This window comes from Ignavibacteriota bacterium (genome assembly GCA_016218045.1).
Classification (GTDB): Bacteria; Bacteroidota; Ignavibacteria; order SZUA-365; family SZUA-365; genus JACRFB01.
Window position 1 is genome coordinate 57,672 of record JACRFB010000039.1, and the last position, 41,407, is coordinate 99,078.

The following is a 41,407-nucleotide window of genomic DNA, read 5'->3' on the forward strand; positions in this document are numbered from 1 at the left end:
CGATCGCGACACGGACGCGTTGTGTTATCGCGGGTCCGCATTTTTCCATCCTGCTGCAGGCACAGGACGATGACGCGCTCCGCGTGACACTCAATAGCTGCGACATCGTGCATCCCGACGGGATAGGCAGTGTGCTCGGGCTCAGGATCGGGGCGGGTGTCGCCGCCCGCCGGGTCAACGGTACGGATCTCTATGTCGCGATGCTGCGGTCTTTCCCACCCACGGATGTGCGGTATTATTTCCTGGGAGGCGACGACGAGACGCAGCGCCGTCTTCGCGCATCATTGAGGGAAAAATGGAGCCAATTATCCTCTGAACGCATACACGGCGCCGCGGGTCTTCTGCGCCTCGACGATGCAGGTCCGGCAGACGCCGTGAATGCAGCCTCTCCCGACGTGCTGTTTGTCGGACTCGGCTCGCCGCTGCAATTTCAATGGATAGAGCGTTGGCGCGATGTGCTGCATGTGCCGGTGATTGTGGCGGTGGGAGCGGGACTCGAATTCCTGTCCGGTCGCAGAGCCCGTGCCCCGCGTCTCATGCGCGCGCTTGGCCTCGAGTGGCTGCACCGCCTCCTGCTCGAACCACGCAGACTGTGGCGCCGTTATCTGCTCGGCATTCCGCGTTTTCTCGTCCGCATTCTGCGTGAACGGGCGCGCCGGAAAAACCGACGCGCCCGCTACGAGTAAGTTCCGCGATACGTCTTAGCGCGCGAGTACCATCACGCGTGAGAGTACGAGGTCGCGTGTGCGCAGACGGCACGCGTATACGCCCGAGGGGAGACCTTCGGCCTTCCACTCCACCAGATACCTGCCCGGAGCCCTCTCGCCGCTGACGAGCGTGCGTAACACGGCGCCTGAGACGTCCACAATCTCGAGACGCAGATCGGTCGTGCGCTCGATGCCGTAGACGATGGTGGTGCTGCCCGTGAACGGGTTCGGGTAATTCTGGTCGAGCGTTGCGCGCAGCGGCAGCGCGGCGGGCAGCCGCGCTTCGACCGTGCCCGTACACGCGAGCAGCAGCGAATCCGCGCCGGTCGTGTGTATCGCGTCGCGGCTTTCCCAGCCGATGCGGAAATCGGCGTGTGCAATCGCCGTGTTGTCGAAACAGACTGCGCAACTGTCGAGCTGCGCGCCCGGCGCCAGGCCCGCTCCGCTTGCCGTCCATGAAACGACAAGCGGCGTTGAGGCGGGCAGCCAGCCGGCGGGTGTGCCTGTGTGTGACGTCATGATACGCACGCCCGCCGTAAGTGTGCGCACCTCGAGGGCGGTGACGGCCGAGAGGGGTGTATGCCTGTTGAGCAGCATCAGTCGTCCGCAGCACGGCCGTGCCGTGTCGGGTACAAACACGAGAGTATCGGATAGTTCGATCTTTTTCTCGCACTCCACGACCATCGAATCGCAGCAGGGATCACCTCCCGCGGAGGTGGTACACCATTGGAGGGCGATGCGTGTTGCGCCGGGTGGCGGCGCCAGCGTGAGCGCGAATCCGGTTTGCCCCGTGTTGCCAGTAATGCCGCCGCGGTTGTGCCGGAACACGACATGCGAGCCGTCCTGCGCCGTGATCGTCCAATCCCCCGGTGCCGACGCCTGCACGAGCGTGGCGCCCGGTGTGGTGATGCGCGCCACGGCGCCGTCGACGAGTGCGGCGGGCTGCCTCAGGTTCATGAAACTCGTCACGAATCTGCAGGCGGTGGCTGTGGGCAACACGCCGAGTGAATCACAGCGCCGTTCGATGCGTGTACAGAAAAGGATTGAATCGGCGCAGTCGAGAACGGTGTTTCCGAACATTGTGCACCAGCGGAAGGACACGCGGTCGTCCGCACCGGGCAGGAACGATACGGCGAGATTGCCGGCGCCCTGTCCGTTCGGTATCCCACCGCCGGTGTGGCGGAAGATGACGCGTGTGGGCAGGAGGGAATCGACCACCCATCCGAAGACGGGAGACGCGGCGAGTATCGTATCGCCCGCCGATAGAACTGTGACGCTGAGCCGGTCGACACGCGAGACGGGTGTATGCCGGTTTTCGAAACCGAACCGTGTTTCACATGCCGAGGCGTCGACAAGACAGTTCAGGCGGTCGTGCAGTTTCACGAATGGCGCACATTGCAGGGTGACGGTGTCGGGACACACGTCCGTGGTCCCCAACCGGGTGCAGCGCTCGAGACGTACGGGACTGTTCGCCGCGGGAGGTGTGAGCGTAAAGCGGAAATCGCCGGCGCTGCCACCATTCGCGATCGCTGAAGCGGCATGAAACTCGACCGTGGTCGAAGTGCTTGAGGTCACGGTCCACCCCGCGGGAGGCGTGATGCCCGCGAACGAGGCGCCGGCCGTGAGCAGACGGAGGCGGTAGCCGTCTACATCGGAGACGGGTGTGTGCGCGTTATTGAATCCCGTCGTGTAGTCGCAATCGATCAGCTTGGAGTCAAAGTACTCGTCACACGTCGGTTTCGGCGGCGGCAGGCAGGCAAGATCGAATTGGCCGCTGCAGAGTACCGCGCCTCCGGCGTAACTTTCCCAGGCCATACGCACCGGACCCGTCGCCGCGGCGGCGTCGACCACGCAGGGGAAGCTTCGTGTTGCGCCCGAGGCCAGCGGGCTGGCGGTGAGATCGAACACGTTTGTGTCGGCGCGTGTTGATCCCCCTCCGAGAAGAAACACGGCTCCGGGGGTGAGCAGCCGCAGGCGCAGCGCGTGCAGCGGACCCGACGGCGTATGCAGATTGTCGAGACGGAAATCGAAGGTACAGCGCGCAGCGGTCTGAGACTCGTTCACCAGCGAAGCGCTGTCGCACATGGGCGCCTCGCGGCTGCAGATCAGCCTGAGTGTGTCGCGTGTCACGAGTGTACCGCCGTCCCAACTGCTCCATTCCACCGCGACGGGACTCGCCCCCGAAGGCGGCCGCAGCCGCGTGATGAAGGGCTCCAGCAATCCGGCCGTGGCGAGTTCCATGCCCGCCGTGGCAGCGTATCGCGCACGTGTGGCCGAGAGCAGCGTACCGTTCCATCCCGCGATCGTCGGACATGTGACTTCGGCCCATTCATATCCCGGCGTAAGGATCGACAGCTCGAAACCCGAGAGAGGACGTTTTGCACCATTGCGGTTCTTTAATGTCCATTCATAGGTGCAGGTTTTTCGGTCGCTGATCCCCGTGTTAACGGAGACCGAGTCGGGTCCGATACACGCGGTGGTGAGCGGCCACGATCCGCTCGCCAGAACGGTGCCGCTGTTCTGCGTTTTCCACGTGGCGTCCACCGCCCCTGTCTCGCCGTCGAAACACAGACCGAAGCCTCCGAGTGTTGCGCCCGGATTCACCCCTCCCGGTGAGCTGTATTTCAGCAGGCGCGGATTGAGAAGCGTGGCCGTCCATCCGGGGGGCGCGGTCGCGCCGCTCTGTATTGTCGCGCCGGGTGCGACCTCGATGAGCAATTCGTTGATCACTTTCCCCGCGATGTTCCCGTTCTTCACCGACATGGTGTAACAGCACGGTGTGTTTTGCTGGATGGTGACCTCGTCGCGCATGGCCGAGAGTCCCGGATAATCTACACCATAGCGTAGCGACCGGGCGATTTCCTGAGGGTGCTGGTATTGCCAGACCACGTTCCCAGCCGCGCTGACTTCGAACAGATACCCCGACGTCGCTTCGGTGATGAGTGTATTGCCGTTGGGCAGGCGTTGATTGCCTCCGAGATGCGCGGAGAAAAAGGTCGAGCCGTTCGAATATGTCCACGAGGGCGCGGTCGGTCCGTAGGCCGTGCCCGGCGCTAGCGTGAAGTTGCCGCTTCCGTCCATAGGCAGCGTCAGCTCGACGATCGTTGATGCGCGCGCGGTATTGCGGTTGTTAAAGGCGAGCATATGTCCTGCGCCAGGCAGGCCCGAGGGTATCCACCACGCGCAATGCACCACGTCGAACACTGTGCTGCCCGGCGCTCCGTAATTCGAGGGTTTGCCCCAGCGGTACAGGATGTCGCCGCCTTTTCCCCGTTTGCCGCCGCTGTGGCCTGCGGCTTCCGCGGTGGTGGTACCGTGGTCGATAACGTACACTTCGTTGAAGTAATGCGAGGAAATGGCAATCAGGTCGAGGTCGGGATTGTAGCTCACGGCGTTGGCGTGCATCCAGTCGCCCCCGAAACTCACCGTCCCGAGATTGATGTTGATCAGTTCCGGATGCTGTGCCACCACGCCGTAATTCGCGCGTGTCGGGAATTTGTCCTGCACGAGATGATCCCATACATGCCACTCCCATACGATGTTTCCTCCGTTCGAACCGATGGGCTGCACTTCGACGATATGTTCGGGCCACATTGTGACACCGGTCTGCCTCCCGGCCGCGGATGCCTCGGAGGCGGTCTTCACTTCGTAGGCAAGCAGCAGCACGTTGCCGTTGGGCAACGGCTCCACATCGTGATGCATCAGGTATTTCGAACTCGAGTACGTGTACTCCCACACCACATTGCTGTTCCAGTCGATCTTCTGTATGCGCCCCGAACCGGCCGGCACGTTGAGCTGATTGCCCGGATTCAGCGCGGGCCGAAGCAGCAGTCCGTTCTCGAGGAGATACGTGGCATATCCACCCGAGAGCGCGTTCGTCCAGGTATGCACCGGTGAACCCTGCATGTCGATGAGGTAGGTCGTCTTGCTGTTTGTTGCATTGAACAGCGTGTAACCTGGATACGCCTGCGCGCGGACGGACTGCGATGCGCAGGCCGCGAGCAGCAGCACGAGAACAGCCGTGGGCCAAACACGGGCGTGATGGATGTCTGCACGAATAGCAGACACGTGTGTCCGTCGCTGCATAGAGAGGTTCCGAGACTCGAGTGGAAGGAAATTGCCCCAACACGGAGGCGGGAAGGATCAGATTATAGCAATGACAAACAGGGAACACTGTAAGTTACCGCGGGCCCCGGAATCACGGGCGGCGCAGCACGCGCCGGCCTACAGGTAGTACAGGTATTTGAGCTTGAGCACGGCCGCCCTATCGCGCACAGTGAGCGGACTGAGTGCGAACTCCCCGCGCTGCTGCACTTCATTGATCGCGAGGTAGAGCCAGCTTTTTGGAAGAAACTGCCAGGCGAAGCGGAGCCCCGCGAGTATTTGTTCCACCCGGTCCGTCATCATCGACGAGTGGTAATCGATGTACGAGATGTCGACGTACGCGTAAATGCTCAAGTCGTTTACGGGTATGAACGAGAGGAAGGGCCTCGTGTTCCATGTGATATCTTCGATATGCCGGTCAGGATCCCATTCCACAAATCCCTGGAACGATGATCCAACCTGAAGCATGTCCCATGGCCGCCAACTCGCTTCAAGTTCACCTCGAAAGAAATCGCCCTCATAGCCGCGCCGGAAGTTGTAGGTGTGGGCGAACTCGCTCCAGAAAGCCGCGCTCCATTTTGGCGATATCGAGAACCAGGTCGCGAGACTTGCCGCCGAGGATGTGTATTCGAACACACTATCTCGGGATCTGCCTGCCTCGAAGTTGAATTCGCCACCCCAATTCGAACGGAACTGCATGTTGAATCCGGCGAGCAGTTTCCGATCCGTGTATAAATCCGCGTGTTCATACGTAGCGGAGCCCCCCCCGTATGTGCTCAATTCGCGAAGTGATCCTTCCTCGAAGTACCAGCGCGGACCAATGAGCGCGACGATGTCGCTCAGGCCACGCCAGGGCACGAAGCCGACGTCATCGATGTCGAAGCGATTGCCGATCGCTCGCGCCTTGACCGCCGCCGCCCAGTGTTCCTTCGTGAGTGTAAATCCCGCCGATGCGGCGTAGTCGCCCTTGTTCTCTCGCTGCGAGCGCGCGAGCTGCCAGGCGAGCTGCCAGTCGGCATCACGCACCACCCCGTCGATGTCGAGAACTGCATTGGTTTTGTCGCCAGTCATTGCACCCACGGCGAGCGCGCCGATGCTGAATTTTTCGGAGCCGCTGGATTTCACCCGGCCCGCCGCATAGGTCGTGCCGGGCACCACGTTCACGGCCGTGTCGGCACCGTATTCCTGCTCCGCCGCGCGCGCGACAAAACCGCCGTACTCGACATCGCCCCAGCGCCCGAAGGCCTTTGCACCGACACTCAATGGAATCATGCTGCCGTCGGGAAGAATGCGGCCTATGCGGCGCGAGTAGAAGAGTTCGAGCGGCGAATAAAATCCGCTGTTCCGTTGTTTGCCCGAGGCCATGAACACCTCGTTGCCCTCGGTAAAGAAGGGCCGGCGCTCGCTGTAATAAGTTTCGTACCGCGAGATGTTGAACTCGAAGGGATCGGCTTCGATCTGTGCAAAATCGGGATTGGCTGTAAGCTGGAAGGTGAGCGTCTTCGAGGGATTGTAGAAGATGTCGAGACCCGCATCCGGATCCACCTTCATTGCACCCGATTCAATACGATGTGCTTTTAACAAGCCCACGGGATAAAACTCCAAGCCCAAACCGTGCGCGGTAGGACGAATCTCGTCGAGAAGCAGAGTGCCGAAACGCGAGATGCGCTGTCCCTCATTCTGCTGATACGCGCACCAGTAGATGTCCTCGCCATCGGTGGGCCGCCAACGGTCGAAATCGAGTCCCCATACGGTGAGTGAACCGTCGTACTGTATCGAGCGGAAAGGGATGCGCATTTCCACCGCGTAGCCCCAGCCGTATGTGCGCGCGGCCGAGAACCACACACCGTCCCACGCGTAGTCGCGGTTGCGCGCGTCGTCGAGCAGACGGCAGTCGCCGCGCACGCCGCCGGCCGAGACCGCAAATTTGTACGCCGTCTGTTTGTCGCCGAAGGTGTCGAGCATCAGCGACACCACGTCGCCGCCGTAGTCGTCGAGCACGCCCGTGTTGGTCTGGATGTTTGCCGGATCGTCTTCGCAGAGCATGAGGCAGTACAACGCCTCGTCGGTCGCAAGGACTTTGGCGATGGTGCGCCGCGAGGGGGGCTTGCCGTGATAGGGCTGGAACTGCTCGAAGTCCGCAACCGAATCGGCCGCCATCCAGGCGGATTCGATGCGTCCGTCGATTTCGATGGCTGAAGGAGCGCGACGCAACCGCAGCGACTTGGTGGATTTCTGTGTCCATGCGGTCGCGACGGCCATGAGAAACAGGACAGAGGCGCAGAGCGCATACCGCAGCGAGCCGCGTGCGAGGTCTGCTCCGAATCGTCTCATGTGTGTAGCGCCGACGGGCGAGAGGGGTAACTCGTTCCCATGGGTCTTCCTCATTGAGGGGATGGCCAGCGTAATCCCTCAATATCCGAGAAAGAGGTATTCGAAGCAATTGCTCCGTGCGCCGAAGACGGCTCAGCTCGAGACTGCTGCTCCGGCTGCGGCGGAATCCGCGTGCTGCAGCAGCATGATGTACCAGACGAGCACGACGAGCTGTGCAATATCGTGATTATTGCGGAGCGCGGTGTCGAGATCCAGCCGCGCCTGTATCTTGAAGATGTCGGAAAAATGCGAATCCTCGACGCCGCTCTTCAGCGTCAGCAGTACGCGTCCCTGCGCATCCGTCACCTGGTGCTGCGTGCCCCAGAAATTGGCGGATTTGAATTGGTACATGCGACCGTCGGGAAAGCGCAGTTCACCGGTCGATCCGGTCCACCGCGGATGATACGTCGCAAGGTCGGTGTCGGAACCGTCGCGCCGGAGTGTGACGTGTGTGTTGAAAAAGCCGACGCGTTTCATGGTGAAAACACCGTCGCTGGTTTCGGCGCGTCCCAGCGAACCGAACTGTTTCTCGAAGTTCAACGTCGCGAAGGTGCGCGTCCCGTCGGTCAGTTCGAAGGCGCGGGCGAGCGCCTTCGGTTGAATCCATTCGATGGAGAGGCCGATGGCGCTTGTGAGGGAGTGCATGGTGCTGTCCTTGTGAGTGATCAGGATGTGAGGCCGCGGAGCCGGTCGAAGCCGCTGCGGCTGACGGGCAGGGTGCGTCCGTCGACGAGCACCGCGACGCGGCTGTCCTTTGTGTATGGCTCGATGCGCGCGATGCGCGCGAGATTGACGATGAACGATCGGTGGATGCGGACGAAGCGCGCGGGATCGAGGTGTTCCTCGATGCGCGCGATGCGCTCCTGCTTGAGGTGGCGTTTTCCGCCCGCGTGTATGCAGATGTAATCGTCCTGCGCCTCGATATAGTCGACCGTGTCGACGGGAATCACAAACACGCGCGATCCGTCGCGCACGAGCAGGCGGTCGAGCGGAGCCCTCTCCGCGCGCACGTCGCGCGCGAGTGCGGGAGTGTCGGCCGGTTTGTCGGCACGGATGGCCGCGCGCGCGCGGTCGAGCGCGGCGTCGAAGCGCGCCGACGAGAAGGGCTTGAGCAGATAGTCGACCGCGTGCACCTCGAAGGCCCGCACGGCGTACTGGTCGTAGGCAGTCGTGAAGATGATGCGGCAGGGTTCGCCGAGAAGTTCGAGCACCTCGAAGCCGGTCAGCTTGGGCATCTGCACGTCGAGAAACACAAGATCCGGCGCCAGTTCGGTGATGCTTTTCACCGCGTCGAAACCGTTCGCGCACTCGGCGACGACACGGATGTCGTCGTGACGCGCCAGGTATTCGAGGACGAGTGCGCGCGCGAGTTCCTCGTCGTCGACGACAATACAGCGGATAAGAGTATCCGATTCTCCGTTCACGCGGCGGCCTCGGGACAGGGCAGTGATATGCGGGCAATATACGACGTGTCGCCGACACGCGTGTCGAACTGCGCGCCGCCGCCGTAGAGCAGACGCAGCCGGTTCCGGATGATCGCGTGTCCCAAACCCGTGCCGCCGCGCGGCACGGCCTCGGGATCGAGATCGTTCCGTATCTCGATGCGCAGCGTGACGCCCATGCGTGTGATGGAGACGGCGATGACACCGCCGTCCACCAGGTGCGCGATGCCGTGTTTGACGGCGTTCTCCGCCAGCGGCTGCAGCAGCAGGGCGGGCACCGCGCAGTCGAGCGCGGCCGGATCGATCGCGCGCTCGACGAGGAGCCGCTCGCCGAAACGCGCGCGCTCTATGGCCAGGAATTCGTCGAGCAGCGCGAGTTCTTCGCGCAGGGGCAGTGTTTCCCGTCCTCCTGCCGCGAGACTCCCGCGGAAGTACTCGGCGAGCAGCAGGCACATCTCGCGTGCGGCCGCCGCGTCGCGTGTCGTGAGCGCGCTGATCGAGTTCAGACTGTTGAACAGGAAGTGCGGATTGACCTGGCTTCGCAGCGCGCGCAGTTCGGCCTCGCGCGCCAGCATGCCGAGTTCGAGCGCGCGCTGCCCGGTTTCGCGCGCGGCGCGCATCGACAGCAGCAGGTAATGCGCGACGATCGAGCCGATGTAGAGCAACGCCCCTGTGCCGCCCCATGCAGGGAGCGCCGCGCGGTAGGCGTCGACGGCGCCGACGGCGCCGAACATTTCCCCCAGAGCGTAGGACCACACACCGCCCATGCCGAGCCAGATCGCCGCCGAACCCAAAGCCGATCCGGTGTACACAAGGATGTAGCGGAGCGGCATCCCCTCGTCAAGCGGGAGCGACCTGCAGATGTACCACGGGGACAGGCAGACGAAACTATAGACGAGAAACAGCGGCAGAGCGAGCGCGAGTCCGAGCTTCCACGACACGATCCCCGCCAGCGCGAGGAGCGCCCCGAATCCCGCGCCCGCCGCGAGCCACACGGCGAGCGCAAAGAGCAGGGCGCTGCGGTTTCCCAGGAGAGGGTGCATGGATCAGTTGTGAATTTCCATGCCGCCCATGATTGCGTAGCCGCGCACAACGAGACGCGGTGCGCCCGGCTGCAAGGGCCTCTGGGTTTTATCCTCGAAGCCGCCGAGAATGGGAATCGCGACAACCTGCACGTTCCACTCGTGCGGCACGTGCAGCTCCACGCCGCCCCAGAACGCGAACACGTTGAGCACGGCTTCGCCGCGTGTGATAGTGGCGCCGCGCAGATCGATTTCGGCGCCGCCCATGATCGCCGTTATTTCGCCGCCCTGAAAGTCGTGTGTTGTAACGGATCGATTAAAACCGCTCATGATGGCAAGTCCGTTCAGCACAGAGGACGCCTCCTGCGCGCTCGATATTCCGCGCGCGCTGCGCATACTGCGCATGACGATGCCGCCGCCTATCAGAATCAGCACCAAAGGCCAGAGTCCCATGATGCTGAAGGACAACCAATCGAAATTCCGGGCGACAAGGAGCACACCGATCAACGCGACCGCAGCGCCCCAGACGCGGGCGCCCGCGGTGTCGGCGCGTAATGTCATGAAACCGCCGAGTGCCACAAAGACGAGGGGCCAGAACCGCAGCCAGGCGGCCGCGTTCATGACTTCGATATTGTCGAGGGTGATGAGCAGACCGATCGCCACGATAAATACACCGATGATGGCCTGAGCTCCCCATGCGGGGTGTCGTTTAGTTTCCATTGCCGTACTCCGCTTCGATTCTCTGCGATTCGCGCGCCTTCTCGACCGCCCGCCACACCATGCCGATGCCGAAGCCGACGAGCAGTATCGGCCATGAGGTGCCGAAGGTCAGGCCGAAAATATGCTGCACAGACACGAGCAGCCAGCCGCCGACAAAGGTGAGCCACACGCCCTCGCCGCGCTGTTTGGAATTGGCCGCGGTCACGAGCTTGTCAAGTCCGACGGCCACAATGATCAGCGGCCAGTAGCTCCAGACGGAGCCGATGTCAAGCAGGCGGAAATTGGACAGCAGGAGCAAGACGCCCGCGGCCATGATCAGGACGCCGGTCAGGACTTTGCCGCGGTGGTGTTTGAATGAATGTGAACTGCGCATATGAACCTCCGGGTTGTGTTGCGTGGTATCTGCCCGAATCTACAGACAATGGCCCGCGAAGTTTCACGCGTGTCGGTGAATGACGCATCGGATCGGTGAACGGCGAAAAAAAAGCCCCCGTCACACAGAACGTGACGGGGGCCGCGCCGTCGGCCGGCCGTACCATACCCCCACTAGTACACGTACAGCAGATTAAGACCGATCGTCGTCTGTGAGTCGGTGTATTCTCCCGCCTTCTGGAAGACGGTTTTATCGGACGTGTCCATACGAAGATCCATACGTATCACGAGTCCCTTCGCGGGCCGGTACTCGGGTGTCACCGTGATGCCCGTGAGTTTCTGCGCAACACCCGTGCGCGACCCGTCGGTGTCGTCGAACATTTCACCGCGCAGCGATACGGCGAACATCTCGCAGGGCATGTAACGCAGGTATCCGGCGAAACCGCTCCACGCAACCGACTCGCTGCTGTTGGGCACCGCCTCGCTGCCGAAGTCGGCGTTCGCCGCGATGGTCAGAGATCCGCTGATCGAATACGCCGCGCTGAAATCGAACACGCTGCGTGTGTCGCTGTTGTTGCCGCTCTGTTCGGGTCCGCTGATCGCATTGGCGTACACCGACAGCCCGTCCACCGGCGACAGGAACACCTGCGCACCGAGACTTTTCGACGCGTTGTTGTCGACCGCGAGATCCCAGCCGTTGACAACAAAACACGCGAGCGAGAATGACGGCGAGAACGCGTATCCGGCGCGAAGCCCGGTGTGTGTGAAGGGAATCGCGTAGCCGAAGAGGAAGGAACGCGAGTAGTTGTCGTTCCATCCGTCGTGACCTTCGATCACTTCCCAGCCGAGCGGGGTGACGAATTTGCCGACGTCGATCTTCAGGCCGTTGCCCAGCGGCGCCATCCACGTCACGTACATCTGCTGCACGTCGATGTCGCCCCCGGTGAAGCCGGAGGAGCGTGTGAGAGGCGGTATCGAGGCGCCGCCCGCGAGGTCGAGCCGGAAGCCCGCGTCGCCTCGCTCGGCGGCGTCGCGCTTGAATGACAGTTCGAACACGTCGAGCGTGAAGGTGTTGTGGGCGCCATCGAACACGCGGAACATGTTCCGCCCGGTGTCGGGCTTGTTCAGGTTGTAGCAGAAGCCGGTGGAGACAAAACCGTTGACGGTGACAGTCTCAAACCACGATTTTGATTTTCCTTCGTCCTGCGCGGCAAGGCGAGGCGACAGAAGTCCGCAGACGACAACTGCGGCGAGTATTAGTGTGATTCGCATCGGGATTTCCTTTTATCGGTCTTCGAGATAGGCGATCTCGCCGTGCAGCGATTCGTCGAGGCCGCTGGTTTCGTCACCGCTCTCCACACGGACGGGGGTGACCTTGTTGATCAGCCACAGCATGCCGTACGTGAAGGCGAAGGCCCACACGGACGATATCGCGACGGCCGCGAGCTGCTTCAGGAAGAACGAGGTGTTGCCGCCGAGCAGTCCTTCGACGCCCGCGGGATTAAACGACGTGGATGCAAAAACGCCAAGGAGAATGACGCCCAGCATGCCGCCCACACCGTGCACGCCCCACACGTCGAGCGCGTCGTCGAGCTGCAGTTTGTTTTTCAGCATGACCGCGCCGTAACAGACGATACCGGCGATGATGCCGATGATCACCGCGGTGGTGGGGGACACAAAGCCGGCCGCCGGCGTGATGGTCGCGAGTCCTGCCACGGCGCCCGTGAGGAGGCCGACAAACTTGGGTTTTTTCGCCAGTATCCAATCCATCAACAGCCAGGTGACCGCGGCGAACGAGGCCGCGACGTCGGTGTTGAGGAAGGCGCTTGCGGTGACGGCGTCGACGCGGAATTCGCTGCCCGCGTTAAAACCGTACCAGCCGAACCAGAGGAGTCCGGTGCCGAGCGCCACGAGGGGGATGCTGTGCGGACCGTGGTCCACAACCTTTCTGCGGCCCACAAAAAGCACGGAGGCGAGCGCCGCCATGCCGGCGATGTTATGCACCACGATACCGCCGGCAAAATCGAGAACACCCCACTGCTGCAGGAAGCCGCCGCCCCACACCATGTGAACGAAGGGGAAGTACACAAAAATCAGCCAACCGGTGAGGAACCACATGTAGGCCTTGAACGTGACACGATTTGTGAAGGCGCCGGTGATGAGGGCCGGCGTGATGATGGCGAACATCATCTGATACGCAATGAATACCAAAAGAGGAATGCCGTCGTTGATGGGGGAGGGTGTGTTCAGATCCACTCCGCGAAGGAAGGCCATGTCGAGATTTCCGATGATGCCGCCGACATCGCCGCTGAAACACAGCGAATAGCCGAAGAGGAACCACAGGACCGTGGTCCATCCCATCGAAACGAAACTTTGAATCATGATTGTGAGGACGTTCTTGCGTCCGACGAGGCCGCCGTAGAAAAAGGCGAGTCCCGGGGTCATGAGCATGACCAGACTGCTGCATAACAGCATGAAGCCGGTATTCCCGGTGTCAATGACCATCGAAGTGCTCCTGCTAGGTACTGAATGGTGGTGCCGCCGAGGCGGCATTGTAGGCCATTCAAACTAGCGCCTCCCGTACAACCCGGGCGTATGTGCGGGCTGATTCTTTTGTAGGGTTTTCCTGACACTGGTTCGAGACTGGACCTGTCTCCTGTCTCCTCACGCTCGTGTAAGGATACAGGAGGAAGGAGTCAGGAGTCACGGGTTGATACGAATCGTGTCTCCTGTCTCCTGTATCCTGTCTCCTCATACTCGTGTAAGGATACAGGAGGAAGGAGTCAGGAGTCACGGGTTGATACGAATCGTGTCTCCTGTCTCCTGTATCCTGTCTCCTCACACTCGTGTAAGGATACAGGAGGAAGGAGTCAGGAGTCACGCGTTAATACAAATCGTGTATCCTGTCTCCTCACACTCGTGTAACGATACAGGAGGAAGGAGTCAGGAGTCACGGATCGATACAAGTTATTCGAGCAGTTTATGCTCCAGCACATACCGTGTCAATTCCACATTGTTCTTCAGCTCGAGCTTCTCGAGAATGCGGGCCCGATACGTGGTGACGGTTTTTTCACTGATGAAGAGTTCGTCGGCGATGGCCTTGAGTGGTTTGCCGGAAACGAGTTTCTCGAGGACCTGAAACTCGCGATTCGAGAGAAGCGCGTGCGGCGGTTGCGCGATGTCGCGGCCGGCCGCGCGCACGAGCTGATCGGCGACCGCCGCGCTCACATATCGCCCGCCGCCGGCGACTCGACGGATCGCCGCAATGAGTTCGTCGGCGGCGCTTTCCTTGCTGATGTAACCGGCCGCGCCCGCACGCAGCATACGCACCGCGTACTGATCCTCGGGATGCATGCTGAGCACCAGCACCGCTGGCCGCCGCTCGAGTGAGCGCAACTCCTGCAGTATTTCCCATCCGCTTAATCCGGGCATGGAAATGTCGAGGACGAGGAGGTCGTACTGTCCGCCGCGCAGGGCGTCCATCGTGTCGTGCCCGTTGCCGCATTCGCCGGCGACGATCAGATCGGCATGACGCGCAAGTATCTGCTTGAGTCCTTCGCGGAAAAGTGTGTGGTCGTCGGCGAGCAGAATGCGGATCATGTGTCCTCGCGATGATGGGGTATAAAAACGCGGACGCGTGTGCCGCGGCCCGGCGCGCCGTCTATCTCGGCGGTCCCGCCCCAGTAGGCGGCTCGTTCACGCATGCCGAGCAGCCCGAAGGAGCCGGGATGGGCGGCCTCGTCACCCGTGATGCCTCGCCCGTTGTCGCGCACGTCGAGAATCACTCCCGACGCGTCCGACGCGAGACGGGCGGTGACGGCGTCCGCCCCCGAATGCCGCGCCGTGTTGGTGAGCGCCTCCTGAAAAATGCGGAATATCGCGATCGATCGTTCCGGATCGAGCGCGATGTCGTCGGGCGCGATTTCGACCGCGCAGGCGATGCCCGTGCGACGAGAAAAATCCTCGGCCTGCCATTCGATGGCTGCGGTGAGACCGAGGTCGTCGAGAAGGCGCGGTCGCAGATCGGTGATCAACTGTTTGACGGAACGGAGCGTGGTGTCGATCAATCCGCTCATCACATCGATGCGTCGGTGCAGGTCGGGAAAGGCGTCGCGGACGTCCTCGTCGAGTATGCGCAGCTCCAGCTTCAGCGTGGTGAGCGCCTGTCCCAGCTCGTCGTGAATTTCACGCGCCATGCCCTTGCGCTCGTCCTCGCGCACCGAATGCAGGTGGGCCGAAAGATTGCGCAGCGATTCGCGCGAGGCGGTCAGGCGCTGTTCCGCGTCGCGTCGCTCGTGTATCTCTCGTTCGAGCGCCTCGGTGTTGCGCGTGATGCGGTCGGCCATGGCGTTGAAGGTGGAGGCAAGCGTCCCGATCTCGCCGCGCGCCCCGACGTGCGCGCGTTCGGTGTGTGCGCCGCGGCCGAAGCGCTCGGCGTGGCGCGCGAGCTGCAGCACGGGACGCGAGATGCCGCGCGCGACAACCACGCCGACCACGAGGCCCGCGAGCAGCGTGATGAGGCCCGACAACGCGAGCCGCTCGCGCAGGGCCGCGATCGCGCTGAAGGCCTCGCGCGTGTCGATCTCGGCCAGCAGCACCCAGCGCACACCCTCGATGTCGAGCGGCGCGAAGGCGCTGATCACACGCACACCGCGGTAATCGTTGTCGATGAGCGTCCCGCTTTCTCCGCGCAGCGCCGCGCGCGCCGCCGCGGTGTTCACGGTCTGCACCAGGGCGGTCGACCGCCTCGCGGCGATGAGCCGCAGTGTGGCGGAGTCGGCGCCGCTCGCTCGCATGCCGCGCAGGTATTTCGTCGCGTCCTGCAGGAAAAAGCGCGAATCGCTGCGCATGCGCAGGTCGCTGCCGACGATGTACGTCTCGCCGCTCTCGCCCAGGCCTCTCTCGAGCCAGCGGCCCCCGGAGGTGGCGAGCGTGTTCAGGCGGTCGATCGAAATGGCCGCTACAAGCACCAGCGGCGCCCGGCCGGCGTCCGCGAGCTTCACCGCGAACAGCGCCATCGGCGGCGCGGCGTCGCGTGATGAAAAATCGAAGTCCGTCACAATACACCCTGTGTCGGCCGCGGCCATTCGCGCCGCGTTGCGCAGTGCCGCCGCTCCCGGACGCGCTCCGTCACGCGCGGCCGCTGCCGCGCCGGCGGACCAACACTCGCAGTACAGCCGTGTTCCTCCGGTATCCGTCAGGAACAGCGCGCTGAAGGCGTGCTCCTGCGTGTAGCGCAGACCCGAACGGAAAATATCGCGCGCGGCCTGACCCGCCTGTACCGCGCGCCGCGCTTCGGCCCGGAGCACCTCGTCGTCCGCCGCCTCGCGCATCAGCAGCCGGTGCGAGGCGAACCACTCCTCCACGCGGCTCTTCATCGTCTCGCGCACGGATGTCAGTCGCTCGAAGGTCGCGGTCTCGAGCGCGTCACGCGACGTGTCGAAGGCCTGCCACCCCGTCGCCCCCACCGACAGGAGGCCGAGCAGCACGAAGGCAAGCTGGAGTTTTGTCTGGATGTTCACCGCAGGTCACTCATTGTCGCGCGCAAGATACACACGGTCCGCACAGCGCGAAACGCCGCACACAATACATCCGGCACCGCGGCCCGCTTGCGCCTCCCGACTCCACGTCGTATGTTGGTTATCAGACTATAACATCTTGTTCTCTACAAAGTACCTTTAATCCGGGAGCCGATCATGGGTGGAACGCCGGTACAAAATCGTGTGCAACGAGTGGTATTCCTGCTGCTTCTCTCCGCAATGCTGTTCGCATCCGAGGCCTCCGCGCAGCAGTACACGCGGGTGACCACGGACGACTGGGCCGAAGGCATCGACTACGCGACACCGTTCATCGTCGACATCGACGGCGACGCGAAACTCGATCTTCTCGTCGGTTCGAGTGCCGGGCCGATCCGCCGCTTCGAACAGAGCGCGCCTCTCTCCATCACCTTTACACTCGTGGATGGAAATTTTCTGAACCACACGAACGAATCGGAATCCGCTGTCACCGGGGCCGACCTCGACGCCGACGGAAAACTGGATCTGCTTGTCGGAAACAATGACGGAAAGCTCTACCACTACAGGCAGCGCGCGGCGAACGGTGAAGAGTTCGAGCTTGTGACGAGCAATTTCGCAAACATCGACATCGGCGCGCATGCGGTGCCGACACTCACGGATTTTGAAGGCGACGGATTGTACGATCTTGTTGTCACGGAGTCGTCGAGTCCCGTGCATCTCTTTCGACAGAAGGCCCCCGGGTCGCTCGAATTCATTGCGGGCAAGCCGGATATGTTCCAGCTCCGGACCTCGTACCCCTCGGCCTGTTTTGCCGATCTCGATGCCGACGGACGTCTCGACGCGTTGTTCCCCAACGGGAACAACGGCACGATTCGGCATTATGTGCAGGACGCCGTCGTCAAGGATTCGTTTATCCTTGCCGGCACGGATTTCAGCGGCATCAGTGGCCATCCGCTCGGTGTCGCCTGCGCGCGCGACCTGAATGCCGACGGCCGTCTCGAACTACTGATCGGCGACAGATACGGCCGGGTGGTGATGTACGGGCAGACTGCGGCCGGATCACTCGATTTCAGCACCGTGCTCGATTCGCGTGTCATCGGTATCAGGGATTATGGATCCGAACAGTGTATCGCCGCGACGGATCTCGACGCGGACGGCCTGCTCGACATTCTTATCGCAACTCTTGTCGACGACAATGCGGGACGATCCGCATTTGCACGTCTCGAGCAGGATCGTGCGGGCTCGCTCTCCTTCTCGACGCAGCCCATCACCGTAGCCGCGGACCTGGACGGCGGCTGGCCCGGCTTCGGTCTGCATGACATCGACGCGAATGGTCGCATCGACATGATATACAGCCGCGCGGGGGGCTACCTCTCGCGTCTCGAGCAGAGGAACGGCCGGCCGGACGTCTTCGATCTCGTCACGCCGCTTTTTTCCGGTGGCATCGATCCGCCCGGAAACGCCACATTTCCATCCTTCGTCGATCTCGACGGCAACGGCCGTCTCGACATGCTTCTGAATACGTCGAACAGGAAGACGCTGCACTATGAACAGAACGCGGCAAACGACACCGCCTTCACGCTTGTGTCCGACGAACTGCGCGAGCTGAACAACACCTATTATCCGTACTCGTCCTTCCGCCGTGATGCAGTGACAGGTCGGCTAGTGATGGTTCGCACCTACGCAAACCGGCTTACGCTGTACGCGCAGGACAGCGTGCGGCCTTCATGGTTCAACGCAATCGGCACTATCCCGGGTCTCGAGATCCGCTCGTTCCCGCAACCTGTTTTTGCCGACATCAATGCCGACGGAGTATCGGATCTTCTCGTCGGAAATCAGGAGGGGGGCATCAGTCTCTTCCTCGGCAGCGGACCCAGCGCCGCCTCCGCGCCTGCGTCACCCTCGGGCTTGCGCATCCGCGCGGTGTATCCGCAGCCCGCCGCCACGGAAATGTGGGTTGATTTGGGTGCAACGCCGGGCTTGCTCGATATGTCGATACATGACGTGCTCGGGCGCAGTGTGCGCACTTTCACCGCGGTCAATTCCGATGTCACGGACCGCATCATGCGTATGGATGTGTCGGCTCTCCCGGCAGGTCCCTATCTCCTGCGCGTGCGCGGTGGCGTGTCGGAATCGGCGCGTCTGATCAGTATCGGCGCACACCAGTGATTTGTTCCTCGCGGGACCGCCGATACGAGAATCTGTTGTTTTGATCGAATCGGAGTGCCACATTCCCGGGGTATGTTTCCTCCGCTGAATACACTCCGTGTCATGTCGCTCCTTGCGCTTGTGTCCGTCCTCTGTACACACGGAGGTTGTGCCGGCGTCGATGCCGCGCAGAACGCGGGAATCACCGTGCAGCAGATCCGCCAGCTCGAGGATCTCGACGCTGTGTTGCCGCTGATGCCGGATTCGATCGCCGCCATTTACCGTGCGTACGATACCGAGGCCTTCTATGCGCAGCATGACGCGCGAATCGGGTCTGTGATCCGGCTGCTCGACTCCCTCAACGGGTGTGTTCCACCCGGTTTCCAATTCGATTCCCTGGTCATCGACCATTCTGCGGCATCCTTCGGCCTGGCGGGCCGCATCCATCACACCTTTGCCATATCCAGCAGCTATTTTTTTCTGTTTCAGGATGCGCGCGTGCTCAGGTCCGTCGTATTCCACGAATTTGGGCATGTGATGTACGACCTTCTCCCCGCGGCGGTCAAGGACACACTTACTCATGTGTGGGACACCCTCGGCCGTGCATCCCTGCTGTATCTTTTTACGGACGGCGAATACTCCCACAACGCAAAATTCGGCGGTCATCCGTACGACAGTCCCGCGGAATTGTTTGCTTCGACCTACAACCTTCTCCACAATAATCTGGAAGAGCTCGACGCCCGCGTTCAGTACATCGATGAAGGCGCATTTTGGACTGTGCGACGACTCCTCGCTCTGGTATTGCTCGAGACCCCTGTTTGAATGTACACGTGATGAAACTGTTCGTGTGAGGGAGCGCGTGGACGGAAATAAAGGGGGCGGTGTTGACGCACCGCCCTGCAAACCGAAGAATTTTGGTGAACCCAGATCGGGAGATTCTGCGTTTGCCGAGCAAATGTAGCGGACGCTCACGCCACATGCAATGAGGCGCGCGCTGAACAGCGCGCGGTCGTAACACCTTTCTCACGCATTCCACACTGCACGCTGTCTGAACGGTAACACGGCGCCGCTAGTTTGGTGGACGCGTGCATGCTCAGCAACCCCGCCTATGCACAGCCCATCTCCCATCCAATAATATCGAAGAGTATGATGCTGAATTTTCCGCGATTGATTGCCATCGCACTGATAAGTATGACCGCCACAGCATCCGCGCAGACAGGGTCGTTGACGGGAACAGTGCGCGACGCGCACAGCGGTGAGGTCCTCATCGGCGCAAATATCCTTGTGGTAGAGAGTCGGAAGGGCGCGTCGAGCGATCTCGACGGCAAGTTCCTGATCCGCGGTCTTCAACCGGGCACGTATACTGTGAGGGCGACGTACGTCGGCTACAGACAGAAGACCATAACCGCTGTCACCGTTCTGTATCAACAGCAGAGGACACTCGATATCCTGCTGGACGAGGCGACGGTGCAGACGCAGGAGGTGGTGGTCACGGGAGAAAGACAGACCAACACCGATGCCGCGGTGCTTGCCGCGCGGAAACGTTCCGCCACGATTGCGGACGGCATCAGCGCCGAACAGGTGAAACTGACACCCGACGCCACGACGGGCGACGCGCTCCGCCGTGTGACGGGCATCTCGCTCGTCGACAACAAGTTCATCTTTGTACGCGGCGTGACCGACCGATACAACTCCGCCATGCTCAACGGCGTCTCGGTCACCAGCACCGACACCGACAGCGATAAAAAAAGTTTTTCCTTCGATCTGGTCCCGTCGAACCTCGTGGAAAACACGATGGTGACCAAGACCGCAACGCCGGATCTGCCCGCCGATTTTACGGGAGGACTCGTGCAGATCAACACGCTCGACTTCCCCGACAAACCGATCGTCAAGCTGAGTTTTTCCTCGTCGTACAACGAGCTTGCAAATCTCCGCACAGTGAACATGTCGCAGGGAGGAGGCAGCGATTGGACGGGATTCGACGACGGTACGCGCGATTTCCCGTCGGGGAATTTCACGTCGCACAATCTGGCGCAATCCCTCCCGAACAACTGGGCGCAGCAACAGAAACGTTCGCCGATGAACATGTCCATGAACCTGTCCTACGGCAACCGACTGGTGTTGAACGACGAGGCGGATCAACTCGGCTACATAGCCGCGCTGTCGTATCGCAACGGGTATTCGCGCAGCAATCTCCATTATTCATACACACGAGCGGGCACACATATTTACAGCGGCGGCGGGCCCAAGGATGTCGCCTCGGTGCAGTGGGGCGGGCTGTTCAACCTGAGTTTCAAGGTCGGGGGCAATCACAAATTCAGTTTCAAGAACAACTTCAACCAGTCCGCCGACGACAAGGCGTCCGCCTACCGTATCGTCGATGAGAACGAGAACGACCGTGCAGTACACGTGACGGAGTGGGATCAGCGGTCGATGCTTGTGTCGCAACTCAGCGGGACCCATCATTTTCCGGACGTGTCCGGTCTCGATGTCAACTGGCGACTGTCATACACATCGTCCACATCGAAACGTCCGGATCGTAAAACCTACATCTATTCGAAAAACATCCGGGCACCGGAGAGCGAAATGTATCTCGAGCGTGGCGACCGGTCGTGGGCGAACCTCGACGAGTTTTCTCGCGGGGGCGGTTTCGACGCGCAGCTTCCCATTGCGGGCGTCAAATTAAAGGCCGGAGCCTTGATCGAGAAGCGTGAACGCTACTTCGACATTAAGTTTTTCCTCGCCGAACTCGAGCGCGGCAGCAATGCGTGGAATCTGCTCGGCCTGCCCATCGGCCAGGTGTTCAACCCCGACAATTTCGGAGCCGGCAAACTTGTGATGACGCGGCTTTCGGACAAGCGCGATGTGTATTCGGGGGAACAGACGCTTGTTGCATCGTACGGCATGCTCGACATCCCTCTGTCGGGATTCGTGTCATTCTCCGGCGTGTCGCCGTTCCTCGAGGATGTGCGCCTCGCGGGAGGAGTTCGTGTGGAAAATTCGGAACAGCGTGTGAATACCATCAGTCCGTTCAGCACCGACGAGGCGTTTATCGCGCGTGTCAAGAACGTCGACATCCTGCCTTCGGCGAATCTGACATTTGTCCTCAATCAATTGCTGAATCTCCGTTTCGCCGCAAGCCAGTCCGTGAACCGGCCCGAATTCCGTGAACTCTCGAGTTTCTACTTCTACGACTACAGCATTTACGAGGGCACATTCGGCAATCCACTGCTGCAGCGCGCGCTGTCGCGCAACTACGATGCGCGTGTAGAGTACTTCCCCGGACCGGGCGAAGTGGTGGCATTCAGTGTCTTTCACAAGCGTATCACAAACGCGATAGAACAGCGGATTCTCCCTTCATCAAATCCCGAACGCACCTGGTTCAATTCGCGCTTCGGCGTTAACGAGGGATGGGAACTCGAGGTGCGGAAGTCGCTCGATTTCCTGGGCGCGTACGGCACGAATTTCAGCGTCACCGGCAATTACACGCGCATCCGATCCGCCATTGAGTACCAGCAGGGCTACAAGGTCGACATGGGCGGCGGTGTGTATCTGGACGAATACCGGACGGAGACACGCGAGATGCAGGGACAGTCGCCATACATGTTGAACTTCTCGCTGCTCTTCCGCGAACCCGCGCTCGGCACCACGATCAACCTCCTGTACAACCAGTTCGGCAGCCGTCTCGACGCCGTGGGTGACGAGAGGGCGCTGGACGTGTACGAGGAAGCGCGCGGGGCGTTCGATCTGACAATCACGCAACCGGTCATCGCGCGCCTCGACGCAAAATTCACAGCAAAGGAGTTGTTTGTCGTAAATCCGGAGCGCACGGATCGGGAGTCCGGTGACAGGTCAAACGAGCGCCGTTTCACGACACGCGAGGGCAACGAGTACAAGCGCATACTCACAGAGCCAACGTACTCGTTGCAGCTTTCATACACATTCTGAACCGGCGAACATCGAATCCGAACGCGCGCCGCACCGCGGCCTTACACCCGCGGCCTAGTTTTGTGTCCATGTTTGACGGATACAGCCGTACGCAACAACCGACAACCCGCGTCCACCAACATATAGATGTCGGCAACAAACCGTGGAAACCGTGAATGGCAGGGTGTTGACGCACCCGATAATCGACCGCAGCAAACGAAGAATTGGTGAACCCAGAAACCACAGTGGAGATTCAAAATGAGGAAAATATTTTCTGTTGCCCTGTTCGTTGCGCTTCTTGCGGTATCGCAGGCAGTGGCGCAACCGACAGTGATTCTCGGCCCGGGCCTCGGCGCCGGCCGTACCGTGTACCATCAGACCGGCAATCGCACGCTCGATGCCGACACGACATACATCCTGACCGGTCTGTATTTCGTGGACTCGACCTATAGTCTGACGATCGAGCCCGGCACGATCATCCGCGGCGACACCGCGGCGACACTGATTATCGGTCGCGGCGCGACGATCAATGCAAACGCGACCTCGTCGAATCCGATCGTGTTTACGAGTCTGAAACCGATCGGTTTCCGTGCTCCAGGCGACTGGGGCGGCTTGGTGATACTCGGCAACGCGCCGTCAAATCAGGTGAATCCGCTCATCGAAGGCGGTATCATCCCCGGATCCTACGGTGGGTCCAACCCGAACGACAATTCCGGAACCTTTCGCTATGTGCGCATCGAGTACCCCGGATACCGATTCCAGCTCAACAACGAGGTGAACGGACTGACGATGGGTGGTGTCGGCCGCGGCACGACCATCGAGTACGTGCAGGTCAGCTATTCGTTCGATGATTCCTTCGAATGGTTCGGCGGCACGGTGAACGCCCGCTACCTCGTGGCTTTCGGCGGCACGGATGATGAATTCGACACGGACTTCGGCTACCAGGGATTTGGACAGTTTTTATTCGGTCTGAAAGATCCCGCGTACTGGGATCCGACAGGCGAGACCAATGGTTTCGAAACAGACAACGAGGGATCGGCGAGCTACAAGGTGCCGCGCACCATGCCCCGTTTTTCGAACGTGACACTCGTGGGCGCGAAACGAGTCGATTCCGTGTCCATGTTCAGCGGAAACAAGTTCCAGTACAGCGCTGTGGTTCGTCGCGGCACGATGTTTTCGTTCTACAACTCCGCCATACTCGGTTATCCCGGCGGACTGTCGCTGCGCGACTCCATCACCTTCCGCTCCGCCCTCAACGATTCACTGCAGATTCGCACAAGCAGCATTGCGGCCTACGATGGAACCACATACCCTGTGATCCACGCGTCCGGCGCGGCTGGTTTCTTCACATTGACCGCGCTGCAGAGCTGGTTCAACAACGCGGCGTACAACAATCTGGGCGGTTCGGCCGCGCGTACAGCAAGCGCCATCGGACTTGTGGATCTGAATAATCTGAATAATCCCGATCCGCGACCGGGCGTCTCCACCGAACTTGCCACAGCCGGCACCGAGTTTTCCGTTCCGCGCGGCTGGGCCGGGACGAATTTCTCCTTCGATTCGACGACATACCGCGGCGCGTTTAATCCGGCGCTCGGCATGAATGCGCAGTGGACGTCGGGCTGGACGAATTTCGATCCGCAGAACACACACTACATGAACACCGGCTGGAATCTAGTCTCGGTGCCGCGTGTCCCCGCGTCGTTCGACGCGACGTCGCTGTTCCCGACACGCGCCTTGAGCGACGTGTGGGCCTTCAGCAGCGGGTACACCAGCGCCACGACGCTGTCGAACGGTCCCGGCTATTGGGCCTATTACAGCGCCCCGAAGGCGAATCCCATTTCCGGCGGCGTCATCGCCACACCGCTGACACTTGCCACCACCACCGGTGCGGGCTGGGTGCTCATCGGTTGCAAGTCGACACCGGTCAGCACCTCGGCACTGTCCGTGACGGGTGCGGGCGTCGGTTCCGACTATTACGGATTCACGGGTTCCGGGTATTCCGCCGTGACGACGCTTGAACCGGGCCGCGCGTACTGGGTGTACGTGACCGGCGCGACCACCATTTCCATTCCTTAACAAGAACATACATCCCTTTTGGAGACAATGATGATACGCAAGTTCATTGGAGCAGCGTTCCTCCTCGCCTTTCTGGCTACGGCCGCGCAGGCGCAGGTGGCATATAAACTCACCATTACGATCGGCACAGGCACCACCACACAGAACCTCGAACTCGGCATCAACGATGGCGGCGCGAGTTATCCCGCCAGCAGCAACGGCGTCGATACCGCCGCTGCATTCGGCGCAAACGGCAGTGTGGGCACGGCCGGCTTCCGCGAAAGTCTTGCGCCTCCCGCGCCTCCCGCACCCTTCGATCTCGACGCAAAATTCCTGAGCATGCCCGGCAGCCCCTCCACATTCCCGGCCGGTCTCGGCGCAGGCACCTTCCGCAACTTTCGCGCTTTTGTCAACTCGAGCACGGTCGACACCTTCCGCATCAAGATCTCGGGTGACGGCGGTTCGTGGGAAAACAACGGCGGCACGATTTCCTGGCCGTCCGGCCTGAACGCCTATGGCTCGTCATGGACCATACAGCCGCGCACAGGCACCGCATTTGCGGCAACAAACATGCTCACCAGCACATCGGTGACAGTGCCGGCCGGAAACAACCCGGTGGAAGTGTACATCATCAAAGTTGGCCAGATTGCTCCGAGCCCCGGGCCCACGTTCTCGGCCTCGCCGAATCCGCTCGCATTCGGATCGCGCAATGTGAACACCACGACAGACCTCGTCCTCACCGTCTCGAATCCCGGTACCGTGAACGCACTGAACGTGACGGCTGTAGACACGACGCTCGGCGGGCAGAGCTTCTTCTGGGTTGGCACCGCGCCGAATCCGGCCGGTTTCAACGTTCCGGCGAGCAGCTCGGTCAATTTCACAATCCGTTTCCAGCCGACATCGGGCGGCGGTTTCAGCGAGCAGATCGAATTCGCGCATAACGCGTCGGGCTCACCCTCCGTCATCAACATCAGCGGCACAGGCCAGGCCCAGGGCGGAGAACTTGTCTTCTCAGCCGACACGGTCGTGCGCAACGATCTCACCAGCGGGTATGTGGATTCGCTCACCGTGGCGACGTACGTCGGCGTACCGACACGTTCGCTGCAGCTTCGTCTGATCAACACGTACAGCCCCACGTCGAAGACACGCCTAACGGCCGTCTCGCGCGGCGCCCGCGTGGCCGATCCTTCGAAGTGGATCTTCCAGTATGAAATCGGTCATGGTCCGGTTGCGTCCGACCTCAGCTCCATCGATACGATCCGCCTCGTGATTCTCGGCACCAACGACTCGCTCGTCGCGGGTACCAGCACGGAATCGCTCGTGAAGTTCACGTACTCCACCGTCGACATCGGCACCGATTCCGCATGGAGCTCGATGGTCCTCACCGACATCGTCTCCTCCGACTGGCGCGGTGTCAGCACGCAGCTCACGGGCGACGCGCCCCAGCAGGTGCTTATCCTCGACCGTGGCGTCGGTCTGAACGGCGACACCAACGGCGACGGATTTGTGGATCTTCTCGATCTGCTTCAGGTGATCGACCACATCCTCGGTCGCATCACGCTGCAGACACGCGAATTCCAGCGTTCGGATGTGGCCCCGTGGCCGTCGGGCGACAACGCTCTCGATGCCCGCGACGTGGCACTCATACAGCAGATCATTCTGACGGGCGAGTATCCCGATGGTTCACCGATTCCGTTCACGGGCGGCAGCGTCCGCGCGATCTCGAAGACGGGCGCCGCGCGTCTCGTCGTCGACCTGACGCAGAATCCGGCCGTGGTGTCGATCGAAAGCAACGACGCCGTGAAGGGCGTGCAGTTCGATATCGCCGGTGCGGCCTCGAATGGCTCGGCGGTGTCCGATATGCAGAACGTGCTTTTCCGCCAGAACGGCGGCACGCTTCGTTCGGTGTTCTACCAGAACAGCGGCAGCGAACTCGGCGCCGGTGCGCATGTGATCGCGACCCTCCCGCTCGTGCAGATCGCGGAGATTGAGGTCCGCAATGTGGTTGTCGCAAACGCGATGAATCAACGCATCCCCGCCGAAGTGCTGGTCCGCAAGAGCGGCACCGACGTGCCTGCGTCGTTCGACCTCCTCGGCAACTATCCGAACCCGTTCAATCCGAGCACCACGATCTCCTTCGCGGTTCCGGCGCAGAGCAGCGTTCGCATCTCCGTGCTCGACATGCTCGGCCGCGAAGTGCGCACGCTCGTTTCGTCGACGGTCGATGCCGGCACACACAGCATTGTGTGGGACGGTCTCGACAATCACGGCGCCGCTGTGTCTTCGGGCATGTTCATGTACAGGATGCAGGCGGGCGATTTTACCGCCACCCGCACCATGACACTGCACAAATAATCGATTCATTCTCATTCGCGACAGGCCTGTCCGGCGCTTCGGCGCCGGGCAGGCAATCGCGTTCCACGACAGTGACACATCGCGCATCACAAATCGAAAGGATACACTCATGAAGTCTGTACTACCCGTCGTCCTTTTCCTCGCAGCCCTCGGCACCGCGGCAGCACAAACGCAGACGTCGTTCCTCGTGCCTCTGTATTTCAGCGCGGGACCGGAAAAAGACACGCTCCATTTTGGTGTGAATCCCGGGAACACCGTCGGCATCGATGACGCCGCGAGTTTTGGAAGCTACCGGGAATCGATGGCGCCCCCGACACCGCCCCCGCCCTTCGCCTTCGATACACGTTTCATTTCCTTGCCCGGGCGCGTGAGCACATACCCGACAGGTCTCGGAACGGGTGCGTTTCGCGATGTCCGCGGGTATAAGAGCAACGATCAGGTCGATTCGTTCCGCGTGCGTATCGACGGTGATCAGACGGATAACGGCGATGTGATTGTGAGCTGGCCTTCGAACCTCAAGGATTATGCGACGAAGTGGACCATCAAGCCGCAGACGGGAAGCGACTGGCCGGCGACAGACATGCTCACCACCACCTCGGTGACCATTCCCGCCGGTGCACAGAAAAACATCATCATTATCAAGACGGGCGCCTTCGTCACCGAAACGGAACGTGCGGCTGATCCGCAGGTCTTCGATCTCGCGCAGAATTTCCCGAATCCGGTGCACGCCGTAACGCAGATTTCCTTCACGCTTCCCGCGCAGCAATTCGCCACGCTCGACGTGTACAACCTCCTCGGCGCTCGTGTCGCGCGAGTGACCGCGCGTGAATTCGCGGCCGGCACCCATACGATCCGCTTCGATGCGAGTCGTCTGCCCGCGGGTATATACCTGTACCGGCTCGACTCGCAGGGAGCGAGTGTAGTGCGCCGCCTGCATGTGACACGATGAACTCGGTTGTATAATGCTGAGTTCATCAATCCTCATTGTGTTTTTTCTGCTCTGCGCCTGCGTGATGCCGCCAATGCGCGCCATCGCGCAGGTGCCGGTGCAGGATTCCATCGCGATATTGGCCTATGATGCGGCGGGGCAGAGCGGCGGCATCGTGATTGGGTACCATCCCGATGCCACAACCGGTTATGATCCTTTACTTGGTGACAAGCCCATACCGCCTGTTCCCGCGGTCGATGCGTTCGATTTTCGTTGTATTGATCCGCCAGGCCTGCGGCGCACCCCACCCACGGGTTGTTATCGCGACATTCGACGGCCGCAACCCGCGGCTGTGGCGGATACATTCCGCATTCGCGTGCAACCGCAGAATGGCGCTTTCCCCGTGCGCATCGGGTGGAGGCAGACGCAATTGCGTGCCTTCCGCGCCGCGTTCTTGCGGCTTTCGAACGACACGGGTGATGTCTCCGTCGACATGCACATATCGGAGCGGGTCGAGATCGCAGCGAACGCCCGACTAGACTTCCTGATCATTCTGACACGATAATATCGATCCGATCGCTCCAAAGATTCCGGAGGAACTCACATGCCGTCTGCTACACCACATCACACTGTCTGCTCACTTTTGAGATTGTTGCTGCTCGTTGTGTTCAGTGCGGTGACAATCACACCCGGCTCGCTGCGAGCCGCAACGGATCGGCCGGAGGAAACGCGGTACGCGGATCCTCGCGTGCAGGGAGGATTCGTGGTCTTCGAAACCTCAACACTCTCCGTGCTCGACAATCGCAGCGACGTGGAGGTCCGCCTCGCCTTGTCAGACTATGACGGCGATTCGCTTTCAGCGCTGCAATTCAGTGTCGTGAACCGTGTCGGCCATCTGCGTTTCGAAGCCGCCCGGCTTGGCGATTCGCTCGCGGCGAGCGGTTCCTGGTATTTCTCGCACTACATACGGCGCGGGGCACTGCAACCGGATCTCGGTGCAACCGACACACTGACGGTGATTATGTTCGGCCTGAATGGCACAGCAATCACGCCAGGAAGCATCCCGGATCTCGTGCGCATATCCTTTGCCGTCTCAGATATTTCTCTTGCGACGGATTCGACTTCGCTGCGCATCGAGAATGCGGTTGGCTCGCTGCGGAATGGCTCTGATGCCATGCTGTTGGGCGGATCCGATCTCGCGCTCAGTATCATGAACACGGTGCAGAAGGGTGATGTGGACGGCAATGACGAGGTCGATATCAATGACGTGCTCGGACTCATTCAGGCGATCCTCGGCCGCGAGACGTTGACCGGTTCAACTTTCACACGCGCCGACATCGCACCGTGGCCTTCGGGTGACGAAGTCCTCAACGTGCGCGACCTTGTGCTCACGCAACGTGTCATCCTCGACGGACTCTACCCCGACGGCACACCCCTGCGCTTCGCTCCGCGGCATGGCGGGACCACGGATGCATCCGCGCCTTCGGCCGCTCCGGATGTGCGCATGGTCGTCTATGTGCACGCCGACGGTCTCTCGCTGCACATGACAAACAATCCGCGCGTCAAGGGCATACAGCTCGAATTGAACAACATGCCCGTCGTGCCTGATACCGTCCGTCTCCGAACCATTTTCGATCCGGGACCGACGTGGAATCGCACATCGTCGAATGTGCTGGTCCTGCTCATGAACAACGATGCCGCGCTGTCCGTGCCGCCCGGTTCCCAATACGTGACGCACCTTCGCTTTCCGATCCCCAGTCCGTTTCAGGTGAACATCAAGAAATTGATCGTGGCCGACGAGAAGAATCAGAAAATCACAAATCTCGAAGTGGCCATCGTGTACAGTCAGCCCAGCGAAGTGACCGCAGCATTGGTGCCCGGTGAGCTCAAAATCGGATCGATACATCCGAATCCATCTACCGGTGCATCCACTCTGTCCTATGCATTGCGGTCCACTGCAGCGGCGGAGCTTGCCGTGTACAACACGCGCGGAACGCGTGTGCGCACGCTGGCTCGCGGGATGATCGCGGCGGGCGATCACATGGCGGTGTGGGACGGTCGTGACGAACAGGGCGCGACCCTGCCGAACGGCGTGTACTGGTGCGTTCTGCAGGCCGCCGGGAATCGCGTCCTCAGAGCTGTCACCCTGCTTCGCTAATCCCGATGTGTCGCTCGATCTTTCTCCGTTCGCCATCCGCGGCATTTCGGGCAGCGCTCGTTCTTCCCCTCCTGACGTGTTTCTTCACGATCGTTACGCACGCGCAGCACATGAAGGTCGCAACACGAGATACCGCACCCCGTCCGTCATCACAGGCGGACGCAGTCGGTTGGATGGAACGATATTCAATCCCGGGTGTCAACGGCACCATCCATACTATTGCGACCGATGGCGATAACGTCTATGTCGGCGGTACATTCACCGAGGCAGGAGGTGTAGCGGCACGAAACGTCGTGCACTGGGACGGGTATGGCTGGCGTACACTCGGCAGCGGACTCGACAGCACTGTGCTTGCTCTCGCCGTCGTGGACGGGACTCTCTATGCAGGCGGCCTCTTCACCACCGCCGGTGGTGCGGTGATGCGGCATGTTGCACGATGGAGCGGGTCCGCCTGGGAGGCCTTGGGGAACGGTGTGCAGGGCGATGTGCGCGCGCTGCATGCACGCGGCGATACTCTATACGTCGGCGGTTATTTTTCCATTGCCGGTGCTCTTACGGCAAACAATATCGCTCGATATCGCGCCGGCATCTGGTCCGCGCTCGGAACCGGCACAAACGGTCCGGTGAACGCCATCACGGTACATCGCGATACACTGGTGATCGGCGGCGAATTTGCCGGGCGTGTCGCCCGCTGGACGGGCACGGCTTGGCAGACCCATGTCACCGCAACAAACAGCACCGTGCGCGCGCTCGTTTCATCGCCGCACGGCTTGTACATCGGCGGCGACTTCACCATCGCAGGCGGGGAACTCGCGTCGCGCATCCTCTGGTATGATGCTGGCGCCTACGTGCCGCTGACCGCGGGTGTGAACGCCCCCGTCCACGCCCTGTATGCCGATTCCACCAGCATGTATGTCGCGGGACAGTTTACCCTGGCGGCGGGTCTTGCCTGCGCACACATCGCCCGATGGGACGGGCTGTCGTGGTACTCGCTCGGCAGCGGAACCGACACCACCGTCTACGTGCTCGCTGCCACACCGTCGAAACTGCTTGTCGGCGGTGCGATGACACGTGCCGGTGGACTCGCGACTCGGACCCTTGCGTATTGGGATCAGGCGGGGTGGCATGCCACAGGATTCGGACTGGATGGTCCGATATACACCCTTCTCGTGCGAGATTCGCTTCTGTATGCAGGAGGCAGTTTTGCGCACGCCGGTGGTGTGCCGGCGATGAATATCGCGGTATGGAACGGATTGACGTGGGCACCGCTGGGAACTGGCACAAACGGCCCGGTCTTCACGCTCTTTGCCGTTGGCTCCGATCTGTACGCGGGTGGATCGTTTTCCTCGGCTGGGGGCATCGCTGCCGGCCGCATCGCGCGCTGGGGCAGTGGTGGCTGGTCTGCGCTGGGGAGCGGGTGCAACAATCTCGTGGACGATATCGACACGCTGGGTGGCGCGCTGGTGGTTTCCGGGGCCTTTACGCTGGCGGGGGGGACATCGGCAAACCGTGTAGCCCGCTGGGACGGTGCGACGTGGTCGGGACTGGGCGGCGGCATGAATGGCCGTGTGGTTGCACTCGCGTCGAAGGGCGGCGTTCTTTATGCGGGCGGCGAATTTCTCACCGCCGGCGGTACATCCGCGCAACGAGTCGCACGATGGAATGGAACCGCATGGTCCGCACTCGGCACCGGCGTCGACGGAACCATAGCATCGCTCGCGACCGATGACAGCGGCCTCGTTGCCGCGGGGTACTTCACAAGCGCCGGCGGGTATGCGGCGGGACGTGTCGCCCGCTGGACCGGCGCAGCGTGGACCCCGCTCGGGCTAGGGATGAATGGGCCTGTGCTCGACATATCCATGGCTCAAGGGCGCGTGTACGTGTGCGGTTCCTTTACATCGGCGGACGCACAAAGTGCCACCAATGCGGCGGCCTGGGATGGCAGCCGTTGGGAATCCTTCGGCGGTGGACCCGAGGGAAACGCTCACGCTCTGGCATTGACGGACTCGGGCATGTTTCTCGGAGGAGATTTTTCCGTAGCGGCAGGGAATGCCGCTGGATCGATTTCGCGGTGGGCACGTCCGGTATTCACGATGTACGGATCAGGATGGAACATCATCAGTCCACCCCTGCTTGCGCAGGGCTTTCAGCAGTCGTCGATCGGAGGCCTGTCGTTACAGGATCTGTGGCGCATGGAAGCGGGCAGGTACACGAATCCACTCCGGCTCGATGCGGGCGAAGGGTATTGGACGTATCTGCCGGCTCCGGATTCCATCGCGTATACGGGTGTTCCCTTCGACTCCACAAGACGCATCGTAACCGATGCACCGGGGTGGATACTTGTTGGTGCCGTCAGCCGGCCTGTTGCGGCCTCTTCAGTGAGAACAGTGCCTTCATCCGCCTATCTTGCGGGATCGTTGTATGGATACAGCGGCGGCATGTATACGACACCGTCGCATCTGGTCCCCGGTCGCGGGTATTGGATGTACATATTGCAGAACTGCGAGGTGATGATCGGTCCCTAATCGGGCGGTGCCGGATATTCCACTGCGCGGGTTGATCGGGGGAACAACACTGCGATGGAAAAATGAGGGAGGACGGAATGTGGAACGGGGAAATCCGGGCACAGTGTGCGGCGCTCTTCACAGGTTCTCCGCGCCCGGTACGGAAGCGCGCCGCGCTTCCGTTTTTTTTTGCTTTTCCCCATATTCCGACATGCCTCGCCGCCGGACCTCGCGCTCCGGCGTTTCTGTTCCGACAAATACCGCCCGTGCCACGCTCCCTTCTCCCCCTTATTCCCGTCCTTCTCGTGCTTGCCGCGCCTGTGCGCGCGCAGGCGCCGGCGCAGCAATGGCCGGTGCCCGACTGGGCGCGCGGCATGATCTGGTACAAACTGATCATCGACCGCTTCGAGAACGGCGATCCTGCAAACGACCCCACTGCGCGTGATCTCTTCGGCGAGAAGGCGCGGCCCTGGGACATTTCGCCGTGGACAGGGAACTGGTACATGCTGAGTGTCAAGGAGCGCATGAGCAGCGAGCGCTTCTACGACAACGCGTTCCTGCGCCAGTATGGCGGCGACCTCGAGGGGCTGCGCACACGGCTCGGGTATCTGAAGTCGCTCGGCGTGACGGGACTGCAATTGAGCCCGGTCTTTGAAAGCACGTCCTCGCACAAGTTCGACGCACACTCCTTTCATCACGTGGATCCGCGGCTCGGACCACGCGGCGCCGCCGACACCTCGTATCTGCACCGCGAGCAACCCGACAATCCCAAGTCGTGGTACATGACGGCGGCCGACCGCAAGTTCATCGAAGTCGTACACGCCGCGCACGATTCCGATATGAAGGTGATTGTGGACGTGCAGTTCGCGCATGTCAGCGTCAATTTCTGGGCCTTCCGCGATCTGCTCGAGAAACAGGAGCGCTCGGCCTTTGCATCGTGGTTCTTTGTCGACGAATGGGACAGGCCCGAGACACCGTTTGCCTCGGAATTCAGTTACCGCTCGATGTTCGGCGTGAACGCCTTCCCCGTGCTGCGCAAGGATTCACTCGGTCTCGTGTCCGGTCCGCGCGAGTACGTCTTCGCCGCCGTGCGCCGCTGGATGGATCCGAACGGCGACGGCGATCCCTCTGATGGTGTGGACGGCTGGCGTATAGAATTGTCGCACGAACTGTCGCTGCTTTTCTGGGAACAGTTCATCGGTTTTGTGAAATCTGTGAATCCCGCATGCCTGGTGATAGGCGCACCGCACCCGGAGACACCCAAGGGAAAACGCCTGTTTGATATCGAGGAAACCAACGACTTCGCGCGGCTCGCGACAAAACTCCTGATCGGAGGACGCTGCACACCCACGGGTTTTGAATCGGGCATGGCCGAACAGCGCGCGTCGATGGAATCGGGCCTGGTGGACGCGCAGATAAACTGGATCGACAATCACGAGACCGATCGCCTCGCGTCGATGTGTGTGAATCCGGGCCTGGCTTTCGAGACGATGAACAGTTTCGTCGTGAATCCGTCATACCTGATACGGAAACCAAAAGCATCCGAGCGGGCAACACAACGCCTTCTGCTGCTTCTGCAATACACGTATCCGGGCTCGCCGGTGTTGTACTACGGCGACGAGGCGGGCATGTGGGGCGGCGACGATCCCGACTGCCGCAAGCCCATGCTCTGGCCGGAACACAGCTTCGAACCCGAGTGCGCCGTCGAGCTGAACGGCGATCCGGTGCGCTACGAGAACCGCTTCGACAGCACTGTCTTTTCGGCCTACAGCACGCTGCTCGCCCTGCGCGCCGCGCATGTGGCACTACGCGCGGGCGCGATGAGCACCTTCCTCATCGACGACGAACGCGGACTGTTCGGCTATACACGGCACGCGGGGGCCGACCGTGTCTCCGTGGTGTTTAATGCGGGTGACACACGGCAGGACTGCCTGATCCAGCTCGCCGGATTGCCCGAGGGATTACGCATCGACGCCCCGCTGCAGGGACTGACGTATTATTACGATCGCGACGGCCTTGCGCTCACCATCCCTCCCCGCACCGGGCTGCTCCTCATTCCCGCGCAATAATGACGGGCTTGCGCCCGATTTTTCCGGCGCAATGCGGCATTTTGTGTCCCTCGCCGGAACCCCGGCGTGAGGGCGGGTGTTTTTGAATGTGCCGCTGAAGTTGTAACTTTATCGGCTTTCAAATAAGTTACCGGGCATTTCACGCCTTTTTCGAACCTCAACACACTCATTATGAACAAAGGCAAGATCGTACAGGTCATCGGTCCCGTCGTGGACGTTGAATTCACCCAAGGGCAGTTGCCCGCCATCCTCAACGCGCTCACGGTCGAGCGGACGGAAGAGGGGGACAAGCAGGGCTTGCTCGTCCTCGAAGTGCAGCAGCACCTCGGGGAGGACCGTGTACGCACCGTCGCCATGGATTCTTCCGACGGACTCGTGCGCGGTATGGACGTCATCGACACGGGCAGGCAGATCACGGTGCCCGTCGGTCCCGGCACGCTGGGCCGTCTCATCAACGTGGTGGGTGAGCCGATCGACGGTCTGGGGGAAATTCCCGCCAGCACGCATTACGCCATTCACCGCCACGCGCCGAAGTTCGACACCTTGTCGACGCGCCGTGAAATGTTCGAAACAGGCATCAAGGTCATCGATCTTCTCGAACCGTACACGAAGGGCGGCAAGACCGGTCTCTTCGGCGGCGCGGGTGTGGGCAAGACGGTGGTTATCCAGGAATTGATTCACAACATCGCCACACATCACGGCGGTTACTCCGTGTTCGGCGGCGTGGGTGAGCGCACCCGCGAAGGCAACGACCTCTGGGTGGAGATGAAGGAGTCCGGCGTTCTCGAGAAGACAACACTCGTCTTCGGCCAGATGAACGAGCCGCCCGGCGCGCGCCAGCGTGTGGGCCTCACGGCTCTCACCATGGCCGAGTACTTCCGCGACGAGGAAGGCAAGGACGTGCTTCTCTTCATCGACAACATTTTCCGTTTCACGCAGGCCGGATCCGAAGTGTCGGCCCTGCTTGGACGTATGCCGTCGGCGGTGGGATACCAGCCCACGCTTGCCACGGAGATGGGTGAACTGCAGGAACGCATCACCTCGACCGACCGCGGGTCCATCACCTCCGTCCAGGCCATTTACGTGCCCGCCGACGATCTCACCGATCCCGCGCCTGCCACGACCTTTTCGCATCTCGACGCCACGACGGTTCTCAGCCGCCAGATCTCGGAGCTCGGCATTTACCCGGCCGTCGATCCGCTCGATTCCACCTCGCGCATCCTCGATCCGCTCATCGTGGGCGAGCGTCACTACAATGTGGCGCAGCAGGTGAAACGCGCGCTACAGAGTTACAAGGATCTTCAGGATCTCATCAACATCCTTGGCATCGACGAATTGTCGGACGAGGACAAGCTCATCGTGCACCGCGCGCGCCGCATCCAGCGTTTCCTTTCGCAGCCCTTCTTTGTGGCGGAACAGTTCACCGGTTTCCCCGGCAAGTACGTGCCCATCGAAGACACCATCAAGGGTTTCGAAATGATCCTCAACGGCGAGTGTGATCACATCGCCGAAAACACCTTCCTCTACGCGGGCGCCATCGAAGAAGTGATCGAGCGCCACGAGAAATCGAAGAAGTAACGGACGCAGCTTATGAGCGCCGCATTCGACCTCAAAATCGTCACCCCGAACCGGGTCGTGTTCGAGGGCAAGGCCGCGTCCGTGTCCTGTCCGGGCACGGAAGGGCGTTTCCAGGTCCTCGCAAAACACGCGCCGCTGCTCTCGTCGCTCGACATCGGCGAACTCGATGTCGTGGACGAGCAGAATACGCGCGTCGAGTACGCGGTAAGCGGGGGCGTGGTGCAGGTGTATCACAATGCCGTGCTCGTGCTCGCCGACACGGCGGAGCGCCGCGAAGAAATCGACACCGCGCGCGCTTCGGCCGCGCGCACACGCGCCGAGCAGCGACTTGCCGGACGCACGCCCGACACTGATGTGGAACGCGCGCGCGCGTCGCTGTACCGCGCGCTCAATCGCCTGAAGGTCGCCCGTCCTTCCTGAGCGGCGCCGCGGGGCGCGGCCTCTCCGGGGGCCGGCGTGTGATCCCCGTCCTCTTCCGCCCGCACAGGTCGCGATACAGCACCCGGAACCCGAGAAGCCATGAAGCTCTACGCGCTCATCATTGCCGGCGGAGTCGGCGCGCGGTTTTGGCCGCGCAGCCGTGAACGGTCGCCGAAACAACTGCTCGACATCGTCGGCGCCGGCACCATGATTCAGAACACCGTGTACCGGCTCGACCCGCTGATACCGGCCGAGAACGTGCTTGTGGTCACCAACGCCGTGCAGGCCGCGGAGATACACCGGCAGTTGCCGCGTGTCCCGCGCGAGAATATCCTCGTCGAACCCGCGGGACGCAACACCGCGCCGGCCATCGCCTTCGGCGCCGAAGTGCTGCGCCACCGCGTCGGTGACGCTGTGATGGTGGTCGTTCCCGCGGATCACCTCGTGCATGACGTCGTCGGATATCAGGACACGCTCAAGCGCGCGATCCGCACGGCGGTGAAGACGCGCGGCCTTGTCACGCTCGGCATCCGCCCCACACATCCCGAAACCGGCTATGGGTACATCCAGTACGACGACCGCGGCAGTGACAGCGATCTCGGCCGCCTCGGCGCACATCCCGTGAAGACCTTCGCCGAGAAACCGAATCTCGAGACCGCGAAGATGTTCCTCGAAAGCGGCGACTTCCTCTGGAACAGCGGCATGTTCATCTTCAAGGTGAAACCCATACTCAATGCCTTCGCGGAATTTCTTCCCGATGTGACCGACGAGTTCCGCCGCCTGCGTCCGCTCATCGACACGCCCGGCTTTGCCGCCGCGCTCGAGACCGCCTACCGCGGCATGCGCTCGATATCGATCGATTACGGCGTGATGGAGAAAGCCGAAAACCGCTACATCCTGCCCTCCGAATTCGGGTGGAACGACCTCGGGTCGTGGGACGAGGCCTATCGCGTGGCCGAGAAGGACGGCGACGAGAACGTGATCGTCGGCACCGTCTTTGCGCGCGACACGCGCCGCTGCCACATCTCGACGACGGCAAAACGTGTTGTCGCGGCGATCGGGGTCGAGGATCTCTCGATCATCGACACCGACGACGCGGTGCTGGTGTGCCGCAGAGGGCGTTCGCAGGAAGTGAAGGACATCGTCGATCTCCTCAAAAAACAGAATCTGAAAAAACACCTGTGACACGGGTCGCACTCACATACGGCCTCACGCTCGCGCTCGGGCTGCCCCTGCTCGGATTCCTGCAGGGCTGCGCGCCGTCGCGCGAACTCGACCAGCCCGATCCGCTCGCGGAATCGTCGGTGGTTGTGCGCGAATCGGCCGAGGGTGTCGCCTCGTACTACGCGAACAAGTTTCACGGGCGCAAGACGGCCAGCGGCGAGAGGTACGACAAGCGCCGCATGACCGCGGCACACAAGACGTATCCCTTCGGCACCTGGCTGCGTGTCACCTCGCTGCGCAGCGGCGCCTCGGTGATCGTGCGGGTCAACGACCGCGGACCGCTGCGCGCCAACCGCATTGTGGACCTGAGCCGCGCCGCCGCCGAGGAACTCGGCATGATCCGCGCCGGACTCGACCGCGTGCGCGTCGAGGTGCTCGACTGGAACGCCCGCACGGGCGTCGAGCGCGACGAGTAGCTCCGCACAGACGCGCAATCCCCGGTGAACGGCCCGCACGTGCTTCCCTGGCTGCTGCATTGCGCGCCCTCGTTCCGGCGTCCCGCGCGGTATTCCATCACCATGCTCGGACTCGCGGCCGGATTCGTGCCGCGTTTTCTCGACAGCGCCGCCGACGCGCGCGGCATCCCGCACTGCCGCTACGGCGTCGCCGATGACGACACCGCGGCCGCGGATTCCTGCATTCTCACCATCCCCGCCGCGCCCGATGCCGCGATGCTGACCGGCGCCACGACGCTCGACATCAGTCGTGCGGCGACACGCGCGCTCGATAATCGGATCTACCTGTCTCTTTTCCCCGCCTCCTCTCCGGGGGCCGCCCTCGACGAGGACATCGTCGCCGACGCCTTCTGTTTCCTGTCACTGCACGATCAGCGCAGCACGTCTGCGCGCGACGCCTTCGGGCGTTTCACCGCCGCGGCATCGACGCTCGGTCGACTGGGCCTGCTGCACCGTCCTGTTGTCGCCGAATACGCCTCGCTCCTGCGCGCGCTCCTGCGTGAACGCGGAGCGCACCTTGCGAGTCCGGCACGCTACAACGGACGCGAGGCGGGGTACTGCGTCACGCACGATGTAGATTACATCACGAGGCGCCGCGCTGGTTTTGCGTGGCATGAAGTGCGCGCGTTGTTTGGTGGATCCGGCACAGCGCGCGCGCGGTTTGAACGTTTTTCCGACTACCTGGCCGTCCTCGCCGGCCGGGGTGATCCGCCCGCCGTATCACTGCTGCGTATGCTCGCCGGCGAGCGCGAGAAGGGCGTCCGTGCAACATGGTTCTTGAAATCCGCCGCGCGTGATGCGCGCGATGTGCCGTACAAACTCGATGCCCCCGTGCTGCGCGAGGCCTTGAAGACCATACACGACGACGGCCACGCCATAGGCCTGCATCCGTCCTATCTTTCGTTTCGCGAGTCCGCCGACATTCTGCGTGAACGCACCCTGCTCGAGGGCGCGGCCGGTCGCCACGTCGATACCGTGCGGCAGCATTACCTGCGTTTCGAGTACCCCGACACCTGGCGCGCGCAGAGGGCGGCGGGATTGCGCTGCGACGCGACACTCGGTTTCGCGGAGTACGAAGGGTTCCGCAACGGATGTTGCCATCCCTTCCTGCCCTACGATGTGGAACGGGATGAGCCGATTCCGCTATGGTGTCTGCCCCTGCACGCGATGGACGGAACATTCCATCACTATCGCGGACTCGATCCCGCGCACAGCACGCGGATACTGGACGAATTAGCCGCCACAACCGCCGCCCATGGCGGGATTTTTTCGGTGCTCTTCCACAACATCGCCTACGACCGCCACAATTGGCCCGGGTGGGATATGGTGTTTGAACACACCCTGGATCAGGCCGTGGAAAAAAATATTTTTTCCGCTCCGATCGGCGAGACGATCGATGCCTGGCTCGCGGGACTCGGTGTGGATGGCGCCGAGGCAGTGCAAAAAATCGTCCTTGAAGGATAAATCAGCGAATTTTGCTTGCCTGGTGAACTTTCCCGGCATAGATTCGTACCATTCCATCATTCAAAAGTCCCGGGTACCCTCCGAAAATTTGCTACAGACCCTCTCCTGACCCTGAAACAAAATCACGGTTCTGCTCGTTAGAGTAAGGAGAGACGGTTTGGTGCATGCATTTTTTCGTAACCTATTACCGTTTTCGTTGTCTTAATAGAGTTCACAAAGCAGGAGACGCGTATCGGCAGCAGTTGTTAGTGCTTCGACCAGTTCCACCATCTCCACCATCCTTTTAGGAGGCACTATGCAGTACGAACAGAATCTTTACGACAATCCGCTCAAGGATTTGATCGACGACCAGACCTTTGCCGAGCTCGAGCGCCTGAAGCTCTTCAGCGACAAAGCCATTCGTGACTACAAGATTCGCCGCTTGTTCAAAACCATGCGCGAGACAATGAGCGCGGGCGATGCGATCGATCAGATCCGTGAGATGTATCCGTATCTCCAGTTCGACACGGTCAGGAAGATCGTGTACCAGATCAGCAAGTAAGCAGCAGCATAGATTTTTCGAAACCGCCCTCGTTCCCGGGGGCGGTTTTTTTTTAGGAGTTAGGATTTAGGAGTTGGGAGTTGGGATTTAGGAGTTGGGAGTTGGGACGGGGGACTGGGGAGTATGAACGCGGATGCGACGCAGAGCTTTCACTTTGCTACTTTCCACCTTGCTACTTTTCACAATCTCACACATGCGCATATGGGACATTACACGGGCCTCATGCACCTCGGACTCGAAGTGATGGGCGCGCGTGAGGTGCCCGTGTATGCCATGCCGCGCATGGCGGAGTTTCTGCGCGGCAATGGTCCGTGGAGCCAGCTCGTGAAGTATCGAAACATCACGCTGCACGAAATGGGTGTCGGCGCCGCCGTGCCTCTAGGAGGGGGATTGCGTGTCACACCCATACTCGTGCCGCATCGACAGGAATACTCGGATGTTATCGGACTGCGCATCGAGGGACCGCACGCATCCGTCCTCTTTATTCCCGACATCGACCGCTGGGAACAACTCGACAGCACAGGCACACGCATCGAGGACCTCATCGCCTCGGTCGACGTAGCGTATCTCGACGGTACCTTTTTCGGCGAAGGAGAGATCCCGGGCAGGGACATGTCGGCCTTCCCGCATCCGCTCATCACATCCAGCACCACACGATTCGCCGCGTTGCCCGCCGCGGAGCGTGCCAAGGTGCGCTTCATCCACCTCAATCACACGAACAAGGCCCTGTACCCGGGTCCGGAACGTGAAACGATTCTGCGAGCGGGGCATCGTGTGGCGGAGGAAGGGGAACGGGTGGGGCTGTAATCCAGAGATGCAATCAAATCGTTATATTCGGACTTTCTAGTTTTATACATTGACAACCAATGCGTGGGTCCGTACTTTGGATCGACGTCTGGTTCAATCGGCCGGAGTACGGTAGGCAGAAGGCATATCCCCGCGTCATGCCTCGTTCAGTCCCCCGGCATCACTCTATCAGAACACAATCGAAATACTCATGCACCGAGCCGTGTTGATAGCGAGTTTGTTCACGTGTACGATGGTGATGGCTCTCGCACAGCCGGAGCGGCCGCGGCTCCCATTGCAGACCGCGTCGACAGCGGAGCTCCCAGTGCGAATGCAGCTCACGAACGACATGACGATCGAACTGCTCGGACGCTGCCTCATCTACTCTGTGTCATATCAGCGGATGGTGTTTCCGCGTTTGGGTCTCGAAGGAGGTTTCGCCGCACTGGGCGGGTCGGATGCGAGTCTCTTGTTCTTCAGCGCCGGTGCGCGTTTATATCTGACCGAGAGTAACATATCGCCGTACATCGCGGGCGGAG

31 protein-coding genes (1 of these 31 running past the window's edge) are annotated in these 41,407 nt (G+C 61.3%); 19 read left to right on the forward strand and 12 right to left on the reverse strand.

The features are described 5' to 3' along the window. A protein-coding gene (locus tag HY962_09655) for a WecB/TagA/CpsF family glycosyltransferase (protein ID MBI5647182.1) crosses the window boundary here: on the forward strand, positions 1-686 show its 3' portion. The gene continues 103 nt to the left of window position 1, outside the view; only the last 686 of its 789 coding nucleotides appear in the window; its start codon lies off the left edge, out of view; the stop codon is at positions 684-686. Between the two features lie 15 nt (positions 687-701). Here HY962_09655 and HY962_09660 read toward each other — a convergent pair whose 3' ends face one another. The 11 genes from HY962_09660 to HY962_09710 form a co-directional block, all read right to left on the reverse strand. Then, positions 702-4,775 (reverse strand): aryl-sulfate sulfotransferase, encoded by a 4,074-nt coding sequence (locus HY962_09660; GenBank protein ID MBI5647183.1) that lies wholly within the window; start codon positions 4,773-4,775, stop codon positions 702-704. Positions 4,776-4,931: 156 nt separating this feature from the next. Beyond that, on the reverse strand, positions 4,932-7,073 hold the full coding sequence (locus HY962_09665) for a carbohydrate binding family 9 domain-containing protein (protein ID MBI5647184.1): 2,142 nt from the start codon (positions 7,071-7,073) through the stop codon (positions 4,932-4,934). Between the two features lie 204 nt (positions 7,074-7,277). Continuing rightward, positions 7,278-7,829: a hypothetical protein gene (locus tag HY962_09670; protein ID MBI5647185.1), complete on the reverse strand. Its 552-nt coding sequence runs from the start codon at positions 7,827-7,829 to the stop codon at positions 7,278-7,280. Between the two features lie 20 nt (positions 7,830-7,849). Next, positions 7,850-8,584: a LytTR family transcriptional regulator DNA-binding domain-containing protein gene (locus HY962_09675; GenBank protein MBI5647186.1), complete on the reverse strand. Its 735-nt coding sequence runs from the start codon at positions 8,582-8,584 to the stop codon at positions 7,850-7,852. Between the two features lie 20 nt (positions 8,585-8,604). Continuing rightward, positions 8,605-9,669 (reverse strand): histidine kinase, encoded by a 1,065-nt coding sequence (locus HY962_09680; protein MBI5647187.1) that lies wholly within the window; start codon positions 9,667-9,669, stop codon positions 8,605-8,607. Between the two features lie 3 nt (positions 9,670-9,672). Then, positions 9,673-10,368, reverse strand: coding sequence for a hypothetical protein (locus tag HY962_09685; protein ID MBI5647188.1), 696 nt, complete (start codon positions 10,366-10,368; stop codon positions 9,673-9,675). Then, positions 10,358-10,741 (reverse strand): hypothetical protein, encoded by a 384-nt coding sequence (locus HY962_09690; protein MBI5647189.1) that lies wholly within the window; start codon positions 10,739-10,741, stop codon positions 10,358-10,360. Before HY962_09690 ends, HY962_09685 begins: the two co-directional genes overlap by 11 nt. 173 nt (positions 10,742-10,914) lie before the next feature. Beyond that, positions 10,915-12,012, reverse strand: coding sequence for a porin (locus tag HY962_09695; protein ID MBI5647190.1), 1,098 nt, complete (start codon positions 12,010-12,012; stop codon positions 10,915-10,917). Positions 12,013-12,024: 12 nt separating this feature from the next. Then, on the reverse strand, positions 12,025-13,245 hold the full coding sequence (locus HY962_09700; protein MBI5647191.1) for an ammonium transporter: 1,221 nt from the start codon (positions 13,243-13,245) through the stop codon (positions 12,025-12,027). A 462-nt stretch (positions 13,246-13,707) separates the two neighbouring features. Next, entirely contained in the window at positions 13,708-14,340 is a 633-nt protein-coding gene (locus HY962_09705; GenBank protein ID MBI5647192.1) for a response regulator transcription factor, read from the reverse strand. Then, complete coding sequence (locus tag HY962_09710) at positions 14,337-16,262, reverse strand: HAMP domain-containing protein (protein ID MBI5647193.1); 1,926 nt, start codon at positions 16,260-16,262, stop codon at positions 14,337-14,339. Before HY962_09710 ends, HY962_09705 begins: the two co-directional genes overlap by 4 nt. A 174-nt stretch (positions 16,263-16,436) precedes the next feature. Here HY962_09710 and HY962_09715 point away from each other — a divergent pair, with 174 nt between their 5' ends. Further along, positions 16,437-18,425, forward strand: coding sequence for a T9SS type A sorting domain-containing protein (locus HY962_09715; protein MBI5647194.1), 1,989 nt, complete (start codon positions 16,437-16,439; stop codon positions 18,423-18,425). 102 nt (positions 18,426-18,527) lie between these two features. Next, complete coding sequence (locus HY962_09720) at positions 18,528-19,226, forward strand: hypothetical protein (GenBank protein ID MBI5647195.1); 699 nt, start codon at positions 18,528-18,530, stop codon at positions 19,224-19,226. Here HY962_09720 and HY962_09725 read toward each other — a convergent pair. Next, positions 19,151-19,333: a hypothetical protein gene (locus HY962_09725; GenBank protein ID MBI5647196.1), complete on the reverse strand. Its 183-nt coding sequence runs from the start codon at positions 19,331-19,333 to the stop codon at positions 19,151-19,153. The genes HY962_09720 and HY962_09725 overlap by 76 nt on opposite strands. Positions 19,334-19,595: 262 nt before the next feature. On the opposite strand from HY962_09725, the gene HY962_09730 reads away from it, so the two are divergent. From HY962_09730 to HY962_09805, 16 genes are all read left to right on the forward strand, one after another. Next, complete coding sequence (locus HY962_09730; GenBank protein MBI5647197.1) at positions 19,596-22,352, forward strand: carboxypeptidase-like regulatory domain-containing protein; 2,757 nt, start codon at positions 19,596-19,598, stop codon at positions 22,350-22,352. A gap of 237 nt (positions 22,353-22,589) precedes the next feature. Continuing rightward, positions 22,590-24,407: a T9SS C-terminal target domain-containing protein gene (locus tag HY962_09735; protein ID MBI5647198.1), complete on the forward strand. Its 1,818-nt coding sequence runs from the start codon at positions 22,590-22,592 to the stop codon at positions 24,405-24,407. A gap of 30 nt (positions 24,408-24,437) precedes the next feature. Continuing rightward, positions 24,438-26,741 (forward strand): T9SS type A sorting domain-containing protein, encoded by a 2,304-nt coding sequence (locus HY962_09740; GenBank protein MBI5647199.1) that lies wholly within the window; start codon positions 24,438-24,440, stop codon positions 26,739-26,741. 109 nt (positions 26,742-26,850) lie between these two features. Beyond that, positions 26,851-27,690 (forward strand): T9SS type A sorting domain-containing protein, encoded by an 840-nt coding sequence (locus HY962_09745; GenBank protein ID MBI5647200.1) that lies wholly within the window; start codon positions 26,851-26,853, stop codon positions 27,688-27,690. Between the two features lie 13 nt (positions 27,691-27,703). After that, positions 27,704-28,234 (forward strand): hypothetical protein, encoded by a 531-nt coding sequence (locus HY962_09750; protein ID MBI5647201.1) that lies wholly within the window; start codon positions 27,704-27,706, stop codon positions 28,232-28,234. A gap of 198 nt (positions 28,235-28,432) precedes the next feature. After that, positions 28,433-29,827: a hypothetical protein gene (locus HY962_09755; protein MBI5647202.1), complete on the forward strand. Its 1,395-nt coding sequence runs from the start codon at positions 28,433-28,435 to the stop codon at positions 29,825-29,827. Between the two features lie 173 nt (positions 29,828-30,000). Continuing rightward, entirely contained in the window at positions 30,001-32,352 is a 2,352-nt protein-coding gene (locus HY962_09760) for a hypothetical protein (protein ID MBI5647203.1), read from the forward strand. A gap of 245 nt (positions 32,353-32,597) precedes the next feature. After that, positions 32,598-34,400 (forward strand): alpha-amylase, encoded by a 1,803-nt coding sequence (locus HY962_09765; GenBank protein ID MBI5647204.1) that lies wholly within the window; start codon positions 32,598-32,600, stop codon positions 34,398-34,400. Between the two features lie 171 nt (positions 34,401-34,571). After that, positions 34,572-35,978 (forward strand): F0F1 ATP synthase subunit beta, encoded by a 1,407-nt coding sequence (gene atpD / locus HY962_09770; GenBank protein ID MBI5647205.1) that lies wholly within the window; start codon positions 34,572-34,574, stop codon positions 35,976-35,978. 12 nt (positions 35,979-35,990) lie between these two features. Further along, positions 35,991-36,398, forward strand: a complete 408-nt coding sequence (locus tag HY962_09775) for a F0F1 ATP synthase subunit epsilon (GenBank protein ID MBI5647206.1) — start codon at positions 35,991-35,993, stop codon at positions 36,396-36,398. 99 nt (positions 36,399-36,497) lie between these two features. Beyond that, positions 36,498-37,583, forward strand: a complete 1,086-nt coding sequence (locus HY962_09780) for a mannose-1-phosphate guanylyltransferase (GenBank protein ID MBI5647207.1) — start codon at positions 36,498-36,500, stop codon at positions 37,581-37,583. A gap of 47 nt (positions 37,584-37,630) precedes the next feature. Next, positions 37,631-38,038, forward strand: a complete 408-nt coding sequence (locus HY962_09785; protein MBI5647208.1) for a septal ring lytic transglycosylase RlpA family protein — start codon at positions 37,631-37,633, stop codon at positions 38,036-38,038. A 24-nt stretch (positions 38,039-38,062) separates the two neighbouring features. Continuing rightward, the gene (locus HY962_09790) at positions 38,063-39,541 is read left to right on the forward strand and encodes a polysaccharide deacetylase family protein (protein MBI5647209.1); all 1,479 of its coding nucleotides are present in this window, start codon (positions 38,063-38,065) and stop codon (positions 39,539-39,541) included. Between the two features lie 295 nt (positions 39,542-39,836). Then, entirely contained in the window at positions 39,837-40,082 is a 246-nt protein-coding gene (locus HY962_09795) for a hypothetical protein (GenBank protein MBI5647210.1), read from the forward strand. Between the two features lie 123 nt (positions 40,083-40,205). Further along, positions 40,206-40,889 carry a hypothetical protein gene (locus tag HY962_09800; GenBank protein MBI5647211.1) on the forward strand — a complete coding sequence of 228 codons (684 nt, stop codon included), beginning with the start codon at positions 40,206-40,208 and terminating at the stop codon, positions 40,887-40,889. A gap of 190 nt (positions 40,890-41,079) precedes the next feature. After that, positions 41,080-41,407, forward strand: a 328-nt coding sequence (locus tag HY962_09805; GenBank protein ID MBI5647212.1) for a hypothetical protein, incomplete at its 3' end; no start/stop codon positions are given.

Coding starts and splice junctions, on each gene's coding strand:
- HY962_09665 (MBI5647184.1), bottom strand. CDS start 7,073: ATGGCCGTCGCGACCGCATGGACACAGAAATCCACCAAGTCGCTGCGG.
- HY962_09670 (MBI5647185.1), bottom strand. CDS start 7,829: ATGCACTCCCTCACAAGCGCCATCGGCCTCTCCATCGAATGGATTCAA.
- HY962_09680 (MBI5647187.1), bottom strand. CDS start 9,669: ATGCACCCTCTCCTGGGAAACCGCAGCGCCCTGCTCTTTGCGCTCGCC.
- HY962_09685 (MBI5647188.1), bottom strand. CDS start 10,368: ATGGAAACTAAACGACACCCCGCATGGGGAGCTCAGGCCATCATCGGT.
- HY962_09690 (MBI5647189.1), bottom strand. CDS start 10,741: ATGCGCAGTTCACATTCATTCAAACACCACCGCGGCAAAGTCCTGACC.
- HY962_09695 (MBI5647190.1), bottom strand. CDS start 12,012: ATGCGAATCACACTAATACTCGCCGCAGTTGTCGTCTGCGGACTTCTG.
- HY962_09700 (MBI5647191.1), bottom strand. CDS start 13,245: ATGGTCATTGACACCGGGAATACCGGCTTCATGCTGTTATGCAGCAGT.
- HY962_09705 (MBI5647192.1), bottom strand. CDS start 14,340: ATGATCCGCATTCTGCTCGCCGACGACCACACACTTTTCCGCGAAGGA.
- HY962_09715 (MBI5647194.1), top strand. CDS start 16,437: ATGGGTGGAACGCCGGTACAAAATCGTGTGCAACGAGTGGTATTCCTG.
- HY962_09720 (MBI5647195.1), top strand. CDS start 18,528: ATGTCGCTCCTTGCGCTTGTGTCCGTCCTCTGTACACACGGAGGTTGT.
- HY962_09730 (MBI5647197.1), top strand. CDS start 19,596: ATGACCGCCACAGCATCCGCGCAGACAGGGTCGTTGACGGGAACAGTG.
- HY962_09735 (MBI5647198.1), top strand. CDS start 22,590: ATGAGGAAAATATTTTCTGTTGCCCTGTTCGTTGCGCTTCTTGCGGTA.
- HY962_09740 (MBI5647199.1), top strand. CDS start 24,438: ATGATACGCAAGTTCATTGGAGCAGCGTTCCTCCTCGCCTTTCTGGCT.
- HY962_09745 (MBI5647200.1), top strand. CDS start 26,851: ATGAAGTCTGTACTACCCGTCGTCCTTTTCCTCGCAGCCCTCGGCACC.
- HY962_09750 (MBI5647201.1), top strand. CDS start 27,704: ATGCTGAGTTCATCAATCCTCATTGTGTTTTTTCTGCTCTGCGCCTGC.
- HY962_09760 (MBI5647203.1), top strand. CDS start 30,001: ATGGAACGATATTCAATCCCGGGTGTCAACGGCACCATCCATACTATT.
- atpD (MBI5647205.1), top strand. CDS start 34,572: ATGAACAAAGGCAAGATCGTACAGGTCATCGGTCCCGTCGTGGACGTT.
- HY962_09775 (MBI5647206.1), top strand. CDS start 35,991: ATGAGCGCCGCATTCGACCTCAAAATCGTCACCCCGAACCGGGTCGTG.
- HY962_09780 (MBI5647207.1), top strand. CDS start 36,498: ATGAAGCTCTACGCGCTCATCATTGCCGGCGGAGTCGGCGCGCGGTTT.
- HY962_09795 (MBI5647210.1), top strand. CDS start 39,837: ATGCAGTACGAACAGAATCTTTACGACAATCCGCTCAAGGATTTGATC.
- HY962_09800 (MBI5647211.1), top strand. CDS start 40,206: ATGAACGCGGATGCGACGCAGAGCTTTCACTTTGCTACTTTCCACCTT.